This is a genomic window from Burkholderia thailandensis E264 (assembly GCF_000012365.1).
GTDB classification, from domain to species: Bacteria; Pseudomonadota; Gammaproteobacteria; order Burkholderiales; family Burkholderiaceae; genus Burkholderia; species Burkholderia thailandensis.
This window is the reverse complement of record NC_007651.1, coordinates 2965946-3023011: the sequence shown is the minus strand read 5'-3', so window position 1 is coordinate 3023011 and position 57066 is coordinate 2965946. Positions and strand designations below refer to the sequence as shown.

The 57066-nt window shown below is 68.5% G+C and carries 50 protein-coding genes (2 of these 50 only partly in view); 25 read left to right on the top strand and 25 right to left on the bottom strand.

The genetic code is table 11. The annotated features are described in order from the left end of the window. Both BTH_RS25710 and BTH_RS25705 read left to right on the top strand, forming a co-directional pair. Positions 1–151, top strand: partial view of a branched-chain amino acid ABC transporter ATP-binding protein/permease gene (locus tag BTH_RS25710; RefSeq protein ID WP_009891679.1) — the 3' end only. The gene continues 2075 nt to the left of window position 1, outside the view; only the last 151 of its 2226 coding nucleotides appear in the window; its start codon lies off the left edge, out of view; it ends in the stop codon at positions 149–151. Beyond that, complete coding sequence (locus BTH_RS25705; protein WP_009891678.1) at positions 148–852, top strand: ABC transporter ATP-binding protein; 705 nt, start codon at positions 148–150, stop codon at positions 850–852. Before BTH_RS25710 ends, BTH_RS25705 begins: the two co-directional genes overlap by 4 nt. Positions 853–916: 64 nt before the next feature. Here BTH_RS25705 and iolB read toward each other — a convergent pair whose 3' ends face one another. From iolB to BTH_RS25670, 7 genes are all read right to left on the bottom strand, one after another. Next, the gene (gene iolB / locus BTH_RS25700) at positions 917–1720 is read right to left on the bottom strand and encodes a 5-deoxy-glucuronate isomerase (RefSeq protein ID WP_009891677.1); all 804 of its coding nucleotides are present in this window, start codon (positions 1718–1720) and stop codon (positions 917–919) included. Beyond that, positions 1720–2640, bottom strand: coding sequence for a myo-inosose-2 dehydratase (gene iolE, locus BTH_RS25695; protein ID WP_009891675.1), 921 nt, complete (start codon positions 2638–2640; stop codon positions 1720–1722). Before iolE ends, iolB begins: the two co-directional genes overlap by 1 nt. Further along, positions 2637–4640: a 3D-(3,5/4)-trihydroxycyclohexane-1,2-dione acylhydrolase (decyclizing) gene (gene iolD, locus BTH_RS25690; protein ID WP_011402441.1), complete on the bottom strand. Its 2004-nt coding sequence runs from the start codon at positions 4638–4640 to the stop codon at positions 2637–2639. The genes iolE and iolD overlap by 4 nt, the downstream gene beginning before the upstream one ends. A 10-nt stretch (positions 4641–4650) precedes the next feature. After that, positions 4651–6651: a bifunctional 5-dehydro-2-deoxygluconokinase/5-dehydro-2-deoxyphosphogluconate aldolase gene (gene iolC / locus BTH_RS25685; protein ID WP_011402440.1), complete on the bottom strand. Its 2001-nt coding sequence runs from the start codon at positions 6649–6651 to the stop codon at positions 4651–4653. 13 nt (positions 6652–6664) lie between these two features. Beyond that, positions 6665–7465 carry an ATP-binding cassette domain-containing protein gene (locus BTH_RS25680; protein ID WP_009891669.1) on the bottom strand — a complete coding sequence of 267 codons (801 nt, stop codon included), beginning with the start codon at positions 7463–7465 and terminating at the stop codon, positions 6665–6667. A gap of 12 nt (positions 7466–7477) precedes the next feature. Next, entirely contained in the window at positions 7478–8623 is a 1146-nt protein-coding gene (locus BTH_RS25675) for an ABC transporter permease (protein WP_009891668.1), read from the bottom strand. 100 nt (positions 8624–8723) lie between these two features. Further along, positions 8724–9773 (bottom strand): sugar ABC transporter substrate-binding protein, encoded by a 1050-nt coding sequence (locus tag BTH_RS25670; RefSeq protein WP_009891666.1) that lies wholly within the window; start codon positions 9771–9773, stop codon positions 8724–8726. Positions 9774–10018: 245 nt separating this feature from the next. Here BTH_RS25670 and BTH_RS25665 point away from each other — a divergent pair, with 245 nt between their 5' ends. The 9 genes from BTH_RS25665 to BTH_RS25625 all read left to right on the top strand — a co-directional run bounded on the left by BTH_RS25665 (position 10019) and on the right by BTH_RS25625 (position 19452). After that, a complete protein-coding gene (locus BTH_RS25665) occupies positions 10019–10900 on the top strand; it encodes a MurR/RpiR family transcriptional regulator (RefSeq protein ID WP_009891665.1) in 882 nt (293 codons plus the stop codon). Next, the gene (iolG, locus tag BTH_RS25660; protein WP_009891664.1) at positions 10893–11912 is read left to right on the top strand and encodes an inositol 2-dehydrogenase; all 1020 of its coding nucleotides are present in this window, start codon (positions 10893–10895) and stop codon (positions 11910–11912) included. The genes BTH_RS25665 and iolG overlap by 8 nt, the downstream gene beginning before the upstream one ends. Positions 11913–11924: 12 nt before the next feature. Beyond that, positions 11925–12962: a Gfo/Idh/MocA family oxidoreductase gene (locus tag BTH_RS25655; protein WP_009891663.1), complete on the top strand. Its 1038-nt coding sequence runs from the start codon at positions 11925–11927 to the stop codon at positions 12960–12962. 159 nt (positions 12963–13121) lie between these two features. Further along, positions 13122–13352, top strand: coding sequence for a sulfurtransferase TusA family protein (locus tag BTH_RS25650; RefSeq protein WP_004193727.1), 231 nt, complete (start codon positions 13122–13124; stop codon positions 13350–13352). A 258-nt stretch (positions 13353–13610) separates the two neighbouring features. Then, entirely contained in the window at positions 13611–13997 is a 387-nt protein-coding gene (locus BTH_RS25645) for a hypothetical protein (protein ID WP_009891660.1), read from the top strand. Positions 13998–14287: 290 nt separating this feature from the next. After that, positions 14288–14992, top strand: coding sequence for a response regulator transcription factor (locus BTH_RS25640; protein ID WP_004193573.1), 705 nt, complete (start codon positions 14288–14290; stop codon positions 14990–14992). Then, complete coding sequence (locus tag BTH_RS25635) at positions 14989–16353, top strand: FecR domain-containing protein (RefSeq protein ID WP_009891653.1); 1365 nt, start codon at positions 14989–14991, stop codon at positions 16351–16353. Before BTH_RS25640 ends, BTH_RS25635 begins: the two co-directional genes overlap by 4 nt. A gap of 10 nt (positions 16354–16363) precedes the next feature. Next, entirely contained in the window at positions 16364–18757 is a 2394-nt protein-coding gene (locus tag BTH_RS25630; protein ID WP_009891650.1) for a CHASE2 domain-containing protein, read from the top strand. Positions 18758–18846: 89 nt separating this feature from the next. Further along, positions 18847–19452, top strand: coding sequence for a DUF4136 domain-containing protein (locus BTH_RS25625; RefSeq protein WP_009891648.1), 606 nt, complete (start codon positions 18847–18849; stop codon positions 19450–19452). A 76-nt stretch (positions 19453–19528) separates the two neighbouring features. Here the strand turns inward: BTH_RS25625 and galU are convergent, their stop codons facing one another. Continuing rightward, positions 19529–20413 (bottom strand): UTP--glucose-1-phosphate uridylyltransferase GalU, encoded by an 885-nt coding sequence (galU, locus tag BTH_RS25620; RefSeq protein ID WP_009891646.1) that lies wholly within the window; start codon positions 20411–20413, stop codon positions 19529–19531. 86 nt (positions 20414–20499) lie between these two features. After that, the gene (locus tag BTH_RS25615) at positions 20500–23367 is read right to left on the bottom strand and encodes a valine--tRNA ligase (protein WP_009891643.1); all 2868 of its coding nucleotides are present in this window, start codon (positions 23365–23367) and stop codon (positions 20500–20502) included. 140 nt (positions 23368–23507) lie between these two features. On the opposite strand from BTH_RS25615, the gene BTH_RS25610 reads away from it, so the two are divergent. Further along, positions 23508–25871, top strand: a complete 2364-nt coding sequence (locus BTH_RS25610; RefSeq protein WP_009891641.1) for a UvrD-helicase domain-containing protein — start codon at positions 23508–23510, stop codon at positions 25869–25871. Next, a complete protein-coding gene (locus tag BTH_RS25605) occupies positions 25868–26656 on the top strand; it encodes a 5'-methylthioadenosine/adenosylhomocysteine nucleosidase (RefSeq protein WP_009891639.1) in 789 nt (262 codons plus the stop codon). Before BTH_RS25610 ends, BTH_RS25605 begins: the two co-directional genes overlap by 4 nt. Before the next feature lie 182 nt (positions 26657–26838). Here the strand turns inward: BTH_RS25605 and BTH_RS25600 are convergent, their stop codons facing one another. Next, positions 26839–28101 (bottom strand): MFS transporter, encoded by a 1263-nt coding sequence (locus tag BTH_RS25600; RefSeq protein WP_011402438.1) that lies wholly within the window; start codon positions 28099–28101, stop codon positions 26839–26841. Between the two features lie 345 nt (positions 28102–28446). Between BTH_RS25600 and BTH_RS25595 the strand changes: the two genes are divergently transcribed. Beyond that, complete coding sequence (locus BTH_RS25595; RefSeq protein ID WP_011402437.1) at positions 28447–30123, top strand: methyl-accepting chemotaxis protein; 1677 nt, start codon at positions 28447–28449, stop codon at positions 30121–30123. A 230-nt stretch (positions 30124–30353) separates the two neighbouring features. Here the strand turns inward: BTH_RS25595 and BTH_RS25590 are convergent, their stop codons facing one another. The 4 genes from BTH_RS25590 to BTH_RS25575 are packed head-to-tail and all read right to left on the bottom strand — an operon-like array spanning position 30354 to position 35311. Further along, positions 30354–31235, bottom strand: a complete 882-nt coding sequence (locus BTH_RS25590; protein WP_009891635.1) for an efflux RND transporter periplasmic adaptor subunit — start codon at positions 31233–31235, stop codon at positions 30354–30356. Between the two features lie 13 nt (positions 31236–31248). Beyond that, positions 31249–31452: a DUF1656 domain-containing protein gene (locus BTH_RS25585; protein ID WP_009891634.1), complete on the bottom strand. Its 204-nt coding sequence runs from the start codon at positions 31450–31452 to the stop codon at positions 31249–31251. Next, positions 31449–33650: an FUSC family protein gene (locus BTH_RS25580; RefSeq protein ID WP_009891632.1), complete on the bottom strand. Its 2202-nt coding sequence runs from the start codon at positions 33648–33650 to the stop codon at positions 31449–31451. Before BTH_RS25580 ends, BTH_RS25585 begins: the two co-directional genes overlap by 4 nt. A 14-nt stretch (positions 33651–33664) precedes the next feature. Next, entirely contained in the window at positions 33665–35311 is a 1647-nt protein-coding gene (locus BTH_RS25575; RefSeq protein WP_043036975.1) for an efflux transporter outer membrane subunit, read from the bottom strand. Positions 35312–35529: 218 nt separating this feature from the next. Here BTH_RS25575 and BTH_RS25570 point away from each other — a divergent pair, with 218 nt between their 5' ends. Beyond that, positions 35530–36471 (top strand): LysR family transcriptional regulator, encoded by a 942-nt coding sequence (locus BTH_RS25570; protein ID WP_009891629.1) that lies wholly within the window; start codon positions 35530–35532, stop codon positions 36469–36471. Positions 36472–36626: 155 nt separating this feature from the next. After that, positions 36627–36800, top strand: coding sequence for a hypothetical protein (locus BTH_RS34670; RefSeq protein ID WP_009891627.1), 174 nt, complete (start codon positions 36627–36629; stop codon positions 36798–36800). Between the two features lie 48 nt (positions 36801–36848). On the opposite strand, the gene BTH_RS25560 is transcribed toward BTH_RS34670, so the two are convergent. Genes BTH_RS25560 through wrbA form a run of 4 tightly spaced genes read right to left on the bottom strand, consistent with a single transcriptional unit; the run spans position 36849 to position 40295 of the window. Further along, positions 36849–37763, bottom strand: coding sequence for a metallophosphoesterase (locus tag BTH_RS25560; protein WP_009891625.1), 915 nt, complete (start codon positions 37761–37763; stop codon positions 36849–36851). A 31-nt stretch (positions 37764–37794) separates the two neighbouring features. Further along, positions 37795–39216: an FAD-binding oxidoreductase gene (locus BTH_RS25555; protein WP_009891623.1), complete on the bottom strand. Its 1422-nt coding sequence runs from the start codon at positions 39214–39216 to the stop codon at positions 37795–37797. Between the two features lie 33 nt (positions 39217–39249). After that, on the bottom strand, positions 39250–39690 hold the full coding sequence (locus BTH_RS25550) for a DUF2069 domain-containing protein (protein WP_009891621.1): 441 nt from the start codon (positions 39688–39690) through the stop codon (positions 39250–39252). Then, the gene (gene wrbA, locus BTH_RS25545; protein ID WP_009891619.1) at positions 39687–40295 is read right to left on the bottom strand and encodes an NAD(P)H:quinone oxidoreductase; all 609 of its coding nucleotides are present in this window, start codon (positions 40293–40295) and stop codon (positions 39687–39689) included. The genes BTH_RS25550 and wrbA overlap by 4 nt, the downstream gene beginning before the upstream one ends. A 105-nt stretch (positions 40296–40400) precedes the next feature. On the opposite strand from wrbA, the gene BTH_RS25540 reads away from it, so the two are divergent. Then, positions 40401–41714: a YihY family inner membrane protein gene (locus tag BTH_RS25540; RefSeq protein WP_009891617.1), complete on the top strand. Its 1314-nt coding sequence runs from the start codon at positions 40401–40403 to the stop codon at positions 41712–41714. Positions 41715–41880: 166 nt separating this feature from the next. Here the strand turns inward: BTH_RS25540 and BTH_RS25535 are convergent, their stop codons facing one another. Continuing rightward, the gene (locus BTH_RS25535; protein ID WP_009891615.1) at positions 41881–42201 is read right to left on the bottom strand and encodes an Mpo1-like protein; all 321 of its coding nucleotides are present in this window, start codon (positions 42199–42201) and stop codon (positions 41881–41883) included. 162 nt (positions 42202–42363) lie between these two features. Between BTH_RS25535 and BTH_RS25530 the strand changes: the two genes are divergently transcribed. From BTH_RS25530 to aroC, 3 genes are all read left to right on the top strand, one after another. After that, positions 42364–42828 carry a CBS domain-containing protein gene (locus BTH_RS25530; RefSeq protein WP_009891613.1) on the top strand — a complete coding sequence of 155 codons (465 nt, stop codon included), beginning with the start codon at positions 42364–42366 and terminating at the stop codon, positions 42826–42828. Between the two features lie 121 nt (positions 42829–42949). Then, the gene (locus BTH_RS25525; protein WP_009891611.1) at positions 42950–44884 is read left to right on the top strand and encodes an MFS transporter; all 1935 of its coding nucleotides are present in this window, start codon (positions 42950–42952) and stop codon (positions 44882–44884) included. Positions 44885–45253: 369 nt separating this feature from the next. After that, entirely contained in the window at positions 45254–46363 is a 1110-nt protein-coding gene (gene aroC, locus BTH_RS25520) for a chorismate synthase (protein ID WP_009891609.1), read from the top strand. A 171-nt stretch (positions 46364–46534) separates the two neighbouring features. Here aroC and BTH_RS25515 read toward each other — a convergent pair whose 3' ends face one another. Beyond that, positions 46535–48208, bottom strand: a complete 1674-nt coding sequence (locus BTH_RS25515) for an electron transfer flavoprotein-ubiquinone oxidoreductase (protein WP_009891608.1) — start codon at positions 48206–48208, stop codon at positions 46535–46537. 180 nt (positions 48209–48388) lie between these two features. Here BTH_RS25515 and BTH_RS25510 point away from each other — a divergent pair, with 180 nt between their 5' ends. Next, complete coding sequence (locus BTH_RS25510) at positions 48389–49168, top strand: SDR family oxidoreductase (protein WP_009891607.1); 780 nt, start codon at positions 48389–48391, stop codon at positions 49166–49168. 53 nt (positions 49169–49221) lie between these two features. Next, complete coding sequence (locus tag BTH_RS25505) at positions 49222–49653, top strand: acyl-CoA thioesterase (protein ID WP_009891605.1); 432 nt, start codon at positions 49222–49224, stop codon at positions 49651–49653. Between the two features lie 61 nt (positions 49654–49714). Here the strand turns inward: BTH_RS25505 and BTH_RS25500 are convergent, their stop codons facing one another. Both BTH_RS25500 and BTH_RS25495 read right to left on the bottom strand, forming a co-directional pair. After that, a complete protein-coding gene (locus BTH_RS25500; RefSeq protein WP_009891603.1) occupies positions 49715–51247 on the bottom strand; it encodes a cellulase family glycosylhydrolase in 1533 nt (510 codons plus the stop codon). 570 nt (positions 51248–51817) lie between these two features. Then, entirely contained in the window at positions 51818–52363 is a 546-nt protein-coding gene (locus BTH_RS25495) for a LuxR C-terminal-related transcriptional regulator (RefSeq protein ID WP_004191840.1), read from the bottom strand. 254 nt (positions 52364–52617) lie between these two features. On the opposite strand from BTH_RS25495, the gene BTH_RS25490 reads away from it, so the two are divergent. Further along, positions 52618–53322, top strand: a complete 705-nt coding sequence (locus BTH_RS25490; RefSeq protein ID WP_009891596.1) for a CoA transferase subunit A — start codon at positions 52618–52620, stop codon at positions 53320–53322. A 1-nt stretch (position 53323) separates the two neighbouring features. Next, positions 53324–53965: a CoA transferase subunit B gene (locus BTH_RS25485; protein WP_009891594.1), complete on the top strand. Its 642-nt coding sequence runs from the start codon at positions 53324–53326 to the stop codon at positions 53963–53965. 368 nt (positions 53966–54333) lie between these two features. On the opposite strand, the gene BTH_RS25475 is transcribed toward BTH_RS25485, so the two are convergent. Genes BTH_RS25475 through BTH_RS25465 form a run of 3 tightly spaced genes read right to left on the bottom strand, consistent with a single transcriptional unit; the run spans position 54334 to position 56772 of the window. After that, the gene (locus tag BTH_RS25475) at positions 54334–55056 is read right to left on the bottom strand and encodes an SDR family oxidoreductase (protein ID WP_009891589.1); all 723 of its coding nucleotides are present in this window, start codon (positions 55054–55056) and stop codon (positions 54334–54336) included. Positions 55057–55103: 47 nt separating this feature from the next. After that, the gene (locus tag BTH_RS25470; RefSeq protein ID WP_009891587.1) at positions 55104–56198 is read right to left on the bottom strand and encodes a polysaccharide deacetylase family protein; all 1095 of its coding nucleotides are present in this window, start codon (positions 56196–56198) and stop codon (positions 55104–55106) included. A gap of 13 nt (positions 56199–56211) precedes the next feature. Beyond that, entirely contained in the window at positions 56212–56772 is a 561-nt protein-coding gene (locus BTH_RS25465) for an ester cyclase (protein ID WP_009891586.1), read from the bottom strand. A 186-nt stretch (positions 56773–56958) separates the two neighbouring features. Here BTH_RS25465 and BTH_RS25460 point away from each other — a divergent pair, with 186 nt between their 5' ends. Continuing rightward, positions 56959–57066 carry the beginning of a LysR family transcriptional regulator gene (locus BTH_RS25460; protein ID WP_009891584.1) on the top strand. 798 nt of this gene lie beyond the right edge of the window, so 108 of the gene's 906 nt are visible here — the first part of the coding sequence; it begins with the start codon at positions 56959–56961; its stop codon lies beyond the right edge, outside the window.

Genomic DNA, 57066 nt, shown 5'->3' with positions numbered 1-57066 from the left:
GATCGAGCACGACATGGATGCGGTGTTCGGCTTCGCCGATCGCGTGTCGGTGCTCGTGCGCGGCGAGCTGGTCGCGACCGGCTCGCCCGCCGCGATCCGCGCGAACGCGGCCGTGCGCGCCGCGTATCTCGGCGAGGCGTTCGAGCGATGAGCGCGCTCGTCGAATTGCGCGGCGTGCGCGCCGGATACGGCGCGCTGCCGGTGCTCGACGGCGTCGATCTGCGGATCGCGGCGGGCGAGGCCGTCGCGCTCGTCGGGCGCAACGGCTCGGGCCGCTCGACGCTCGCGAAGGCGATCATGGGAATGGTGCGGGTTGCGGGGACGGTGCGCGTCGACGGCATCGACGTCGCGGGCGCGCCGACGTTCGCGGTCGCGCGGCATCGGGTCGGCTACGTCGCCGAGAGCCGCGACGTGTTCGCGCTCCTGAGCGTCGAGGACAATCTGCGGCTCGGCCTGCGCGGCGTGTCGGGCGCCGCCGCGCGCGCGGCGCTCGACGCCGCGCGCGAGCGCTACCCGATGCTCGCCGAGCGCTGGCGAACGAAGGCGGGCGTGCTGTCGGGCGGCGAGCAGCAGATGCTCGCGCTCGCGCGCGCGTTGATCGGCGCGCCGCGCGTGCTGATCGCCGACGAGCCGGCCGAAGGGCTCGCGCCGCTCGCGGTCGAGCAGGTTCGCGCGTGTCTCGCCGGCGCGAAGGCGCAAGGCGTCGCGCTGCTGCTGATCGAGCAGCGGATGCAGCTCGCGCCGGCGCTCGCGTCGCGGGTCGCGGTGATGGGGCGGGGAAGGATCGTCTACGACGGCCCGGCGAAGGCGCTCGATGCGGGCATCGTCGAGCGTTGGCTCAGCGTCGGTTGACGGGCGGGCGCGCCGGGCGACGAACGCCGCGCGGCGAGCCGCTCGCGGCGCCGCCGTTCGGCCGTCAACGCCCGCCGCTCAGCATCCACTCGTGCGCGGGATCGTTCTTGAAGTGCCACACGCGAGTGGGCCCGGCCATCACGTTCAGATAGTACGACTCATACCCGTAAGGCACGACGACCGGATGATAGCCGCGCGGCACGAGCACGACGTCGTGATCGCAGACGGCCATCGATTCGTCGATGTCGCGCGAATCGGTGTACACGCGCTGGAACACGAAGCCCTGCGGCGGATGCACGCGATGGTAGTACGTTTCCTCGAGCGAACTCTCGACGGGCACGTTATCGGTGTCGTGCTTGTGCGGCGGATAGCTCGACGAGTGCCCGGACGGCGTGCGCACCTCGACGACGAGCAGCGACTCCGCAGGCTCGGTCTGCGGCAGGATATCGCAGACGTAGCGCGTGTTCGCGCCGCTGCCGCGCACCGAGCGCTGCATCTGCGACGGCTTGATGAGCCGCGCCGGATAGCGGCCGGTCGCGGGCGCGCTCGCGACGCCGAGCTCCGCGTCGCGCGACGCGCGCACGGTGACGGAGCGCTTCGGCGGCAGGTACAGCGCGTACGGCGCGACGCCGTCGAACACGCTGTCGCGCGAGCCGAGCTCGGTCCAGCGCGTGCCGTCGCCCACTTCGATGTCGACGGTGCCGGTGAGCACGACGATGCACATCTCGCGCGCGGCCTCGGCGAGCTCGACCGCCTCGCCCGCCTTCAGCCGATACGCGGCGAAGCCGACGTGCTTCCAGTGCGCCGATTCCGGCGTGACGCGCGCGATCGACATGCCGTCGCCCGCGCCCTTGACGAGCAGACTCATTACGCCGCCTCCTTGTGATCGACGGGCGAGAGCGGCGCGTCGACGAGCGCGCGCAGCGTCCGGTAGCCCTTTTGCGCATACGCGTAGCTCGGCGCGACGGCCGGGTCCTGCTCGGCCTCGACGACGAGCCAGCCGCGATAGCCGTGGCGCTTGAGCATGTCGACGATCGTCGGGAAATCGATCGAGCCGTCGCCCGGCACCGTGAACGCGCCGGCGATCACCGCGTCGAGAAAGCTCCAGTTGCGGTTGCGCGCGAGCCGGATCACGGCCGGGCGCACGTCCTTGCAATGGACGTGGCACACGCGGCCGATGTGCTTCGCGAGCTCGGCCGCCGGATCGCCGCCGCCGAACGTGATGTGGCCGGCGTCGAACAGCAGGCCCACCGCGTCGCTCGTGCTCGCCATCAGGCGGTCGACGTCGGCGGGGGATTCGACGTACGCGCCCATGTGATGGTGGTAGCCGAGCCGCACGCCCTGCGACAGCGTATAGCGCGCGAACGCGTCGACGCGCTCGGCGTACGCGTCCCATTGCGCGTCGTGGACGAAGCGCGGGCGCTGGTAAAGCGGCGCGGGCGAGCCCTGGATCGTGCCGGCCACTTCGCCGTAGACCATCACGTTCGCGCCGTTCTTCGCGAGCAATTCCAGATGCGGGCCGACCGCGTCGATCTCTTCCTGCACGCCGCGCTCGGCGAGCCGGCCCGAGTACCAGCCGGACACGAGCGACAGATCGTATTGCGCGAGGAGGGCCTTCAGCGCCTGCGGCTCGCGCGGAAACTTGTTGCCGAGCTCGAAACCGTCGTAGCCGATCTCGCGGCCTTCGGTCAGCGCGACGGCGAGCGGCGTCTCGCCGCCGAGCGACGGCAGGTCGTCGTTCATCCACGACAGCGGATTGATGCCGATACGGATGTCGGGTGCGCTCATGTCGATGATTCCGGGGTAGAGGGTGAAGACGAAGCGGGGGCGGCCGCGGCGCGCGCGGCCACGTGCCGCTCATAGTTCGCGCGTGCGTCGCGCACCGCGCCGCGCGGCGACACTTCGGGCACCGCGACTTCCCACCACCAGCCGCCGTCGGGCGTCGTGCGGGCGGGATCGGTATCGATGCAGATCACGTACGTGCGATCGGACGCGCGGGCGCGCGCCATCGCCGCTTCGAGCGCGGCGACGTCGGCGACGTGCTCCGCGTGTGCGCCGAGCGCGCGCGCGTGCGCGGCGAAATCGATGCGCGGCGCGCCGAGCGGGCCTTGCACGCAGTCGTCGAACAGGTTGTTGAACGGCGCGCCGCCGCACGCCTGCTGCAGCCGGTTGATGCAGCCGTAGCCGCGGTTGTCGAGCACGACGACGATCAGCTTCGCGCCGAGCATCACCGACGTCGCGATCTCGCTGTTCATCATCAGATAGCTGCCGTCGCCGACCATCACGATCACGTCGCGCTCGGGCTTCGCGAGCTTGGCGCCCAGGCCGCCCGCGATCTCGTAGCCCATGCACGAATAGCCGTACTCGACGTGATAGCCGCCTGGCACCGCCGCGCGCCAGAGCTTGTGCAGCTCGGCGGGCAGCGTGCCCGCCGCGCACACGGCGATGTCGCGCGCGGCCGAATCGGGCGCCGAGCGCTGGACGGCGCCGATCACATCGGCGTCGTACGGCAGCGCGCCTGCGCGCGGCGGCGCGTGCGTGACGGCCGTCACGGCGTCGCGCCAGTTGCCGGCAAGCGCTTGCGCGCGCGCGGTCCACGCGGCGTCGGCACGCCAGCCTTCGAGGCGCGCGCCGAGCGCATCGAGCGCGAGCCGCGCGTCGGCCTGCACGATCGACGCGCGATGCTTCAGCGCGTCGAACGCATTCGCGTTGATGCCGATGACGCGCGCCTGCGCGAACAGCGTGTTCGAGCCCGTCGTGAAATCCTGCAGCCGCGTGCCGAGCGCGATCACGCAATCGGCGTCGTGCGCGAGCGCGTTCGCGGCGGGCGAGCCCGTCACGCCGATCGCGCCCGCGTTCAGCGGGTGGTCCCACGGCAGCGCGCTCTTGCCGGCCTGCGTCTCGCCGACCGGAATGCCGTGGCGCTCGGCGAACGCGGCGAGCGCGGCGGCGCCGCCTTCGCTGTACAGCGCGCCGCCGCCCGCGACGATGAACGGCCGCGCCGACGCGCGCAGTTGCGCGAGCGCCGCGTCGAGCTCCGCCTCGACGGGTGCGGGCGCATGAAACGCGACGGCGCGCGGCGCGAAGAACTCGGCCGGGTAGTCGTACGCCATCGCCTGCACGTCCTGCGGCAGCGCGAGCGTGACGGGGCCGCAGAGCGCCGCGTCGGTCAGCACGCGCAGCGCGCGCGGCAGCGCGGTGAGCAACTGGGCCGGATGCACGATCCGGTCGAAGTAGCGCGACACGGCCTTGAACGCGTCGTTCGCCGAGATCGCGCCGTCGTGGAAATCCTCGATCTGCTGCAGCACCGGGTCCGGCGCGCGCGACACGAACACGTCGCCCGGCAGCAGCAGCACCGGCAGCCGGTTCACGTGCGCGAGCGCGGCCGCGGTGACGAGGTTCGTCGCGCCGGGGCCGATCGACGTCGTCACGGCCATCATCCGGCGGCGCATGTGCGCCTTCGAGTACGCGATCGCGCTGTGCGCCATCGCCTGCTCGTTGTGCGCGCGGTAGGTCGGCAGCGCGTCGCGGTATTGATGCAGCGCTTCGCCGAGGCCCGCGACGTTGCCGTGTCCGAAGATCGCGAACACGCCGCCGAACAGGGGCTCGCCGTCGTGGGCGGAGGTGCCGCCGCCGTCCGTCGCGACGCGCTGCGCGGCCAGGTAGCGCACGAGCGCCTGCGCGGCGGTCAGCCGGACGGTGCCGCGGCGGTGCGCGGCCGGGTCGTCGATGAAGTCGTTCACGCTCGGGTTCCGTAGGGTGTCGTCATCCATTGCTCTGCGGTTCATGCGCGCGCTCCTAGGCGGCCACGCGCGGCGCGGCGGCCGCATGCCGGCCCTGCGCGCGGGTGTCGGCGCGCGCCGCGCGCCACGCGCCGATCAGCGTCTCGAACGTCTGCCGCACGCGCGCGACGAGTTCGGCGTCGCCGATCTCGCCCGCGAGCCATGCGCGGCTCGGCTCGTGGAAGATCGTGCGGCCGACCGTGAAGCCGCGGCACGTCGCGGACGCGGCCGCCGCCCTGAAGCCGTCGACGAGCTCGTCGACGCTCGCCGACAGGCCGAGCAGCACGACGCCGCGGCAGTACGGATCGCGTTCGGCGACGAGCGCGTCGATCGCCTGCCATTGCGCGGCGTCGAGCGGCGCGAGCTTCCACCATTCCGGATAGATGCCGAGGTTGTACAGGCGCTTGAGCGCGCGGTACACGGTGTCGGCCGCCTGCGGCAGATCCGCGCGGCGCGGCGGAATCACTTCGAGCAGCAGTTCGTGGCCGCTCGCCTGCACCGCGTCGTACAGCGCGCGCAGTTGCGTTTCCTGCTCGATTCGCGGCTCGGCGGCCTCGTCCGGGTGGTATTGGACGAGGCACTTCGCGACGTGCTCCTGCGGCCACGACACGAGCGTCGTGCCGATCGAGCGGCCGTGATCGAATTCGAGCGGCAGCGAGCCGGGCAGCTCGACCGGGCGGCCGATCCACCAGCCGCGGCCCGTCGCGTCGTTGAGCGCGTCCTGGCCGTAGCGGTCGTCGATCAGCACGCCGATGCGGCCCGCGAGCCCGAGCTGCGCCTCCGTTTGCGCGACCGCCTCGACGAACAGGCGCTTCAGCGCATCGATGCGCGCGACGCTCGCGCCCGTTTGCCGCGCGAGTTCGAAGAACTGGTTGCGGTGATCGAACGCGAAGCCGAGCACCTCGTCGCGCGGCGTGCGCGCGGGCGTCACGCGATGCAGCCGCGCGAGCGTCGCGTCGAGGTCGGGGCGGCGCATCCGCGCGGGATCGCGCTTCGCCTCGGCGAGGAAATACGCGAGCTCGGCGGGCGTCGGCATCGCGGGCGCGCAGCCGTGCCGCGACACGACGAGCGCGCCGCACGCGTTCGCCGCGCGCGCCGCCTCGGCGAACGGGCGCCCGCGCAGCCACTGCGACAGGAAGCCCGACGCGAACGCGTCGCCCGCGCCGAGCACGTTCATCACGTCGACTTCGACGCCGCCGATGACGGGCAGCGCGTCGAGCGTCGCGGGCACGTCGCCGTCGACGATCGAGCAGCCGAGCGGCCCGCGCTTGACGACGAGCGCGGCGCTCGTCACCGCGCGCACCATCGCGAGCGCGTCGAGGAGCGCGTCCTTGCCGCCCGCGATGCGGAATTCCTCCTCGGTGCCGATCACGACGTCGAAGAGCGGCAGAATCCGCTGCAGGTGCGCGGTCACGCCTTCGTTCGCGATGAAGCGCGTCTCGCCGTCGGCCTTGCCGGTCAGCCCCCACAGCACGGGGCGATAGTCGATGTCGAGCACGGTGCGCACCTGGTTGCGGCGCGCGTAGTCGAGCGCGCGGCGGCTCGCGCGCATCACCTGCTCGGTCGAGAAGTGCGTGCCGGTGATGAGGAGCGCCTTCGACGACGCGATGAACGCCTCGTCGAAATCGTCCTCGTCGAGCGCCATGTCCGCGCAGTTCTCGCGATGGAAGATGAGCGGAAACGTGTCGCGGTCCTTCAGGCCGAGCAGCACGAGCGCGGTCAGGCGCTCGGCGTCGGTGCGCAGGCGGCTCGTGTCGCAGCCTTCGCGCGCGAGCGTCTCGCGCACGAAGCGGCCCATGTGGTCGTGGCCGACGCGCGAGAGCATCGCCGATTTCAGGCCGAGCCGCGCGCAGCCGAACGCGATGTTGCCCGACGAGCCGCCGAGATATTTCGCGAAGCTCGACGCGTCCTCGAGCCGTGCGCCGATCTGCTGCGCGTACAGATCGACGGCGACGCGGCCGATGCAGATCACGTCGAGCGGGCGGTTCTGCGCAAAGGAGAGAGTAGGGGAAGTCATCGCGAATCCTGGATCAAATGGTCGCGCCGTCGAGTTCGGCGATCATCTTCTGCATCTCGGCGCCGCCCGCCATCATGTCGAGCACCTCGTTCTTGCTGATCGTGTCCTTCGTGAACGTGCCGAGCGAGCGGCCGCGGTTGAGCAGCGTGAACGAATCGCCGATCGGGTACGCGTGGTGCACGTTGTGCGTGATGAAGATCACCGAGATCCCCTTCGCGCGCGCGGTGTGGATCAGCTTGAGCACGTTGAAGCTCTGCTTGACGCCGAGCGCGGCGGTCGGCTCGTCGAGGATCAGCACGCGCGCGCCGAAATGGATCGCGCGCGCGATCGCGAGGCACTGGCGCTCGCCGCCCGACATCGTGCCGATCGGCTGGTGCGCGTCGCGCACGTTGATGCCCATCTCCGCGAGCTTCGCGCGGGCGATCTGCGCGCTCGAATCGAGGTCCATCACGTTGAAGAGGCCGAACAGCTTTTTCTGCGGCTCGCGGCCCATGAAGAAATTGCGCGCGACGGACAGGAGCGGCACGAGCGCGAGGTCCTGATAGACGGTCGCGATGCCGAGGTCGAGCGCGTCCTTCGGCGAATCGAACAGCACCGGCTTGCCGTCGACGAGGTACTGCCCTTCGGACGGCTGGTGCACGCCCGCGAGCGTCTTGATGAGCGTGGACTTGCCGGCGCCGTTGTCGCCGAGCAGGCAATGCACCTCGCCGCGCTTGACGCGCAGCGTGACGCCGGACAGCGCGATCACCTTGCCGAAATACTTGCTGACGTTCTCGAGCGCGAGAATCGTATCGTTGGATGCTGGCGTGGACATGCTTGTACTCCGTTACGACTGCGACACGCGGCGGCGCACGTAGTGGTTGAACAGCACGGCGACGAGCAGCATCACGCCGAGGAACACGCGGAACCAGTCCGAGCTGATGTTCGTGTAGGTGATGCCGATCTGCACGACGCCGAAGATCAGCGCGCCGAACGCGGCGCCGATCACCGAGCCGTAGCCGCCCGTGAGCAGCGTGCCGCCGATCACCGCGGCGATGATCGCCTCGAATTCCTTCTGCAGCCCGCGGTCGGCTGCGGCCGAGCCGATGTCGGCCACCTGCAGCACGGCGAACAGGCACGCGCAGAACGCGGTCAGCACGAACAGCGAGATCTTCACGCGGCGCACCGGCACGCCGACGTTCTTCGCCGCGTGCGCGTCGCCGCCCGAGGCGAGGATCCAGTTGCCGTAGCGCGTCTTCGCGAGCACGAACGCGCCGATCGCGGTGACGGCGAACCACCACAGCAGCACCTTCGGCACGCCCGGCACGAGCGGCTCGCCGTTGTCGAGCAACTGGCCAACGCCGGCGTGCGCGAGCCAGCGGAACAGCTCGTGGAACGCGACGCCCTGGAACAGGAAGTGCACGACGGGATCGGCGTGCGCGTAGTCGCCGAGGCCCGAGACGATGGTGCGGTCGGCGAACAGGATGGACAGCGCGAGCGTCAGGCCCCGCAGGATGAACAGGAACGCGAGCGTGACGATGAACGACGGCAGCTTCGTGCGCATCACGAGATAGCCGTTGAGCGCGCCGAGCGCCATCGAGCCCGCGAACGCGAACAGCACCGCGAGCCAGATCGGCCAATGGAAGTAGACGGTCGGGATCGCGACCATCATCCCGGCGAAGCCGATCATCGAGCCGATCGACAGGTCGAACTCGCCCGCGACCATCAGCAGGCACGCGCCGACGGCGAGAATGCCGAGGTAGGCCGCGACCTGCGACCAGTTCATGATGCCGTCGAGGTTGAACATCCCGGAGCCGCCCGCGCCGAACGCGAACACCGCGAACACGAGCACGGCGCCGGAAATCGCGGCGAACTCGGGACGGTTGAGAAAGCGCTGGAACCACGCTTCGCCGCGCAGCCGCTCGTCGGACGCCGCGCCCGGTTGCGGCTTCTCGTGTGCGTGCGCTGACATGTGCTTGCCGACTACACCCATGATGTCTCCTTGATGCCCGGCGCGCGGCGCGTTCGCTCCGCTGCGCCGGTAAAGCGCGCGGACGAGCGCCCGCGCGTCGTGCGAATCGATGCGATGAACGTTAGCGGTACTGGCCCGCGTACTTGATCACCTTGTCGAGGTTCTCCTTCGTGATGAAGCCCGGGCCCGAGCGGATGTTCTTCGGCCCGTACGACGGCTGCAGCCCGTATGTCGCGAGCCGCGCCTGGAACTTCGGATTCGCCTCGAGGATCTGGCGGATCTTCACGGGATCGGTGGTCTTGTTCTGCTTCGCGATCGCGAGCACGGCCACCGGGATGTAGCCCTGCAGGTACGGCTGCTGGTCGATCGCGAACTTGATCGCGCCGCTCTGGATCGCCTTCGCGATGTCGTCGGAGAAATCGAACGTCGCGAAGAACAGCTTGTTCGTGAGGCCCATCTGCTGGACCGCCTTCAGCGTTGCCGCGGCGGGCACCGGGCCGAGCGTGAGGATCGCCTGCGTGTTCGGGTGGTTGCGCAGGTACGCGCTCACCTTCGACTGGATCTCGGTCGGGTCCTGGCCGGAGTCGATCGTCGAGCTCTTGTAGTCGGCGCCGATCGCGTCGGCGAAGCCGCGGCAGCGGTCGAACGACACGCTGTTGGTCGCGATGTGGTTCACGCAGAGGAAGCTCTTCACGCCGGCCGCCTTCGCCTTCTCGCCCGCCGCGTGACCCGCGACGTACTCGGGCTGGCCGACGTGCATGATCGCGCCGAGTTGCGCGCTCTGTTCCTCGGTGCCGGAGTTGATCGTTACGAGCGGAATCTTCTTCGCGGTGACCTTCTTCAGCGAATTCTTCAGCACGTCGTAATCGGCGATCGTCGTGATCACGCCGTCGTAGTCGCGCGCGGCCGACTGCTCGATCAGGCGCGCCATGTCGGCGATGTCGCCGTTCGGCGGATTGCGGTAGTCGGTCGTGACGTCGAAGTCCTCGTCCGCCTGCTTGATCGCGTTCTTGATCGTGTTCCACCACGAATCGGAATCGGGCGCGTGGCTGATGAGCGCGAAGCGCGCGCCCGCCGCCTGGGCTGCCGGGGCCGCGCCGCCCACGCCCGCCGCGACGGCGATCGCGGCGACGCACGCGCGCAGGACGGCCTTGCCAGTGCAAAGTCTCATGTCTCCACCTTTCTCTGTCTGTCGTTTTCGGGCGAACGCAGGTCGGGCCGCGTTCACGAGCAAGGTTAGGTCAACTCGCTACGAATTGCAAAGAAAATTTTATTTATTCGTGTGTTGGAAAATCTGTTCCATTTTGTGGGCGCCGTGCCTATACTCGCTTCACGACAAGACACGGAGCAAGGCGTCCGGCGCTTGGCCGTCGCGCGCGACGCGCGCGGGCGGGCGGGCGGCCGGACGGAGCGCACATGGACGACACGACCCCCCCGGAGACGCCCGCCGTCGACGACCTGCTGCAGCGGATCGCCGACGCTTTCGACACGCTGCCGCGCCAGTTGAAGCGCATCGCGTCGTATATCGACGAGCACCGCTCGAGCGTGATGATGGACCGCACGAGCGACATCGCCGAGCGCTGCGGCGTGCATCCGTCCGCCGTCGTGCGCTTCGCGCAGCGCTTCGGCTTTTCGGGGTTTTCCGATCTGCAGGCGGTGTTCAAGGATGCGTACACGGGCCAGAACCCGACCGTGCAGAGCTACCAGCAGCGCATCCGCAGCCTGATCGACGGCAAATCGGGCCCGATGACGGGCGGCGCGGTCGCGCGGCAGTTCATCGACGCATCGCGCGCGGGGCTCGACGAGCTTGCCGCGGGCCTCGACGACGACCAGTTCGACGCGGCCGTCACGATGCTCGAGCGCGCGGAGAACATCTACGTGGTCGGCGTGCGCCGCTCGTTCCCGGTCGCGAGCTACATCGTCTATGCGCTGCAGCATACGGCCAAGCGCGTGCACCTCGTGTCCGGCCTCGGCGGGATGTATCGCGAGCAGGTCCGCAGCGTGAAGAAGGGCGACGTCGTGATCGCGATCAGCTTCGCGCCGTACGGCAAGGAAACGCAGTACTGCCTGCGCGCCGCGCGCCATAACCATGCGCAGACGCTCGTCATCACCGACAGCCGTCTGTCGCCGCTCGCGCGCGACGCGAGCGCCCATTTGCTCGTGAAGGAGGGCAGCGCATTCGCGTTTCGTTCGCTCACGAGCACGATCTGCCTGTGCCAGGCGCTCTTCATCGCGCTCGCGTACCGGCTGGAGTTGAACGTGGAAGAAGTCAAGGACATTGGAGGATACGATGACTAACGCAGTACCGACGATCGACGTCGCCGTGTTCGGCGCCGGGCGCATCGGCCGCATTCATGCGGGCAATCTCGCGCGCCGGCCCGGCGTGCGCCTGAAGTACGTGGTCGACGTGAGCCGCGACGCGGCGGCCGCGCTCGCCGCGCAGCACGGCGCGCAGGTTGCCGACGTCGACGGCGCGCTCGGCGACGCGTCGATCGGCGCATCGGTGATCTGCTCGAGCACCGACACGCACGCCGACCTGATCTGCGGTTCCGCGCGCGCGGGCAAGCACGTGTTCTGCGAGAAGCCCGTCGACCTGACGCTCGCGCGGGCTCGCGCGTGCGAGGCGGCCGTCGCGCAGGCGGGCGTCGTCTGCATGATCGGCTTCCAGCGCCGCTTCGATCCGACGTTCGAGGCGCTCAAGCGCCGCGTCGACGCGGGCGAGATCGGCACGCCGGAGATGCTCGTCGTGACGAGCCGCGATCCGGGCGCGCCGCCTGTCGACTACATCAAGCATTCGGGCGGTATCTTCAAGGACATGCTGATCCACGATTTCGACATCTTCCGCTGGATACTCGACGACGAGGCCGACACGCTGCACGCGACGGGCAGCTGCCTCACCGACCCGGCGATCGCGGAGGCGGGCGACATCGATTCGACCGCGGTCACGATCCGCACGAAGCGCGGCCGGCTCTGCCAGATCAACACGTCGCGCCGCGCCGCGTACGGCTACGACCAGCGTTTCGAAGTGCTCGGCAGCGCCGGGATGCTGCAGGCGGGCAACGTGCGCCCGACCGAGGTGGCGGGCTATTCGGCGCAGGCGGTGTCGACGGATCTGCCCGAGGCGTTCTTCCTCGAGCGCTATCGCGCCGCGTACGCGCGCGAGATCGAGCATTTCTTCGCGTCGGTGACGAACGGCGAGCCGGTGCGCACGACGGTCGCCGACGGCGTGAAGGCGCTCGCGCTCGCCGAGGCGGCGACGCTGTCGTGGCGCGAGGCCCGCGCGGTGAAGCTCGGCGAGCCGGCGGCCTGAGGGAGCGATGCGATGACAGTCAGCCACAGCGCCGCTGCCGTGCGCATCGGCATCGCGGGGCTCGGCCGGCTCGGCCGGCGCCACGCGGAGAACCTCGCGCGGCGCGTCGCGGGCGCGCGGCTCGCGGCCGCGTGCAGCCCCGTCGCCGACGAACGCGCGTGGGCGCGCGAGACGCTCGCGGTGCCGCGCGTCTACGAGGATTTCGATGCGCTCGCGGCCGATCCCGAGCTCGACGCGCTCTGGCTCGTCACGCCGTCGGCGCTGCACGCGGACCAGATCGTCGCGGCGCTCGCCGCGGGCAAGCACGTGTTCTGCGAGAAGCCGCTGTCGCTCGATCTCGCCGAGTGCGAGCGGGTGCTCGCCGAGGCGCGCGCGCGGCCGCATCTCGTCGCGACGATCGGCTTCATGCGCCGCTTCGATCCGAGCTATCGGGACGCATACGCGCGCGTCGCGGCGGGCGAGATCGGCCGGCCGTTTCTCGTGCGTTCGCAGACCTGCGACCAGAACGATCCGGAAGGCTTCTTCGTGCGCTTCGCGCCGACGTCGGGCGGCATCTTCCTCGACTGCACGGTGCATGACATCGACGTCGCGCGCTGGCTCCTCGGCGCGCCGCGCGCGACGCGCGTGTACGCGGCGGGCGCGGTCGCGCTGCACGAGGGGCTGCGCGCGTGCGGCGACGTGGACAACGGCGTCGCGATCTGCGAGTTCGAAGGCGGCCGGCTCGCGATGTTCTACGCGTCGCGCACGATGGCGCACGGCAACGACACGCATTCGGACGTGATCGGCACGGCGGGCGCGCTCGCGATCGGCCGCAATCCGCGCGCGAATCGTGTCGAGATCTACGATGCGGCGGGCATCCGCCATACCTGCACGCCGACGTTCTTCGACCGCTTCGAGGACGCATTCCTGATCGAGGCGCAGGCGTTCGTCGCGGCGGTGCGCGGCGAGCGCGGCGCGGGGGGCGCGACGCTCGCCGACGCGCTCGAAGCGACGAGAATCGGCCATGCGCTGCGCGAATCGCTGCAAACCGGGCGGGCGGTCGAGCTGTAGCCCGGCGCGCGCGGCACGGCGGGCGGCTCTCGCGCGCTCGCCCGCCGGCCCCGCCCGCGCCGGCGTTTGCGCGCGAGCGGGCGCGCGCGGGAGCGCATGCGGTAGAATCTGACGTTCCGACAGCGCCGCGACGGCGCGCCATTCGAAGGTCGAAAGCCGATGCTCATTCACAAGGAAGTGGACGCGCGCGGGCTCAATTGCCCGCTGCCGATCCTGCGCGCGAAGAAAGCGCTCGCCGACATGGAAAGCGGCCAGATTCTGAAGGTGCTAGCCACCGATCCCGGCTCGCAGCGCGACTTCGCCGCGTTCGCGAAGCAGACGGGCAACGAGATCGTCGAATCGTCGACGACGCAGGACAAGACGTTCGTCTTTCTGATGCGCCGCCGCTGACGCGCGCGGGCGCGCGGCGCGGCTGCGCATCGGGCGCGCCGCTCGCGAGCGGCGGAACCCGGCCGTCCGCCGGCCATTCGCCTGCCATTCGTGCCGCTTCGCGTCTAACAATCCTTAAACCACCTTCTTGCGCACGTTGCCTATACTGCGCTGTCAAGTCTCGTCTGCAGAATTGCGCCGTGTCGCACGGCGGCTGCGAGCGGGGCGTATCGCAAAGAACGTGCTCGTGTATGTCGCCGCGGCAAACAGGGGGAGGTCATGCTGTTCAGATCGGGAACGATTCGGATACCGTTCGAGCCGAACGGCAGGGTGCGCGAACGGGCGCGGCCGATCCAGCGCGTCGAGCTCGACCCCGAGCATGACCGGCATGCGCGCGCCGCGCTGGAAGCGTATGCGGATTCGAGCGCGAACGAAATGCCGTGGCTCGCCGAATGGATGCGCGAAGCGCTCGGCGGCCCGGAGCCGGACCTGACGCGGTGCGCCGCGACCGTCGAGCGCGTGTTCGACCTCGCGCACGCGTGGGCGGCCGGGCAGCCGGACTACGCGGGCGCCGCATGGGAGCACGTGCGCGGCCGCCTGCACGAAGCCTTGCAGCGCGCGCCGCGTGCGATCGCACCCGATGTGCTCGAAATCGATCCTGCCTGACGGTTGTCTCGCCGTGGCGCTGGCCGCGCGTTGACATAATTACGCGGCGGTACGCACATATCTCCGGGCGTTTTCATACTACCATCATGAAAACGCCGTTCAGGCGTGCCCCGTTTTTGAGATATGGGGCGATCGATCACATAGAATACCGGTTCGCGCGTGGCGCGCCGGACAACCTTCACCATTCAGCCGATAATGGCTAGTTACGACGAATCGGGGGCTCGCGCAGGCCTGCTCGTTGCCGCACGGCGGGCGCGGGAGCCTGAATGGATTTCGTTTTGCGGGGTGCTATGAGAATTGCTGTACTGGATGACGATCAGGCCCAGACGGACTTTGTCAGTCAGACGCTGACGGCCGCGGGCCATACATGCTATGCGTTCAAGGAAGGCAAGGCGCTGAAGAAGCGGCTGCAGCGCGAGACCTTCGACTTGCTCGTGCTCGACTGGAACGTGCCGGACATGTCCGGCGAGGAAGTGCTCAAGTGGGTGCGGGCGAACCAGGTCGAACATCGCCTGCCGATCATCTTCATGACGAGCCGCGACGACGAGGCGGGCATCACGCAGATCCTGAACGCGGGCGCCGACGACTACGTCGTGAAGCCCGTGTCCGGTCCGATCCTGCGCGCGCGTATCGGCTCGCTGCTGCGCCGCGCGTATCCCGTCAACGCGGAGTCGTCGATCCGCGAGTTCGACAACTACAAGTTCGACGCGAACCTGAAGCAGGCGTACGTCGGCGACAAGCCGGTGAGCCTCACGCAGAAGGAGTTCGAACTCGCGCTGCTGCTGTTCCAGCATCTCGACCGGCCGCTGTCGCGCGCGCACATCCTCGATCTCGTCTGGAAGCAGGCGACCGACATCCCGTCGCGCACGATGGACACGCACATCTCGATGCTGCGCACGAAGCTCGGCCTGCGTCCGGAGAACGGCTACCGCCTCGCGCCGATCTACGGATACGGCTACCGCCTCGAGCGCGTGATGCAGGGGGACGCCGAGTGAGCGCACGCGGGATCGTGACGAAGCACGTGCTGACGGCGTGCTGCGCAGCAGCGTTGGCATGTGCGGCGCAGCACGCCGCCGCGCAGCCGACAAAGAATCCGTCCGTGCAGACCGTCGACTACACGACGCGTAGCGGCGACACGCTGTACGACGTCGCGGCCCGCTATCTGCAAGGGTCGGACGACTGGCCGCTCGTCGCGCAACTGAACGACGTGCCGGTGCCGAAGCATCTGCAGCCGGGCGTCGTGCTGAAGCTGCCCGCCGCGCGGCTGCGCAAGGAGCGGCTGTCGGCGCGGGTGATCGCCGCGCACGGCACGGTCGAGAGCGCGGGGCGCGGCTCCGCGCAGTTCGCGCCCGTCGCCGTCGATGCGACGCTCACGGAAGGCGACCGCCTGCGCACGGGCGCGAACGCGTTCGTCACGCTCGAACTCTCGGACGGCACGCACCTGAGCCTGCCGCCCGACAGCCAGATCGATCTCGCGACGTTGCGCCGCACGGTGCTCACGGGCACGCTCGAGCGCGTGATCGATCTGCGCCGCGGCTCGGTCGACAGCGAAGTCACCCATCTGAAGAAGAAGGACGACCGCTTCCAGATCCGCTCGCCGTCGGTCGTCGCCGGCGTGCGCGGCACGCGCTTTCGCGTGAATTACGACAAGGACGGCCGCGCGTCGACGACAGTCGAAGTGCTTGACGGCACGGTCGGCGTCGCGCCGAGCGCGAAGCGTTCGGCCGACACGCTCGTCCATGCGAACTTCGGCAACGTGACGAGCGCGGGCGGCGTCGTCGGCAGCCCGATCGCGCTGCTCGGCGCGCCGCAGCTCGCCGATCCGGCGAAAGTCCAGGATGATCCGCAGGTCGCGTTCGATCTCGTGCCGCTCGGCGGCGCGCAGAATTACCATGTGGAGATCGCGCGCGACGCGGGCCTGTACGACCTGTTTAGGGAAGTGCAGGTGACGGCGCCGCGCGCGACGTTCGCCGACGTGCCTGACGGGACCTACTTCGTCCGGATCTCGGCGATCGATTCGAACGGCCTCGAAGGTCAGCCGCGCATCTACGCGTTCGAGCGCCGCCGCCTCGGCATCGACGCGTCGGCGGCGCCCGCCGACGGCGGCTATGCGTTCCGCTGGTCGACGACGCAAGACAGCCAGTCGGCCGGCACGACGCGCTTTCGCTTCGTGCTGTCGCGCTCGAAGGATCTGAGCAACCCGATCGTCGACCAGGTCGACGTGCAGGGCGGGCGCATCGCCGTGTCGAACCTGAAGCCGGGCGACTACTACTGGAGCGTGATCGCGGAGCGCTACGAAGGCGGCCGTTTCTACGAAAAGGCCAGCGCGGTCAACGCATTCACGATCGCGCGCTGATGGGCGGCGGATGAGATTCGACCGCACGCAACGGCGGCGGCTGCTCGGCCGCCGCTTTCTCGTCGAGTGGATCGCGATCGGCTGTCTCGGGGTCGCGGTGATCCTCGCGGGCGTCGCGGGCCGGATGACGGCGAGCGTCGACCGCATCATCTACGATCGGCTGCTCACGCTGCGCAAGCTGCCGATCGAGTCGAACATCGTGATCGTCGAGATCGACAATCGCAGCCTCGACACGCTCGGCCGCTGGCCGTGGCAGCGCAGCGTCCACGCGGAATTCCTCGACGCGCTCGCGAAAACGCAGCCGGCGGCCGTCGTCTACGACGTGCTGTTTACCGAGCCTTCCGCCGACGATCGGGCGCTCGCGAAGGCGCTCGACCTCGTGCCGACGTTCCTGCCCGTGCTGCTGAGCCCGGAGGAGCGCGACGGCACGCGCACCGTCAATCTGCCCGTGCCGGTGCTCGCGCAGCATGTCGCGGGCGCGGGACACATCAATCTCGAAGTCGATCCCGACGGCATCGTGCGCAGCGTCGCGCTCTTCGAGAGCGATGGCCGCCACCGCTGGCCGCAGTTGATGGTGCCCGTGTTCCATGCGCTCGAGAACGGCCAGTTGAAGCTCGCGCAACCGGTGCCGATCGCGCGGCGCACGCACGACATCGCGCAGGACGACAACGGCGAGTCCCGCTATTTCATCCCGTTCAGCCGCGCGTCGCAGACCTACCCGGCGATCTCGTTCGTCGACGTGCTCGCGGGCCGCGTGAACCCCGACGAGCTGCGCGGCAAGATCGTGATCGTCGGCGCGACCGCTTCGGGGCTCTACGACCGCTTCGCGACGCCGATCTCGGGCGAGTTCGGCCCGCTGCCGGGCGTTTATATTCATGCGAGCGTGCTCGACACGCTGATGACGGGCCGCGCGATCTCGCCCGTGTCCGGCTGGCTCGTGTTCAGCGCGTCGCTGCTGCCGCTCGTCGTGCTGCTCGCGGGCTTCCTGATGCTGTCGCCGTGGCGCTCGCTGCTCCTCACGCTGAGCCTCGCCGGGCTCGCGGTCGCGTCGAGCGCGGCGCTGCTCTATGAGGCGCGGCTGTGGCTGTCGCCCGCGCCGGCGATCTTCGGGCTGATCGCCGCGTATCCGATCTGGAACTGGCGGCGTCTCGAGATGACGATGTCGTACCTGCGTTACGAGCTGCAGCGCCTTGCCGACGAGCCGCATCTGCTGCCCGAGGCGCCGCGCGAGCGCAACGAATTCGGCGGAGACGTGCTCGAGCGGCAGATGGCGCTGATGGCGCAGGCCGCGCAGCGCGTGCAGGACATGAAGCGCTTCGTGTGGGACAGCCTCGACAGCATGCCGGAGCCCGTCGTCGTGACCGATCTCGCGGGCACCGTGCTGATCGCGAACCACGCGGCGAAGCGCTACTGCGCGCGGCTGAGCGCGCCCGCGCCGGAAGGGCGGCCGCTGCGCGTCGCATTCGGCGAATTGTCGTTCGTGAAGACGGTCGACGGCAACGCCGAGCAGGACGTCGAGATCCGCTCGCACTGGCCGGCCGCGCTCGACCCGACGCGCGACTACGAGAACGACGTGATGGAGCGCGGCATCGAGGTCCGCGACCTGAGCGGCCTCGATCATCTGCTACGCTACGCGCCGTGCACGAACGCGCAGGGCAACGTGACGGGCTGGATCGCGAGTCTCGTCGACGTGACCGCGCTGCACGCGGCCGAGCGGCAGCGCGAGGAGGCGCTGCATCTGCTGTCGCACGACATGCGCTCGCCGCAATCGTCGATTCTCGCGCTCGTCGAGATCGAACGGCAGCGGGCCGAATCCGAGCACACGCGCGGGTTGCTCGCGCGCATCGAGCGCTACGCGCAGCGCGCGCTGATGCTCGCCGACGAGTTCGTGCAGCTCGCGCGCGCGGAATCGCAGACGTACCAGCTCGAAGCGGTGAGCTTCGCCGATCTGCTGATCGACGCGAGCGACGAAGTGTGGCCGCAGGCGCAGGCGAAGCGCATCCGCATCGATACGTCGTTCGGCGACGAGCCGTGCTGGGTCGGCGCCGACCGCTCGCTGATGACCCGCGCGCTCGTGAATCTGTTGAACAATGCGGTCAAGTACAGCCCGACGGACACGGTGATCACGTGTACGCTATCGGTCGAGCCGGGCGCGAAGCGCATGCATTGCGTGATCCGCGACCAGGGCTACGGCATTTCGCTCGAGGATCAGCGGCATCTGTTCGAGCGCTTCAAGCGGTTTCACACGAACGAGCGTCCGGAAGTCGCCGGCTCCGGGCTTGGCATGGCGTTCGTCAAGACCGTGGTCGTGCGGCACGGCGGCTGCATCGGCGTCGACAGCACGCCGGGCGTCGGCACCGCGATCACCGTGTCGCTGCCGACGCTCGACGAGCCGTTGGCGTGACGACGCAAGTATTCGACCGCCCGGCGCGAGTGGGGCTTGTGCACGGGCGGATGGCTAGGACGGGGGCGAACAGCGATATGGGAGAAGCTATGAAAGTCTTGTGGACGGGGGCGGCGCTGGCGGCCGCACTGTTGTCCGGATGCGCGTCGGTGACGACGGGCGTCAGCGCATCGGGGGCGCTGGCGGGCGCGCGAACCTACGATTTCGCGCGGACGGCCGCGCAATCCGACAACGCGGATTATCGGCAAGTGGAGACGCTCGTGCGCCGCGAGCTCGCGCAGCGCGGCTTCGACGAAGCGTCCGGCGTGCAGGCACGCTACCGGGTAACGATCGCCTATGCGACGCAGCCGGCGTCCGTCGCGCTGACGATGCCGGGCTGCGGCGGCGCGCAGCAGCCGGCATGCGTCGCGGTCGACGGGCCCGCGCCGTTCGGGCTGCCGTTCGCGGGCACGGTCTACCGGCACGTGCTGACGCTGCGCTTCGTCGAGCGCAGCAGCGGCAGCGACGCGTATCGCGTGTCGGCGGCCGTGCAGGACCGCCATCCCGATGCGTTGCTCGCGGCGCCCGCGCTCGTGCGCAGCGCGCTTGCGCGCGTGCCGTTTGCGGACGGAAAGGGCTGGCTGGTGGAAACGAAGAAGCGCGACGCCGACGCGATACCCGGCGTCGTGTCGGTGAAGCCCGTTCGCGCGAACTGAGCGGGGGGGCGGTGACAGGTGCGTGCCGCGCGGCGGCGGCGCATGATGCGCACCGCCCGCCGCGCGGCGCGGGAGTTCATGCGTCGTGCCGCGTTTCGCTGCGCGAGCGCAGATACGCTTCGAACTCGGTCTTCACTTCGGGGTGGCGCAGCGCGAACTCGACCGTCGCCTTCAGATAGCCGAGCTTGCTGCCGCAGTCGAAGCGAGTGCCGCGATACTTGTATGCGAGCACCTGTTCGTCCGCGAGGAGCGCCTGGATCGCGTCCGTCAACTGCAGCTCGCCGCCCGCGCCCGGCTTGAGCGCGCGCAGATGATCGAAGATCCGCGGCTTGAGCACGTAGCGGCCGACGACGCCGAGGTTCGACGGCGCGACTTCGGGCGCGGGCTTCTCGACGATCGCCGACATCTTGATGATCGAGTCTTCCCATTCCTTGCCGTCGACGATCCCGTACGACTTCGTGTCCTCGGGCGGGATCTCCTCGACGCCGATCACCGAGCTGTGATAGTGGTCGAACACGTCGACCATCTGCTTCATCACGGGCGGATCGCCGTCGAGCAAATCGTCGGCGAGGATCACCGCGAACGGGTTGTCCGCGACGAGCTTCTCCGCGCACAGCACCGCATGGCCGAGGCCGAGCGCTTCCGGCTGGCGCACGTAGAAGCAGTCGACATGGCTCGGCTTGATGCTGCGCACGAGCTCGAGCAGCTTTTCCTTGCCGCGCGCTTCGAGCTCCGCTTCGATCTCGTACGACTTGTCGAAATGGTCCTCGATCGCACGCTTGCTGCGGCCCGTCACGAAGATCATCTCGGTGATGCCGGCTGCAATTGCTTCTTCCACCGCGTACTGGATCAACGGTTTGTCGACGACGGGCAGCATTTCCTTCGGGCTCGCCTTGGTGGCGGGCAGGAACCGCGTGCCCAGGCCCGCGACCGGGAAAACCGCCTTGGTGACTTTCAACATGATTGAACCCTTGCTCCTCGTATCGATTCGGTCGAATCAAATGGTGATTGCAGCATTATAGTGAACGCAAGATTCCTTACGGATTGTTACGCCGGCAGCCGTGCAAGCTGTGCGCCGAGTTTCGTCAACGTATTCCGAAACTCCGCGAGCCGCTTTTGCTCCTGCTCGACCACGGCGGGCGGCGCTTTCGCGACGAACGCCTCATTGCCGAGCTTCGCGTTGCACTTGGCGATTTCGCCCTCGAGGCGCGCGATCTCCTTCGACAAGCGCTCGCGTTCCGCCGCGACGTCGATCTCGACCTTCAGCACCAGCTTGTTGTCGCCGACGATCGCGATCGGCGCGCCGTGCGCGTCGGCGTCGAGCGCCGCTTCGTCCGGCAGCACGCGCACTTCGGACAGGCGCGCGAGCGCCTGCACGTAGGGCGCGAACGCCCGCAGCTTCGCGGCGTCGCCGGCCGCGAGGAGCGGCACCTTGGTCGCCGGGGAAAGGTTCATCTCGCCACGCAGATTACGACATGCATCGACCACTGCCTTCAGTTCGGCCGCCCACTGTTCGGAAGCCTCGTCGAGCTTCTTCGGCTCGGCGACCGGATAGGCCTGCACCATCAGCGACGCTTCACCCTCCGCCTTGCCCGCCGGATAGCGGCCGGCGAGCGGCGCGACCTTCTGCCACAGCGCCTCGGTGATGAACGGAATAATCGGGTGCGCGAGGCGCAGCACCGTTTCCAGCACGCGCAGCAGCGTGCGGCGCGTCGCGCGCTGTTGCTCGGGCGTGCCGTTCTGGATCTGCACCTTCGCGAGCTCGAGATACCAGTCGCAGTATTCGTCCCAGACGAACTTGTAGATCGCGTTCGCGATGTTGTCGAAGCGATAGTCGGCGAAGCCCTTCGCGATGTCCGCCTCGACGCGCTGCATGAGCGACACGATCCAGCGGTCCGCCGGCGAGAAATCGAGATAGCCGCCGGGGCCGCAATCGCCCGCGCCGCAGACTTCCGGCTTGTCGAAGCCGCAGTCGTGGCCTTCGCAGTTCATCAGCACGAAGCGCGTCGCGTTCCACAGCTTGTTGCAGAAGTTGCGATAGCCTTCGCAGCGCGCGAGATCGAAGTTCACGTTGCGCCCGAGCGTCGCCATCGACGCCATCGTGAAGCGCAGCGCGTCGGTGCCGAACGCGGGGATGCCGTCCGGGAATTCCTTGCGCGTCTTCTTCTCGATCGACGCCGCCTGCTTCGGATTCATCAGGCCCGTCGTGCGCTTCGCGACGAGCGCGTCGAGGCCGATGCCGTCGACGATGTCGATCGGGTCGAGCGTGTTGCCCTTGCTCTTCGACATCTTCTGGCCTTCGGCGTCGCGCACGAGGCCGTGCACGTACACGGTCTCGAACGGCACCTTGCCCGTGAAGTGCGTCGTCATCATCACCATCCGGGCGACCCAGAAGAAGATGATGTCGAAGCCGGTGACGAGCACCGACGACGGCAGGAAATGTTTCATCTCGGGCGTCTCGTTCGGCCAGCCGAGCGACGAGAACGGCACGAGCGCCGACGAGAACCACGTGTCGAGCACGTCGTCGTCGCGCCTGAGCGCGCCCGCGTAGCCCTTCGCGGCGGCCTGCGCGCGCGCGTCTTCCTCGCTGCGCGCGACGAAGATCTCGCCGTTCTCGCCATACCACGCGGGAATCTGATGGCCCCACCACAGCTGGCGCGAGATGCACCAGTCCTGGATGTTCTCGAGCCACTGGTAGTAGGTGGTCGTCCAGTTCTCGGGCACGAACTTGATCTGGCCGCGGCGCACGACGTCGAGCGACACCTCGGTGATCGACTTGCCCGGATGGAACGTGCCTTCCGGCGCGGGCTTCGTCATCGCGACGAACCACTGGTCGGTCAGCATCGGCTCGATCACGACGCCCGTGCGGTCGCCGCGCGGCACCATCAGCTTGTGCGGCTTCACCGATTCGAGGAAGCCCTGCGCGTCGAGCTCGTCGACGACGGCCTTGCGCGCGTCGAAGCGGTCGAGGCCGCGGTACGCCGCGGGCGCGTTGTCGTTGATCTTCGCGTCGAGCGTGAGGATCTCGATCGGCGCGAGCTGGTGGCGCTGGCCGACCTGGTAGTCGTTGAAGTCGTGCGCGGGCGTCACCTTCACGACGCCCGTGCCGAATTCGCGATCGACGTAGTCGTCCGCGATGATCGGAATCTCGCGGTCGCAAAGCGGCAGCTTCACGCGCTGGCCGACGAGATGCTTGTAGCGCTCGTCTTCCGGATGCACCATCACCGCGACGTCGCCGAGCATCGTCTCGGGGCGCGTCGTCGCGACGGTCAGGTGGCCCGAGCCGTCCGCGAGCGGGTATCGGATGTGCCAAAGATGGCCGTTTTCCTCTTCGCTCACGACCTCGAGATCGGACACGGCGGTGAGTAGCACGGGGTCCCAGTTCACGAGGCGCTTGCCGCGATAGATGAGCCCTTGCTCATAGAGGCGGACGAACACTTCGCGCACGGCTTCCGACATCTTGTCGTTCATCGTGAAGTACTCGCGCGACCAATCGGGCGACGCGCCGATGCGGCGAACCTGGCCCGTGATCGTCGAGCCGGACTGCTCCTTCCATTCCCATACGCGCTCGACGAATTTCTCGCGGCCGAGATCGTGGCGCGACACGCCCTGCGCATCGAGCTGGCGCTCGACGACGATCTGCGTCGCGATGCCCGCGTGGTCGGTGCCGGGCACCCACAGCGTGTTGTGGCCGAGCATCCGGTGGTAGCGCACGAGCCCGTCCATGATCGTCTGATTGAACGCGTGGCCCATGTGCAGCGTGCCCGTCACGTTCGGGGGCGGCAACTGGATCGAGAAGTCCGGCCGGCTCGGGTCGAGCGCGGGGGTCGCATAGCCGCGCTTTTCCCATTCCGGCCCCCATTGGGATTCGATGGTCTGGGGCTCGAAACTCTTCGCAAGCGTGGTGTCGCTCATGGTTGGAAATTCGCCGAAAGATGGGGTGATTGATGCGGAAACCTTCGATTATAAATGGATGCGCATCCGCCCGGGCGGCGCGGGCCGCGCGCGATTTATAATGTCAGGCCCGCGTCCACCCGCTCGACTGTTTTCTCTCCATGCCCGATCTGCTCGCGAATCTGAACCCCGAACAACTCGCCGCCGTCACGTTGCCGAACGAGCCGGCGCTGATCCTCGCCGGGGCGGGCAGCGGCAAGACCCGCGTGCTCATCACGCGTATCGCGTGGCTGATCCAGCAGGGCTATGCGTCGCCCGCCACCGTGCTCGCCGTCACGTTCACGAACAAGGCCGCGCGCGAGATGATGGCGCGCCTGTCCGCGATGATGCCGATCGACACGCGCGGGATGTGGATCGGCACGTTCCACGGCCTGTGCAACCGGATGCTGCGCGCGCACTTCCGCGACGCGGGGCTGCCGCAGACGTTCCAGATCCTCGACACCGCCGACCAGCTCTCCGCGATCAAGCGGCTGATGAAGGCGGCCAACGTCGACGACGAGAAGTACCCGCCGAAGAACGTCCAGTACTTCATCAACAACGCGAAGGAGCAGGGGCTGCGTCCCGACAAGGTCGACGCGACCGACAGCTTCAACCGCAAGTTCGTCGAGCTGTACCAGGCGTACGACCAGCAATGCCAGCGCGAGGGCGTCGTCGATTTCCCCGAGCTGCTGTTGCGCTGCTACGAGCTGCTCGCGCACAATCCGCCGCTGCGCGCGCACTACCAGGCGCGCTTCAAGCACATCCTCGTCGACGAGTTCCAGGACACGAACAAGCTGCAGTACGCGTGGCTCAAGCTTCTCGCGGGCGGCCACAACGCGATCTTCGCGGTCGGCGACGACGACCAGTCGATCTACGCGTTCCGCGGCGCGAACGTCGGCAACATGCGCGACTTCGAGAACGAATTCCGCGTGCGCAACCTGATCAAGCTCGAGCAGAACTACCGGTCGCACGGCAACATCCTCGATGCGGCGAACCACCTGATCGCGAACAACGCGCACCGGCTCGGCAAGAACCTGCGCACCGACGCGGGCCACGGCGAGCCCGTGCGCGTCTACGAGGCGGCCACCGACGCGCAGGAAGCCGCGTGGATCGTCGAGGAGATCCGCTCGCTCGTGAATTCGGGCCTCGCGCGCAGCGAGGTCGCGGTGCTGTACCGGAGCAACGCGCAGTCGCGCTCGATCGAGCACACGCTGATGACGGCGGGCATTGCGTACCGCGTGTACGGCGGCTTGCGCTTCTTCGAGCGCCAGGAAGTGAAGCACGCGCTCGCGTATCTGCGCCTCATCGACAACCCGAACGACGACACCGCGTTCGCGCGCGTCGTCAACTTCCCGACGCGCGGCATCGGCGCGCGTTCGATCGAGCAGCTCGCCGATGCCGCGCGCCTGTACGATTGCTCGATGGCGGCCGCGATCCCGTACGTGGCGGGCAAGGCGGGCTCGAGCCTCGCGTCGTTCGCGAACCTGATCGCGAAGATGCGCGCGGAAACCGCGCAGATGAGCTTGCCCGAGACGGTCGAGCACGTCGTGCGCGCGAGCGGCCTTGCGGATTTCTATCAAGGCGAGCGCGAAGGGCAGGATCGTCTCGAGAACCTGCAGGAACTGGTGAACGCGGCCACCGCGTTCGTCTCCGAGGAAGGCTACGGGCTCGACACGCCCGCGCGTTCGATTCCGCTGCATGCGCGCGCGAGCGCGGCGCCGGAGCTCGCCGCGGGCGGCGCCGACCCGGCCGACGCGGTGCTCGCGCCCGCGAACCTCGCCGATCCCGCGCAGAACCCGGATGCGATGACGCCGCTCGCCGGCTTCCTGTCGCACGCGTCGCTCGAGGCGGGCGACAACCAGGCGCAGGCGGGCCAGGACGCGGTGCAGTTGATGACGGTCCATGCGGCGAAGGGGCTCGAGTTCGCCGCGGTGTTCATCACCGGGCTCGAAGAGGGGCTCTTCCCGCACGAGAACAGCGCGCTCGAATCCGACGGCCTGGAGGAGGAGCGCCGGCTGATGTACGTCGCGATCACGCGTGCGAAGGAGCGGCTCTATCTGTCGTTCGCGCAGAGCCGGATGCTGCACGGCCAGACCCGCTACAACATCCGCTCGCGCTTCTTCGACGAGCTGCCGCAGCACGTGCTCAAGTGGCTCACGCCGAAGGTCGAGGCGGGCGCGCGCTGGGGCGGCCGCTCGGACAACGCCGGTTGGGGCCGCGACTGGTTCGCGCGGCCGGGCGGCGGCGCGCGGGAGAGCGTGGTCGACGCGGCGGTGTCCGCGCCGCTGCCCGCGTTCGCAAACCAGCAGCGCGAGGCGCAGAACGGCTTGCGGATCGGCCAGCAGGTGTTCCACACGAAGTTCGGCGAAGGCACGGTGACCGCGCTCGAAGGCAGCGGCACCGACGCGAAGGCGCAAGTCAAATTCAAGCGGCACGGCGAGAAGTGGCTCGCGCTGGCGGTCGCGAAACTGCAGGCGGTCGAATGAATCAGCAGACGTCTTTCGACCGGCCGCTCGGCATCCTTGCCGCGCTGCCGGAGGAGTTGGGCGACCTCGTCGCCGCGATGCGCGCCGACGGGCCCGTCGACACGATCACGCTCGGCCGGCGCGAGTACCACGTCGGCGTCGCGCACGGCGTGCCGTGCATCGTCACGCTCGCGCGGGTCGGCAAGGTCGCGGCGGCCGCGACGGCGAGCGCGCTCATTCATCGCTTCGACGTGCGCGCGATCGTGTTCACGGGCGTCGCGGGCGGCGTCGCGAGCGACGTGAGCGTCGGCGACGTGGTCGTCGCCGGCGCGCTGCTGCAGCACGATCTCGACGCGTCGCCGCTCTTTCCGCGCTTCGAGGTGCCGCTGCTCGGGCTCACGCGCTTCGCGGCCGACGCGGCGCTCGCTGCGCAACTGAAGGCGGCCTGCACGCGCTTCGTCGACGAGGAAGGCGAGACGCTGAACGCGCGCTTCCGGCTGCGCGGCGCGCGCGTGCACGAAGGGCTCATCGTCAGCGGCGACCGCTTCGTGTCGAGCGAGCGCGAAGTGCGCGCGCTGCGCGACGCGCTGCCGGACGCGCTCGCGGTCGAGATGGAAGGCGCGGCGCTCGCGCAGGTGTGCCACGAGTACGGCGTGCCGTGCGCGATCGTCCGCACGATCTCCGATACCGCCGACGATCACGCGAGCACATCGTTCACGACGTTCCTGACCGACATCGCCGGCAGCTATTCGTCAGGCATCCTGAAGCGGTTTCTGGCCGCGCACGCGAAGGCGCGCGTGGCTTGATCCGCATGCGGCGCGGGGCGGTGCGCTCTCGCGACCGCCTTCGCCCGCCGCCCGGGCTCCTCGGTCCTCCATCCGGACAGCGCGGACCGCACGGATCATCCGGACCATACCGACCATACGGAGGACCGCCGCGGCCGCGTCGGCCGCGAGCGGTTGACGGTTGCGCCGCGCGCGCCGCCCCGTCAGCCGCCTTGCTTGCCGAGCGTCTTCCTGCCCTCGAGGTTCGGCAGAAACACCGTCAACACGCCGATCAGCGGCAGGAACGAACAGACCTTGTAGACGAACGCGATGCTCGTCGCGTCGGCGAGCTGGCCGAGCACCGCCGCGCCGACGCCGCCGAGGCCGAACGACAGCCCGAAAAACAGCCCGGCAACCGTCCCGACCTTGCCCGGAATCAGCTCCTGGCCGTAGACGATGATCGCCGCGAACGCCGACGCGAGCACGACGCCGATCACGATGGTCAGCACCGTGGTCCAGAACAGATTCGCATACGGCAGCATCAGCGTGAACGGCGCGACGCCGAGGATCGACGTCCAGATCACGTACTTGCGTCCGATCCGGTCGCCGACCGGCCCGCCGATGATCGTGCCCGCCGCGACGGCCGCGAGGAACACGAACAGATGGATCTGCGCGGCCTGCACCGACAGGTGGAACCTGTCGATCAGATAGAACGTGAAATAGCTGTTGATGCTCGCGAGATAGAAGTACTTCGAGAACACGAGCATCACGAGCACGCCGAGCGCGAGCCCGATCTGGCGGCGCGACAGCGTCGGATGCGCGGCGTGCGCGGCCTTTTTCCGCGCGGCCGGATGGCGCTGATACCAGCGGCCGATCTGAACGAGCACGAAGATCGCGACGAGCGCCGCGGCCGAGAACCACGCGATGCTGCGCTGGCCGTGCGGGATCACGATCAGCGCGGCGAGCAGCGGCCCGAGCGACGAGCCGGCGTTGCCGCCGACCTGGAACAGCGACTGCGCGAGCCCGTGCCGGCCGCCCGACGCCATCCGCGCGACGCGCGACGATTCCGGATGAAACACCGACGAGCCGCAGCCGACGAGCGCGGCCGCGACGAGCAGGAACGGGAACGTCGGCGCGAACGCCATCAGCAGCAGGCCCGTGAGCGTGAAGCCCATGCCGACGGGCAGCGAGAACGGCTGCGGGCGCTTGTCCGTGTACAAGCCGATCACGGGCTGCAGCAGCGACGCGGTGATCTGGTACGTGAGCGTGATGAGGCCGATCTGCGCGAACGACAGCGAGAATTCCGATTTCAGCATCGGATAGATCGCGAGGATCAGCGACTGGATCATGTCGTTGAGCAGATGCGAGAAGCTGATCGCGCCGAGCACCGGGTAGACGGTGCGAGAGACGGCGGCGGCCGGCGCGGCCGGTGCGGGCGAGGTGTCGGGACGGGCAATGGACGGGCGGTTGTCGAGGCTGGTTTCCATAGGAATGCGAGTGTCTCGGAAGGGGCGCTGCGTGCTCGAAAGGGCACTGCACGTGTTTTTCTTTGATGGGTCAACGAAGTGTAATGTGGCTCATCGGCAATGTCCGGCCAACTTTTGTCGCGAATCGGACAATTCTGCGCGCGACCGTTGCGCGCATTCGCACGCCGGCCGCGTGTTTAGCGTTTGCGCGGCGTTCCGCCGGGCGTCGCGCCCGAAACGGCGGGTTTTACCCCACTCAAGAAAAAAAAGCGCCTGCCGTAGATTCCGTCGAGACGTATCGCGTGAGCGCCGACGGTCATGCCGAAACCGCCTTTTCGGCCGCAGCATCAGAACGGGGATCCATCGATGAAAGGAGTATCGCTGCACGGCAAGCACTTCCTGCCCGACGACGCGCCTGGGAACCGCGGGCGCACGCCCAAGCCCGGCAAGCCACGCCGCGCGCGCCGCGCATGGTCGGTGAAGACGACGCTGCGCGCCGCGTTCGCGCTGCTGCTCGTCGGCACGCTCGCCGTCGGCCTGTTTTCGCTCGCGCAGATCAGCCGGCTCAACAGTTCGATCAAATCCGTGTACGAGCAGGGGCACGTCGCGAGCCGCGCGGCCGAGGAAGTGCGCGCGTCGGTGCTGCGCGCGAGCCGCGCGCAGAAGATGCTGATCACGGCGACGACCGCGAGGGAGCGAGACGATCTCGGCGCGGACATCGACAAGGGGCTCGCCGCGATCGGCACCGAGCTCGCGACGCTGCAGCGGCACGCGGACGGCGCGGCCGACGACGCCGCGCGCATGAAGGCGTTCGGCGCGGCGGTGGGCACATGGAGCACGCATCTGCGCGACTTCGTGAAGCTCGTGCGCGAGCAGCCGCTCGACCTGTCGCAGATGAGCTGGCAGGTCGGCTCTCAGGACGTGTCGCTGCTCGTCGAGACGGGCAAGCTCGAGAAGCTCGTCGACGGGCTCGTCGACGCGCGCGGCGAGGCGTCGAAGGCGACGCTCGACGCGTCGGGCGCGATATTCCGCGAATCGTTCGCGATGCTCGCCGCGATGACGGCGGCGCTCGTCGTGCTCGCGTTCGTGATCGCCGCGTGGGTCGTGCGGCGGCTCGGCGCGCAACTGGGCGGCGAGCCCGCGTATGCGAAGGAGATCGCGGTCAGCATTTCGCGCGGCGATCTGTCGAATGCGATCAGGCTCGACACGCGCGATCGCGACAGCATGCTGCACGCGCTGCGCGACATGCAGGAGGGCCTGGCCGGCACCGTGCGCGAGATTTCCGCGAGCGCCGAGGCGATCGCGTCCGCGGCGGGCGAGATCGCGATGGGCAATCTCGATCTGTCGCAGCGCACCGAGCAGCAGGCGGTCGCGCTCGAGCGCACCGCGACGAGCATGGGGCAACTGACGTCGACCGTCCACCAGAACGCGGAGAACGCGCGTCAGGCGAGCGCGCTCGCGGCGAACGCGTCGTCGGTCGCCGAGGCGGGCGGCTCGGTCGTCGGCCGCGTGGTCGCGACGATGAACGAGATCGACGAGAGCGCGAAGAGCATCCGCGACATCATCGGCGTGATCGAGAGCATCGCGTTCCAGACCAACATCCTCGCGCTGAACGCGGCCGTCGAGGCGGCGCGCGCGGGCGAGGAAGGGCGCGGATTTTCGGTCGTCGCGAGCGAGGTGCGCTCGCTCGCGCAGCGCTCGGCGACGGCCGCCAAGGAGATCAAGGCGCTGATCGGCGCATCGGTCGAGCGGGTCGCGAACGGCGCGGTGCTCGCGCAGGACGCCGGGCGCACGATGGACGAGGTCGTGCGCGCGGTGAAGCGCGTGACCGACATCATGGGCGAGATCTCCGCCGCATCGAACGAGCAGAGCTCGGGCATCGACGCGATCGAGCGCGCGGTCACGCAGATGGACGCCGGCACGCAGCAGAACGCGGCGCTCGTCGAGGAGGCGGCCGCCGCCGCGCGCTCGCTCGACGAGCAGGCGCAGATGCTCAAGGCGATGGTCGGGCGCTTTCACTTGCCCGCGCACGCGGTGGGTTGAGCGCGCGCGATGCGGCCGTCGCGCCGCATCGCGCCGAAGCGGGGCGCGCCGCGCGTTCGGCGGGCGGCCGGGCGGGCATGGCCGGCGCGTTTTCTTCCGCACATCCGCCGAAACGCGAACGGCCGGCATGCCACCGCATGCCGGCCGTTTTTGCGTCGTGCGCGGCGGGCCGCGTGCTGCGCGCCGCGCCGTATCCGCGCGGCGAACCGCCGCTTGTTCCGCGCGCCGCGCTACGACTTGCGCTTGCCGCCGTCGTCCGGCTCGACGATCACCGTGCAGGTCGTGCCGGCCGACAGCACGAGATCCTTCGGCACCTCGTCGATATGGATGCGCACCGGCACGCGCTGCGCGAGCCTCACCCAGTTGAACGTCGGGTTCACGTCGGCGACGAGGTCGCGGCTCTGCGGATTGTCTCGGTCGTAGATGCCGCGCGAGATGCTCTCGACGTGGCCTTTGAGCACGCCGCCGCTCATCAGCCGCATCTCGGCCTTCGCGCCGATCTTCACGCGCGGCAGCTTCGTTTCCTCGAAGTAGCCGTAGACCCAGAACGAATGGCTGTCGACGATCGCGAGCTTCGCCTGGCCGGCCGTCGCGTAGTCGCCCTTGAATACCTGCAGGTTCGTCACGTAGCCGTCGACGGGCGCGACTACGCGCGTGCGCTCGAGATTGAGCTTCGCGGCGTCGAGCGCGGCGAGCGCCTGCTGGTACTGCGCGTCGGCGCTCGATGCGGTCTGCATCGAGTTCTCGCGGCTTTCCTTCGATACGACGAGCGCATCGAGATCCGCGCGGCGCGCGGCGTCGGCGCGGCGCATCTGCAGCTCCGCACGGCGGGCGGCGACGGCCGCCTGCGCCTGCTCGACCGCGATCTGGTAATGCGACGGGTCGATCTGCATGATCAGGTCGCCCTTTTTCACGAACTGGTTGTCGCGCACCGGCAAGTCGACCACCGCGCCCGACACGTCGGGCGCGACGTTGACGATCTCCGCGCGCACGCGGCCGTCGCGGGTCCACGGCTCGTCCATGTAATGGACCCACAGCGTGCGCCCGATCAGGATCGCGACGATGAGGATGGCGGCTGTCGCGACGAAGCCGAAAAGTTTTCGCAAGAGCATGGTTCGATTCATATCAACGGTAGACGGCGAGGCTCAGCCCGCCGCAAATGCACACGAGAAGGCTTGCCCGGAACAGTGACGGGTGCCAGACGACGCGATAGAGGCCCGTGTACGCGAGCAGGCGGTCGATCAGCCAGGTCGCGAACGCGCCGATGACGAACATCAGCACGACGGCCGGCACGTAGGCGTCGAGAATGGCGAGGTCGCGCGGCATCATGACGAAACTCCTTGTCGGTCGGGCGACACGCGCGCGCCGTTGAGCGCGGCGAGCGGCGATTCGGGATCGAGCAGCGCGGTGCGCACGAAATGCAGGTGCGACAGGACTCGCTGCATCTGGTGGCGCTCCTCGCGCGGCGGCGCGAACGCGACGAGCGCCTGCTGCGTCGCCGCGATCGCGTCGACGGCGGCGGCAAGCGCCGCGTCGAAGCGTGCCGAGGTCGGCTTGCCGAACAGCGCGGCGAGCGCGTCGCGCGCCGCTTCGATCTTGCGCCGCCACGGCATCGTCGCCGCGTAGCGCGGATCGTGCGGCAGCGCCGCGAGCTCATGGCGCAGATCGATCACCGCGTTGCCGGTCTCGAGCACCGCGAACATCCAGCGCAGCGCGTCGCGTTGCGCGTCGGGCTGGTCGGCGGACAGGCCGTGCGCCTGGAACATCAGATCGCGCGCGCCGCTTTCGAAGCGCGTGCGCAGCCCCGGCAGCCGCGCGTGGCACGCGGCCACCGCCTGATGGCGCAGATCGGCGAACAGGCGCTTCTTGAGCCACGGCGCGCTCGGCGGGAACAGCACGGCGAACGCGATCGCCGACACGATCATCGACAGCACGAGCGCGAGCGCGTCGTTCATGAAGCCGACCGGGTCGTAATGCGTGAGGTTCTCCGGGCCCGCGAGCGTGCAGAAGAAGATCAGGTAGCCCGCGCCGCAGCCCGCGTACTTCGGCTTGAGGGACATGAACACCCCGGGCGCGAGGAACGGCGCGAGCGCTGCGCACAGCAGCACGAAGCCGTCGATGTGCGGATAGACGCCGAACATCAGCACGAAGCCCGTGACGACCGCGAACGCGGTGCCGAGCGCCATCTGCGCGGCCATCCTGGTCGGCTGCGGCGACGACGACGCGAGCGCGCACACGGCCGCCGCGTTCAGCACGAGCATCACCCCGCTCGGCCACGCGCTGTAGATCCAGAACACGCTCAGAAGCAGCATCACGCTCGCGGTGCGGATGCCCGCGATCAGCGCGGCCGTCGCGTTCGTGCGCGGCTCGTAGCGCTCGATCCAGCGCTCGCGCTCGTGCGTGCTCGCGGCGAGCGACGCGTAGGTCGCCGCGTATGCGTGCAGATCGGTGATGAAGCGGTACAGCAGCTCGGATGCAGTGTCGAAATCGAGGAGCGGGAAATCCGGCTGCGTTTCGTGCTCGGCGCGCGTCGCGCGAATGCGGCGCGGCAGCGCGTCGCGGTACGCGAGCAACTGCTCGGCCGCGCGCGCGGCGTCGGCGGACGTGCGCACGTGCTCGCCGTCGTTCGACAGCAGCGGCGCGATCTCGCGGAAATACGGCTCGAGCGCGTCGACGGCCTGCGCGCTCGTCGCGTGCAGCCGGTTCATCAGTTGATGCAGCGCGTGGAAGCGGCTCGATGCGGTCATGAACTCGCTGTTCAGGCGCGACAGCCGGCCGCTGCGCATCCGCGTGTCCGGGTTCTCGAACACGGCCATGCTGCGCGCGGCCTCGAAACCGACGACGTCCGCGACGAAGCGCGTATGCACGCTCTCGATCTTCGAGCGGTCGAGCGCGCCCGCGAGCGCGGCCGCGACGTAATCGACGAATGCGCCGAAGCGCCGGCGCACCGTCGTACGCATCTGTTCGCCCGTGTATTGCGGGAAGACCAGCGCGCTCACGATACCCGCCGACAGGATGCCGACCGAGATCTCGGAGACGCGCGTCATCGCGGTCATGAACGCGCCGTTCGGCGCCTGCGACGCGGGCAGGCCGATCAGCGCGGCCGTGTAGCCGGCGAGCAGGAAGCCGTAGCTGCGAAAGTTGCGGTTGCGCGCGGCGCCCGCCGTGCAGGCGGCCACCCACAGCGCGACCGCGAGCAGGAACAGCACCGGCTGCTGCGGGAACAGGCCGACGAGCGCGAGCGTCGCGGTCAGGCCGACGAACGTGCCGATGAGCCGGTAGAAGCTCTTCGCGAACACCGCGCCGCTCTGCGGCTGCATCACGATGAACACGGTCGTCATCGCTGTCTTCGGCGCGGGCAGATCGAGCACCATCGATACGCCGAGCGCGAGGAACGCGGCGGCGAGCGCCTTCGCGAGATAGAGCCAAGCGGCGCCGTCGGTGCGCGCCCAGTCGCTCATCGACGCGACGAGCGCGGCGCCGGCCGATTGCGGCGGGGGGGCGGAAGCGGGGGAGGCGGCTGACATGATCGGCTCCTCGGTTAGCGGATGGCGGGCGCGGCGGCGCTCGCCGGCGCCCGCGCGCGAGCGGCGTGCGCGGGGGCTGCAGCGGGCGTGGTGGCCGATGCGCGCGTATTGTCGGTTGCGCGGTCGGCGCCGGCCGAGACCGCAGCGCCGATGCCGGCGGCACGGCTTCCTGCCGGCGCGCCCGACACGGATGCGGCGGCCGAAGCGGACGAGGCCGCCGAAGCGTCCGAAGCGTCCGCGCGCCGCGCATCGCCCGCCGGCGTGTCATGCGGTGCGTCGCCCGCGGTTTCGAGCCCGCCGCCGAGCGCGGCCATCAGCGACGCGTGCGCGGCAAGACGCGCGGCCTCGACGCGCGTCTGGTTCTCCTGCGCGGTCAGCAACTGGCTCTGCGCGATGAGCACGTTCACGTAGTCGGTGAGCCCGCGGCTGAAGCCCGTGTGCGAAAGATCGTACGATCGCCGCGTGAGCGAGACCGCGCGCGCCGCGTCCTTCTGTTGCGAGTCGAGCGAGCGCAGGCGCACGACGTTGTCGGCGATGTCCTTCAGCGCGCCGACGATCGTCTGGTTGTAGTGCTCGACCGCTTGGTCGTAGCCCGCCGCGGCGACGCCCAGTTGCGCGCGCAGCCGGCCGCCCTCGAAGATCGGCAGCGTGAGCGCGGGGCCCGCCGACCAGCCGCCGTTCATCGCGCGCAGGAACGTCGCGAACGGCGCGCTGACCGCGAAGCCGCCGAGCGACGCGATCAGGTCGACGTTCGGATAGAACGCGGCCTTCGCGACGTCGATGCCGCGCGCCTGCGCGTCGACCGTCCAGCGCGCGGCGACGACGTCCGGCCGGCGGCCGATCAACTCCGCGGGCAGCGCGGACGGCAGGCCGGCGTTCGCGTCGAGCGCGAGCTTCGGCCGCCCGAGCGACGCGCCCGCGCCGGGCCCCTTGCCCGCGAGCGCGGCGAGCTGATGGCGGCCCAACTGGATCGCCTCTTCGTACGAATCGATCTGCCGCGAATAATCGGGCAGCGGCGCCTCGGCCTGGCTCACTTCGAGCTGCGTGCCGATGCCCGCGCGCAGGCGCTTGCGCGCCAGTTCGGCGAGCTCGTTCTGGCGGTCGTAGGTCGCGTGCGCGATGTCGAGGAGCGCGTAGTTCTTTGCGAAATCGATGTACGCGCGCACCACGTTCGCTTCGAGCTCGAGCTGCGCGGCGCGCGCGTCGGCCGCGCGGGCGCGCGCCGCGTCGAGCGCGCGCTGCGCGTTGTTCTTGTCCTTGCCCCAGAGGTCGAGGTGGTACGACAGGCTCAACGTGCCCGTGTTGTTCCAGGTGTCGGCGTTCGCGAGCGGGCCTGGGCCGTAGTAGACGTTGTCCGGCCAGTGCTGGCGCATCAGTGACAGGTTGCCGTTCAACTGCGGCAGTTCCTCGGCATGCGCGACGCGCGCGAGCGACTGCGCCTCGCGCACGCGGGCCTGCGCGGCGGCAAGCGACGGGTTGCCGGCGAGCGACGCGGCGATCCACGCGTCGAGCTGCGGATCGCGATACGCGCGCCACCAGTCGGCCGCGGGCCAGCCCGCGTCGCGCTCGGCCGCCGCGATCGCCGCGCCCGCATCGAGCGACGCCGGATCGATCTGCTTTGCTTGCGGTGCAACATCGCCCATGCTTGCACATCCGGCCATTATTAATGAGATTGCAAGAACCGCGAGTGCAAACGTCCCTCTTGTTGCCGGAGACTGCACGATTTTCTCCCTTTCGGATAAAGATGAGTCGGGTACGATTATATTTTTTTGCGGATTGCCGAATAAACCGACAATGGTGCAACGCATTCTTACTGTCATTGAGATAATATTGGTGGATCTTTATGCAACAATCCTCCCGGATTCAATAGGGAAATAGCATGGATACGCTCCAAAACATGCGTGTGTTCGTTCGCGTGGTCGATGCGGGCAGCTTCACGGCGGCGGCGCAGCAGCTCAATACGACGACCGCGTACGCGTCGCGCGCGGTGTCCGATCTCGAGGCGCACCTGCGCACGCGTCTTTTGAACCGTACGACGCGGCGCATCGCGCTCACCGAGGCGGGCGAGCGCTATCTGCAGCGCTGCGAGCAGATCCTCGCATACGTCGAGCAGGCGGAGGCCGAGGCGAGCGACGCGCATGCGCGCCCGTCCGGCAAGCTGAAGGTGCACTGCATGACGAGCCTCGGCCAGCACTACACGGTGCCCGCGGTGTCGCGCTACCGGCAGCGCTATCCGGAGGTCCAGGTCGACCTGACGCTCGCGCAGCGGCTGCCGGATCTTCTCGACGAAGGCTTCGACGTGTCGCTCGTCGTCGGCCGCGAACTGCCCGATTCGGGGCTCGTGTCGCAGCGGCTCGGCGAGACGTTCAGCGTCGTCTGTGCGTCGCGCGGCTACATCGAGACGCACGGCGCGCCGCAGCGGCCGCAGGATCTCGCGGGCCACGTGTGCCTCGGGATGGTCGCGCCGGGCCTGTACTGGGACGAATGGAAACTGATGGGGCCGCACGGCGAGGAGAGCGTGACGCTCGCGCCGCCGCCGTTTCGCGTGAACGTCGCGGAAGCGCTCGCGGCCGGCATCCGCGAGGGAATGGGCATCGGCGTTCTGCCGCTCTATTCGGCGATCGCCGGGCTGCGCCACGGCGATTTCGTGCGCGTGATGCCCGAATACCGTTCGCACGTGATGAACATCTACGCGCTCTATGCATCGCGCCAGTATCTCGATGCGAAGATCCGCACGTGGGTCGATTTCCTGCGCGACGAGCTGCCGTCGATCCTCGAAGCCGACGAAGCGGCGCTCGAGCGCTTCACCGTGCAGACCTGACGGTAACGCGGCGCGCGACGCGGAATTGACGCATTTTGACGCTGTCGCAACACTTTCTTACGTTCACGCCGCGCCGGGTTTGCTACTGTCTTCCCATGCATTCGCTTAACGCGCGTAACGCGCTTGAACGCAATCGACGGATCGGGGAGAAATCGATGAATACGCCTCTGCTGATGGGTTTGGGCGCGCTCGCGCTGTTCGGCGCAATCGGCGTCGCCGCGTCGCGCGAGCTGTTGCGCGCGATCGACGCGCAGCACCGGCGTGCGCCGGTGCCGGTGCGCGCGCGCACGCACCGGCCGCATCGGGACGGCCGCCGCATCGTGCTCTGAACGTTCCGCGCGCGGTTGGGTTGTCCTTTGCGTTGTCGCGCGCACGCGTCACGCGAGCGTGACGACCTTGTCCCATTCGAACGACGGATTTTCCCGCTCGCCGGTGCGCCGGCGAATGTAGCCGTGCGGATTGCAGACGACGCGCGTACCTTCCGCCGTCGCGTAGTCGAACGACGTGTGCGTGTGCCCGTGAATCCAGAGCGAGACGGGCGGCCGCACGAGCGCGCTCAGGTCGCTGATGAAGCCGGCTGACGCGAGATCGTCGGCGTAGCGCGCGGCCAGGCTCGCGCGAAGCGGCGCGTGGTGCGTGACGACGATCGTCGCGCCCGGCCACGGTTTCGCGAGCTCGCGCTCGAGCCACGCGCGGGCGGTGCGATGCAGCGCGAGCGCGTCGCGCGGCGCGAAATCGCGCGGGGCCGGACCGGACGCCGTTGCGGCGGGCGCGTTTGCCCCCGCCGCATGGCGGGCATGCGCCGCCGCATCGGCTGCCGACGCTTCCATCGATTCACCCATCGGTTCGCCGCCGGCGCCCCCCGGCCAATCCACCTGGATCAAGCCCTTGAAATCGAGCATCACGCGCTCGCACGCGACGATCGACTGCGAGCGCGCCGCCGCGTCGCTGCCGAACAGCTCGAAGTCGGTCCAGAGCGTCGTGCCGAGCACGCGGAAGCGCCCGGCCGGATCGACGTAGACGTCGTTGTTCAGGTAATGGACGTGGTCGAGCGCGGCGGCGGCGTCGCGCATCGCCGCTTCGAGCGCGCCGAACTCGCCGTCGTAATACTCGTGATTGCCGGGCACGTAGACGACGGGCGCGCCAGGATCGAACGTCTGCGCCGCCCAGCGCAAGCCCTCCGCATGATTGTGGATGTCGCCCGCGAGCACGACGAGATCCGCATGCGCGTGCGGGATCGCGTCGGGCTCGTTGCATTCGAGATGCAGGTCGGACAGCACGCGAACTTTCACGGGTGGCTCCTTCATGTCGCAATCGGCGGCGTCAGCGCAGCACCTTGCCGGGGTTCATCAGGTTGAGCGGATCGAGCGCCGTTTTCAGTGCGCGCATCAGCCCGATCTCGACGGCGGCCTTGTAGCGCTGCGCGTCGTCGATCTTCAACTGGCCGATGCCGTGCTCGGCGCTGATCGTGCCGCGATGCCGGTGGACGTTGTCGTAGACGATCCGGTTGATGGGCGCCTGGTGCGCGGCGAGGAACGCTTTCGGATCGCCGCCTTCGGGCATCTGCACGTTGTAGTGCAGGTTGCCGTCGCCGAGGTGCCCGAACGTCACCATCCGCGCGCCGGGGGCGGCCGCCTGGATCGCCGCGTCGGTCTCGTCGATGAAGCGCGCGATCGACGAGATCGGCACCGCGATGTCGTGCTTGATGTTGAGCCCTTCGTCTGCCTGCGCGAGCGGGATATGCTCGCGCAAATCCCAGAACGCGCGCGACTGCGCGAGGTTCTCGGCGACGACCGCATCGACGACGAGCCCCGCCTCGAACGCTTCCTCCATCATCTTTTCGAAGAGCGCGCGCGCGTGCGCCTCGCTTTCGTTGTCCGACAATTCGAGCAGCACCGTCTGCGGATGCGCGGCGTCGAACGGGTAGCGCAGTTGCGGGTAGTGCTTGCCGACGAGCTTCATGCAGAAGTCCGACATCAGCTCGAAGCCGGTCAGCAGCGGGCCGGCCGCGCGCTGCGCGAGCGACAGGAAATCGAGCGCCGCGTGCGGCGATTCGAGCGCGGCGAGCGCCGTGACCTTCGCGGCGGGACGCGGATGCAGCTTCATGACCGCGGCCGTGATGATGCCGAGCGTGCCCTCGGCGCCGATGAAGAGATCGCGCAGGTCGTAGCCGGTGTTGTCCTTGCGCAGCCCGCGTAGGCCATCCCAGATCTCGCCTTGCGGCGTGACGACCTCGAGCCCGAGGCACAGCTCGCGCGCATTGCCGTAGCGCAGCACGGCGGTGCCGCCCGCGTTCGTCGCGAGATTGCCGCCGATCGTGCAACTGCCTTCGGCGGCGAGGCTGAGCGCGAAGAGCCGGTCGGCTTCCTGCGCGCGCGCCTGCACGTCGGCGAGAATCACGCCCGCCTCGACGGTGATCGTGTTGTTGTGCGGATCGAGCGCGCGCACGCGGTTCAGGCGCGCGAGGCTCAGCACGGCCTGCGCGCCGCTCGCGTCGGGCGTCGCGCCGCCCGCGAGGCCCGTGTTGCCGCCTTGCGGCACGAGCGCGACGCGATGCGCGAGCGCGAGCTTCACGAGCGCCGCGACCTCTTCGGTGTTCGCGGGCCTGAGCACCGCGCACGCGGCGCCCTGGTAGCGGCGGCGCCAGTCGGTCAGGAACGGGGCGGTGTCGTGCGGATCGGTCAGCACGTGATCGGCGCCGATTGCCCGGCGGCAGGCGTCGACGAAAGCGGAGGAGGAGGTCATGGCGTTGGTTCGGAGGTCCGGCAATCGAGAAAATCAGGGGCGGGTGCGATCGGACGCGCGCGGACGGTCTTGCGAGCGCGTGGCCGTCTGCCCCGGCGCCTGCTTGGCCGCTCGTTTCGCGGCGCGCTTATACGGCGCGACATAGGCGAGCGCCGCGCCGAAGAAGCCGAGCGCGAGCGCGGCCTCGAGCCAGCCGAGCCGCGCGGACAGCCCGCCGTCCGTCATGCCGCGCACGATGCCTTCTGCAAGATAAATCAAAATCAGCATCGACGCCCACTGCAGCGTGTACACGCTGCGCCGCCATACGCCGGGCAGCGCGAGCGCGAGCGGCACGGCCTTCAGGATCAGCGCGGAGCCGCCCGGCCGCAGCGGCGCGAGCCAGGTCTCCCACGCGACGCACAGCGCGATCAGCGCGACGGCGCAGAGCGCGGCCGCGCGCGCGGCGAGCGGCTTCGCGGCAACGGGCGCGGTCATGCGGACGCGGCGCCGAGCAGCGACGCGGTGCGCGCGAGCCGCGCGCCGAGCGCGTGCGCGAGCGTCTTCTCGTCGGCGGAAATGCGCTCGTGGGTCGAGTCGGCCACGCGCGCGAAATGCGACGCGCCGTAGGGCGTGCCGCCCGTCTGCGTGACGGACAGCGCGGTTTCGGTGTAAGGGATGCCGACGATCAGCATGCCGTGGTGCAGCAGCGGCAGCATCATCGACAGCAACGTCGATTCCTGGCCGCCGTGCAGGCTGCCCGTCGACGTGAACACGCACGCCGGCTTGCCCGCGAGCGCGCCCGACAGCCATTGCGGCGTCGTGCCGTCGAGGAAGTACTTGAGCGGCGCGGCCATGTTGCCGAAGCGGGTGGGCGAGCCGAGCGCGAGCCCCGCGCATTCGTCGAGATCGCGCGGCTCCGCGTACGGCGGGCCGTCGTCGGGGATATCAGGCTGCGTCGCCTCGCAGACGGTGGACACGGGCGGCACCGTCCGGATGCGCGCCTGCATGCCGGGCACGCTGTCGATGCCCGCCGCGATCGCGAGCGCGAGTTCGCGCGTTGCGCCGTGGCGGCTGTAGTAGAGCACGAGGATGTCTTTCATAGGCCCCTTGAGTGAGCGGCTATTATAGGGGCTGAAGCCGCCGCGAAGCGTCGCGGCTCGACCTGCCGCGCCGCGCGCGGCACGTGCAGCAAAAGGAGAAAGCCGTTGCCGAAGTTGAGCGTCGATCTCGACACCATCAAGCGTCTCGCGCGCTTCGCCGCGAGGCGCAGCGCGGAAGACCGCATCCCGCAGGTCGCGGGCAGCCTCACGTTCACGACGATGCTCGCGCTCGTGCCGCTCGTGACGGTCGCCTTCGCGCTCTTCACCGCATTCCCGATGTTCGCGTCGTTCCAGAACTCGCTGCAGGGCTTCCTTGCCGATCACCTGATGCCCGCGCAGTTCAACAGCCAGATCTTCAAGTATCTGAACCAGTTCGCGTCGAAGGCGAAAGGGCTGACCACGGCGGGCCTCATCGTGCTCGTCGTCACCGCGGTGATGACGATGATGACGGTCGAATCCGCGTTCAACCTGATCTGGCGCGTGCGCAAGCCGCGGCCGTTCGCGCAGCGCGTGCTCGCGTACTGGGCGCTCATCACGCTCGGGCCGCTGCTGTTCGGCGTGAGCCTGTCGATTTCGTCGTATCTGTTCACGAAATCGCTCGCGTTCGCCGGATCGACCAGCACGCCGCCGATCTTCGAATGGCTGCTGACGGCCGCGTCGCTGCCGCTCACGGTGCTCGCGTTCACGCTGCTCTACGTGTATCTGCCGAACTGCACGGTCGCGTGGCGCGACGCCGTGGTGGGCGGCGTGTGCGCGGCGGTCGCGTTCGAGCTCGCGAAGCGGGGCTTCGGCTACTACGTGCGGCGCATTCCGACCTATACGGCGGTGTACGGCGCGTTCGCGACCGTGCCGATGTTTCTGCTGTGGATGTACCTGAGCTGGTTCGTCACGCTCGCGGGCGCGATGATCGCGTCGGCGCTGCCGGCGATCCGGGTCGGGCAGTTTCACAGAATCCACTATCCGGGCAGCGATCTGCTCGATTCGCTCGAGTTGCTCGCGCGGCTTGCCGACGCGCAGCAGGCGGGCAAGCCGGGCCACACGGCCGCGCGGCTCGCGCTGATGGCGCGCTGCGACATGGAGACGGCGCAGCGGCTCTTGTCGACGCTCGAGGAGCGCGAATGGGTTGCGCGGCTGCAAAGCGGCGGCGACGCCGCGCCGCGTTACGTGATGCTCGCGAACCCTGAGCGCCTGACGGTCGCGAATTTGTTCGACGTGCTGGTGATCGACCGCTCGGAGCTCGTCTACCAGGCGCAGCGCGGGAAGACCGAAGTCGACTGCGCGGCGCTTCTCGATGCCTTCGTGAGCGAGAAGCTCGATCTGTCGCTCGCGGAGCTGATCGAGCGCGGCAAGAGGCGTGCGTCGCGCGGGGGGCCGGACGCCGCGCGCTCGGCGTCGGCGCTGCCGCCGCGCACCGTGTGACGCGCGAACGAAGCGAACGAAGCGGACGAAGGGTGTGTCATCACGGCGTCATGCCGGGAGGGAAGCGGGAGCCTGCCCGCGGCGGACGCAACGCGCGAGCCCGCCGCAGCGGCGACGGCGCCGCGGTCGTCAGCAGGGGGGCGGTTCGTGGCCCCGTCCGAGCGGGTCAGATCGAAATCTTGCCTGTGCAGATGTCCTTGAACATCACCCAATCGCCGATCAGGCTGTAGATCGGGTGCCGGAACGTCGCCGGGCGGTTCTTCTCGAAGAAGAAGTGCCCGACCCACGCGAAGCCATAGCCGCAGACGACGGCGGCGGGCAGCCACCACCAGAGGCCGGTGGCGAGCGCCATCGCGATGCAGCCGATCACGCCGAGCGAGCCGACGAAATGCAGCCGCCGCGACGCGAGGTTGCGGTGCTCGTCCAGATAGAACGGATAGAACTCGGCGAAGCTCGCGAAATGCTCGGTATGCGCGGAATGTGCCATGACAGTCTCCTCGAGCGCCGGCCGTGGCCGCGCGGCGCGTCACGTCATCCATTGTGCGGCGGGGCGCCGCCCGCCGCAACCGGCCGCCGCGCGCTTTCCTTTTGCGGGGCTTTCCGTTAGGATCGAAAGCCGATTATGCACAGGTTGCAATAGGGGACAACGATGCGCGTCAGCGATATTCTGAAAGTCAAGGGCAATACGCTGTTCACCGTGACGCCCGATACGCCGCTGCGCAGTGCGGTCGACACGATGGCGGAACACGACATCGGCTCGCTCGTCGTGATGGAGTACGGCGATCTCGTCGGGATCCTGACGTTCCGCGAGATCATCCTGCGCCTGAAGGCGAACGGCGGCAGCGTCGGCGATGTGCTGGTGCGCACCGTGATGGACGAACCGCTCACGTGCACGCCGGAAACCGACATCGACGAAGTGCGCCGGATGATGCTCGAGCGGCACGCGCGCTACATGCCGGTGCTCGACAAGAAGGTGCTGATGGGCGTCATTTCGTTCTACGATGTCGCGAAGACGGTCGTCGAGGCGCAAAGCTTCGAGAACCGGATGCTGAAGGCATACATCCGTGACTGGCCGGAACCCGACAGCGAAGAGCGCAAGCCGCTCGCAAGCTGAGCCCGCGCGCGGCCGCGCGCGCCGGCCGCCGGGCGGCCGCATCCGTTCCGGCTTTCTTCATTCATTCTTCTTTCGCCTGCGTGCGCGATCGTGCCGACGCGACACGCGGGCGCACTCACGCATGAGCGACCCTTCCATTACGTCGACCGCGCGGCGCGAGCAGCGCCGCGCCCATCCGTCGCAGTTCGATCTGCTGCGCGAGCGCCGCTTCGGGCCGTTCTTCGCGACGCAGTTCTTGGGGGCGCTGAACGACAACGTCTTCAAGATCGGCTTCACGTCGCTCGTCACCTACCAGACGGCGAAATTCAGCGGCGTCGATCCGAAGACGGCCGCGTTCCTGATCTCGGCGATCTTCATCCTGCCGTTCGTGCTGTTCTCGGCGACGGCTGGGCAGCTCGCCGACAAGTACGACAAGGCGCGCCTCACGCGCTTCGTGAAGAGCTTCGAGATCGCGCTGATGGCGGTCGGCGCGGCGGGCTTCGTCACGCACGGCGCGCCGCTGCTCTATTTGTGCACGTTCATGATGGGCATGCACTCGACGCTGTTCGGGCCCGTCAAGTATTCGTACCTGCCGCAGCATCTGAGCGACCATGAGCTCGTCGGCGGCAACGGACTCGTCGAGATGGGCACGTTCGTCGCGATCCTGATCGGCACGATCGTCGGCGGCGCGGCGGCGGGCATCTCGGGGCGCGGCGAGCTGCTGCTCGCCGTCTGCTGCGTCGGCATCGCGCTCGTCGGGCGCGTCGCGGCGGCGGGCGTGCCGGCGACGCCCGCGCCGCAGCCGAATCTCGCGATCAACTGGAACCCGTTTTCCGAAACGTGGCGCAACCTGAAGCTCGCGCGCGAGAACCGGACGGTGTTCCTGAGCCTCCTCGGCATTTCGTGGCTGTGGTTCGTCGGCGCGACGTTCCTCACGTCGTTCTTCGGCTTCGCGAAGGACGTGCTGTCGGCGAACCCGGACGTCGTCACCGTGCTGCTCGCGACGTTCTCGTTCGGCATCGGCCTCGGCTCGCTGCTGTGCGAGCGGCTGTCGCAGCGGCGCGTCGAGATCGGGCTCGTGCCGCTCGGCTCGCTCGGCATCAGCGCGTTCGCGATTGAGCTGTACTTCGCGAGCCACGCGCTGCCCGCGCAGACGCATCTGCTGACGGTGGCCGAGTTTCTCGGCCACCCGGCGCACTGGCGCATTCTCGCCGACCTGTTCCTGCTCGCGATGTTCGGCGGCTTCTACAGCGTGCCGCTCTATGCGCTGATTCAGAGCCGCAGCGCGCCTACCCACCGCGCGCGGATCATCGCCGCGAACAACATCCTGAACGCGCTCTTCATGATCGTCTCGGCGCTGATGGCGATGCTGCTCACGAAGGCGGGCGTCAGCATTCCGGGGATCTTTCTCGTGACGGGGCTCCTGAACGTCGTCGTCGCGACGTACATCTACTCGCTCGTGCCCGAATTCCTGCTGCGCTTCATCGCGTGGGCGCTCGTGCACACGTTCTACCGGATTCGCCTCGTGCATGCGGAGCGGATTCCGGACGAAGGCGCGGCGCTTCTCGTCTGCAACCACGTGAGCTATGTCGACGCGCTCGTGCTCGCGGCGGCGAGCCCGCGGCCGATTCGTTTCGTGATGGATCACCGGATCTTCGCCACGCGCTTCGCGAGCTGGGCGTTTCGTCACGCGAAGGCGATTCCGATCGCGCCGCGCCACGAGAATCCCGAGATGCTCGCGCGTGCGTACGACGCCTGCGAGGCCGCGCTGCGCGAGGGCGAGCTCGTCTGCATCTTCCCGGAAGGCAAGCTGACGAAGACGGGCGATGTCAACCCGTTCCACCACGGCGTCACCGAGATCCTGACGCGGACAGGCGTGCCCGTCGTGCCGATGGCGCTGCGCGGACTATGGGGCAGCGTGTTTTCGCGGCACGAGGATGCGCGCTGGCCGCGCCCCGTGAAGCGCGGCGTGATGAGCCGCCTGACGCTCGCGGTCGGCGAGCCCATCCCGGCCGTGGCGGCGACGCCGGAGGCGCTGCAGGCCGTCGTCACCGAACTGCGCGGCGCGCGCAAGTAGGCGGCGCGGGCAGGGCGGCGGCTTGCGGCGGGCGATTTCCATCGGCTTCGCTCGGCCTCACGGCTCAGTCGGCCCTGTTCGGCAGCGTGCGTGCCGGGCGGCGCGCTTCGATCTCGCGGCATCGATGGATGCTTGGGGCCGCTCGTTCGCCGACGGGCCGGGGCAGCGCGGAACGCCGCGCGCGCCGCCCGCCGGTTGCCGCTCGGCCGGAGCGAAGCCGAAGCGCGATATCGGCCGCCGCATCGCGCGCACGTGTGCGCGGCGCGACGTCGCGTGGTGCGGCCCGACCGCGCGCCAGTTCGCCGCATTGCCCGAAACGGGCTGGCATAATAACGGTTTCCCCCGACTGACTTTCTTTGGGACGGCCCTATGTCCGGCAACACCCTCGGCACGCTTTTCACTGTCACGACCTTCGGCGAGTCGCACGGTCCCGCGATCGGCTGCGTGATCGACGGCTGCCCGCCGGGCATGGCGCTCACGGAAGCCGACGTCCAGCTCGAGCTCGACCGCCGCAAGCCCGGCACGTCGCGCCATGTCACGCAGCGTCAGGAGCCGGACCAGGTCGAGATCCTGTCCGGCGTGTTCGAGGGCGTGACGACGGGCGCGCCGATCGCGCTCCTGATCCGCAACACCGACCAGCGCAGCAAGGACTACGGCAACATCGTCGAGACCTTCCGCCCGGGCCACGCCGACTATACGTACTGGCAGAAGTATGGCGTGCGCGACTATCGCGGCGGCGGCCGATCGTCGGCCCGGCTGACGGCGCCCGTCGTCGGCGCCGGCGCGATCGCGAAGAAGTGGCTGCGCGAGCGCTTCGGCGTCGAGGTGCGCGGCTACATGAGCGCGCTCGGCGAGATCGAGATTCCGTTCGTCGACTGGTCGCATGTGCGCGAGAACCCGTTCTTCGCGCCGAACGCCGATATCGTTCCGCAGCTCGAGGGCTACATGGACGCGCTGCGCAAGGACGGCGATTCGATCGGCGCGCGGATCGACGTCGTCGCGTCGGGCGTGCCGGTCGGCTGGGGCGAGCCGCTCTTCGATCGGCTCGACGCCGACATCGCGCACGCGATGATGGGGATCAACGCGGTGAAGGGCGTCGAGATCGGCGCGGGCTTCGCGAGCGTCGCGCAGCGCGGGTCGGTGCACGGCGACGAACTGACGCCGGACGGCTTCGTCGGCAACCATGCGGGAGGCGTGCTCGGCGGCATCTCGACGGGGCAGGACATCACGGTGTCGATCGCGATCAAGCCGACGTCGAGCATCCGCACGCCGCGCCGCTCGATCACGAAGGCGGGCGAGCCTGCCGTCATCGAGACGTTCGGCCGTCACGATCCGTGCGTCGGGATTCGTGCGACGCCGATTGCCGAATCGATGCTCGCGCTCGTCCTGATCGATCACGCGCTGCGGCATCGCGCGCAGTGCGGCGACGTGTCGACCGCGACGCCGAAGATCGCCGCGCGCGCGCCGCAAGCGCAATGAGCTTGGACTGAGGGGGCGGGCGTCGTGCGCGATGCGGCGTGCGCCGATGTCCGGCGCGACGCATCGAAATCGAGACAGGATCGAAACGGAAACGGGCGCCAAGGCGCCCGTTTCCGTTTGCCGCATCGTGCCGTGCGGCGCGAGCGGCCCGCGCGACGCGCGGGCGACCGGTCACATGTTCGGATAGTTCGGCCCGCCGCCGCCTTCAGGCGTGACCCACACGATGTTCTGCGTCGGGTCCTTGATGTCGCAGGTCTTGCAGTGCACGCAGTTCTGTGCATTGATCACGAGGCGGTCGCTGCCGTCGTCGTTCTTCACGAACTCGTAGACGGCGGCCGGGCAGAAGCGCGCTTCCGGCCCCGCGTACGTGCGCAGATTGACGTTCACCGGCACGCTCGCGTCCTTCAGCGTCAGGTGCGCAGGCTGGTTTTCCTCGTGATTCGTGTTCGAGATGAACACCGACGACAGCCGGTCGAACGTCAGTTTGCCGTCCGGCTTCGGATAGTCGATCGGCTGGCACTGCGACGCGGGCTTCAGCATCTCGTGGTCGCCGTGCTGGTGGTGCAGCGTCCACGGCACGTTGCCGTTCATCAGCTTCTGCTCGACGCCGACCATCAGTGTGCCGAGATACAGCCCCTTGCTCATCCACTGCTTGAAGTTGCGCGCACGGTAGAGCTCGGTGTGCAGCCACGACGTCTTGAACGCATCCGGGTACGCGGTCAGCTCGTCGGCCTGGCGGCCCGCCTGCACCGCGTCGAACGCGGCTTCGGCGGCGAGCATGCCGGTCTTGATCGCCGCATGGCTGCCCTTGATCCGCGATGCGTTCAGGAAGCCCGCGTCGTCGCCGACGAGCGCGCCGCCCGGAAACACCGTCTTCGGCAGCGACAGCAGGCCGCCCGCCGTGATCGCGCGTGCGCCGTACGACACGCGCTTGCCGCCTTCGAGAAACGGCCGGATCGCCGGATGCGTCTTGTAGCGCTGGAATTCCTCGAACGGCGACAGGTACGGGTTCGAGTACGCGAGGCCGACGACGAAGCCGACGACGACCTGGTTGTTGTCCATGTGATACAGGAACGAGCCGCCGTACGTGTCCGACGACAGCGGCCAGCCCGCCGTGTGGATCACGAGGCCCGGCTTGTGCTTGACCGGGTCGATTTCCCACAGCTCCTTGATGCCGATTCCGTACGCCTGCGGATCGCTGTTCGCGTTCAGCTTGAACTGGTCCATCAACTGGCGGCCGAGGTGGCCGCGCGCGCCTTCGCAGAAAAGCGTGTACTTCGCGTGCAGCTCCATGCCGAGCTGGAAGTTCTCGGTCGGCTCGCCATCCTTGCCGATGCCCATGTTGCCCGTCGCGACGCCCTTGACCGAGCCGTCGTCGTGATAGAGGATCTCGGCCGCCGGAAAGCCCGGGAAGATCTCGACGCCGAGCGCCTCGGCCTGCTGGCCGAGCCACCGCGTCACATTGCCGAGGCTGATCACGTAGTTGCCGTGGTTCTTGAAGTTATCCGGCAGCGCCCAGTTCGGCACCTGGAACGCGCTTTTCTCGGTCAGGAACAGGAAGCGGTCTTCGGTGACGTCGACGTCGAGCGGCGCGCCCTTTTCCTTCCAGTCAGGGAACAGCTCGGTGATCGCGCGCGGGTCCATCACCGCGCCCGACAGGATGTGCGCGCCGATCTCCGAGCCCTTTTCGAGCACGCACACGCCGATTTCCGTGCCTTTCTCGGCGGCGAGCTGCTTGAGCCGGATGGCCGCCGACAGGCCCGCGGGGCCGCCGCCGACGATCACGACTTCGTATTCCATCGATTCGCGCGGGCCGTATTGCTCGATGAGGCTTGCGGGGGTCATGAACGCTCCTCTAACCATTAGAATGCTTTTATTCGGGACCGTATTGTCGGCGAAACAAAACGCTTGCCGCAACAGCGGAATCCTAGATTAGCACGATCGTTCTATTTTTTGGATTGGGTCGCACGCAGGAACGGTTCATACTGGTGCGGCATGTTGTCATCGGAATAATGAGGAGTCGGCATGGGCCGTTCGATCAATCTGGAGGGCAAGGTCGCGTTCATCACGGGCGCGTCGAGCGGTCTCGGGCAGCGCTTCGCGCAAGTGCTGTCGCAGGCTGGCGCGAAGGTCGTGCTCGCGAGCCGGCGCGTCGAGCGCCTGAAGGAGCTGCGCGCGGAAATCGAGGCGGCGGGCGGCGCCGCGCACGTGGTCTCGCTCGACGTCACCGATTATCAGAGCATCAAGGCGGCTGTCGCGCACGCGGAAACCGAAGCGGGCACGATCGATATCCTCGTCAACAATTCGGGCGTGTCGACGATGCAGAAGCTCGTCGACGTGACGCCCGCAGATTTCGAATACGTATTCGATACGAACACGCGCGGCGCATTTTTCGTCGCGCAGGAAGTCGCGAAGCGGATGATGATGCGCGCGGGCAACGGCAACGCGAAACCGGCTTGCCGGATCATCAACATCGCGTCGGTCGCCGGGCTGCGGCCGTTCTCGCAGATCGGCCTTTACGCGATGAGCAAGGCGGCCGTCGTCCACATGACGCGGGCGATGGCGCTCGAATGGGGCCGCCACGGCATCAACGTCAACGCGATCTGCCCCGGCTACATCGATACCGAGATCAATCACTCCCTGTGGGAAACCGAGCAGGGCCAGAAGCTGCAGTCGATGCTGCCGCGCCGGCGCGTCGGCAAGCCGCAGGATCTCGACGGGCTGCTGCTGCTGCTCGCCGCGGACGAGTCACAGTTCATCAACGGCTCGATCGTGTCGGCCGACGACGGCCTCGGTCTCGCGTGAGCGGCCGCGCAGAACGGTTTGAACGGTTTCACCTTGAAGAAATGAAGCGTGCGATGAGCGATTACACTCCGGTCTTTGAAATGTCGATGCCGATCCGTTGGGGCGACATGGATGCGTTCGGCCATGTGAACAACACGGTCTACTTCCGCTACATGGAAGAAGCGCGCGTCACGTGGTTCGGCAAGCTCGGCATTGCGGGCGGCAACGGCGAGGGGCAGGGGCCCGTCGTCGTCAACGCGTCGATGGAATTCCTGCGCCAGCTGCATTATCCGGGCGACGTGATCGCGCGCCTGTTGGCCGCGAAGCCTGGCCGCAGCAGCTTCGACACGGCGTTCGAGCTGACCCGCTCGGACGACCCCGAGCACGTGTACGCGCGCGGCGCCGCGCGCTGCGTGTGGGTCAACTACGCGCTCGGCAAGTCGGTGCCGCTGCCGGACCTGCTCCGTAACACGATCGAAAGCGCGCTGCAGGCGAAGGTCGCGTAAGGGCGGTGGCGGGCGGCGGCGCGCGTGCGCGCCGCGCTCGTCTTTCGTCCGACGATGTGCGTCACCAGCCGGGGCCGACCGGCGCATAGCCCGGCGTCTGATTGGCGGCGGCTGCTGCGGCCGCGCCGAAGTTGGGCCAGGCCGGGTAATACTGCCCCGACGGGGCCTGGAACGTTCCGGCAATTTTGGGCGCGCCCACCGTGCCGGACGAACCCGTCGACGCGGTGATCGTCACCAGGCCGAAGTACGGCTCGTAGATGTTCCCGCTATACGGCGACGACAGCGCCATGTCCGAGTAGCAGTACGCGTAAACCGGGCCGTATTGGCCGTAAGGCTGATTGGCGATCCAGGCGATCAGCGCCTTGTACTCGCGCGCCTGATTCGCCTGCGTCAGGTAGGCGGGCGCGATCGTCTGGAAATTGGCGTCCGTGTATTGCTGCGCATCGCCGCCCAACCGGCCGGTGAAATCGGTCGCGCCGTCCGACGCGGTCGTCGCGACGCCGAACTCGGTGATCACGATCGGCTTCGTTCCGTCGCCGTTCGCGTTCATCAGGTCGCGCAGGCTCGTGCCCGTGTAGCTCGCGAACGTCTTGCCGGTCGGGGACGGCCAGCCGTACGAAGGCGACGGGAACGTGTGCCACATGATGTTGAACGGATTCGAATAATCGGGGTACACGGAGTTGACGGTCGCGCTCGGGCACTGGTCGCCCGGCAGTTGCCAGTCGTCGCTGTGGCAGTGGGGGTGGTGCGCGAGACCGTCGAAGTACCCGCGCGCGCCGTTCGCGTACATGACGGCCAGCCAGTCGCGCGGCTCCCATTGAGTGGGCGCGGGGTAGCGGGCGTCCGTCGAGCTCACGAGGCCGGCCACGCCGGTCGACGGAAGCGCGCCGGTTCCGTTGTTCGGAGACGTGAGGCACCCCGAGCTGCCGCCCGCATAGACCGCCGCCGCCGGATTGGCCTGCTTGATCGCCGGATACGCGCTCTTCAGGAGTCGCGTATAAAGGAGCGGATCGTGAGGAATGAAGTTCGGGCCGCAATTCGGTTCGTTCCAGATTTCCCACGCGTCGATTTTTCCGCCGTAACTGTCGCTGCTGTAATGCTTGGCGGCCGCTCGCGCGAAGTTCGTATATGGCGTGAGATTCGGCGCGCACAGCGTGTAAGCGCCGTCGGTCGATTGCAGATAATCGCTCGGGCACCGCGAATTGACCGCCCAGCGCGGTGTCGACGTGATCACGCCGAGAATGCGGATTCCGTAATTCCTGGCCGCCCGAACGACGATGTCCGTCGCGCCCCAGGTGAGGCCGCTGCTCTGGCCGGGATTGGGATCGCTCGCGAAGATCCACGTCGACGCAGGCTGGATGGCCGACCAGTCGAGATGGATGCGCACCCAGCGCACGTTCATCGCGGCGACGCCCGACATATAGTTGTTGATCGCTTGCGTCGGATTTTGCGGGTTCTGCTTGATGATCTCGATGATTTCTCCGCCTAGCACGATGCCGGTTACCGGCGTATTGGTTTGCGCGAATGCCGGGCGGTATCCGATCAGGCTCATCATGAAAATAAAAAATAAAAATCTTGCTTTCGCATTAATCATGAATTGACTCGGCCTGATGAATTGAATGGTCGATTTGAGATTCCGGCGGTGAAATCGATGCAGGGCGGGTTGCGCGGCGGCCCGCCGCCAGGTCGTTCGGATTCCTGATGCATGTGTCGGAAGCGGCGGCGCTTTCGTGGCCATTTTCGTGTGGCTGCCGTGATGCGACGTCGATCGAGCGAGGTGCGGCGCGCAATCGCGCGATCATCCCGATTCGATCAGGGCAACATGAAAGCGTCCGCACGACTAGCCGGCATTCTCGTTTCCGATATGAGCTTTATTGCTTGGGAAATGTGAATGTATTGTTTTGGGTCCGATATTTTTTGTTTCCTGAATGGAGTTGACCTGTATTGCTCAAGGGTAAATAAATTTTCCGAAAAAGTGTAGGGCCGAAATTCGACCTAATCGGCATTGGGGATTGGGCTTTGTTGAGCTTTGGGCGGCAATGACTTGGCGCGAGCGGCAAGCGCCGGGTTCATCGTCGCACCCGGCTTCCTGATTGTCGGCGCGACCGCGATGCGGTCATGCATGCATGACCTTTCGGCGGCGTGGGCGGCGGGCCGCCCGTTTTCACTGCCCGAGCAGGCGCTGCAGCAGCTCGGCCGTGTTGCCTGTCCCGTATTTGCGCATCAGTCGGGCGCGGTAGATATCGACGGTGCGCGAACTGATGTCGAGCACGCGGCCGATCTGCTTGCTCGTCTTGCCGGTCACGAGCTGCGCGGCGATCTCGCGCTCGCGCGGCGTCAGTTCGACCGCGACGCGCCGCGTCGCGCTCAGGTCCTCGAATGTCCATACGCCCGCCGCGAGCGGCGCCGTGCGGTCGAGCGCGCGGCCTGTCACGTGGCACCAGAACAGCTCGCCGCCCGCACGCTTCATGATGCGGTCGTCCGCATAGCTGCCGTGCGCGATCATCACGGGCGAGATCCGCTCGCCGATCCTCTCGAATTCGTCCGACGACGGGTAGAGTACCTCGAACGACCGGCCGATCAGATCGGCGCGCGCGCAGCGGAAGATCGCGGCCAGTTCGTCGTTGCAATCCTCGATGACGCGGTCGCGCGACAGCACGAGGCCGATCGGCGCGAGATGGAAGGCGGTCTTGTAATCGATGGCGGGCATGGACGCTGACGGGCAGTGATCGGGCGCCGCGCAAGCGGCGGCGAGTGCTTATGTATTTTTGCGTATTGTGCCGCATCCGGCGCGCATCGTACCCTTTCATGCGTGTCGCGGCTCATGCCGCGAACGGGCAACAGAAGAAAGCGCACCGTCGCGGCAGCATTCGCCGCGCGTGCTTAGAATGGTGCGACGGGTTCGTCGCGCGCGCGAGCCGCGCGGATCGTCGAGCCGGTTTCCATAGAGGAAGGGACATACAGATGAACAAAGTCTACCCAAGCGCGGCAGCCGCGCTCGAGGGCGTCGTCCATGACGGGCAGACCTTCGCGGTCGGCGGCTTCGGCCTGTGCGGCATCCCGGAAGCGCTCATCGCGGCGCTGCGCGACTCGGGCGTGAAGGACATCACCTGCATCAGCAACAACGCGGGCGTCGACGGATTCGGTCTCGGCCTTCTGCTCGAGACCCGGCAAATCAAGAAGATGATCTCGTCGTACGTCGGCGAGAACAAGGAGTTCGAGCGCCAGTATCTGTCGGGCGAGCTCGAGCTCGAGTTCACGCCGCAAGGCACGCTTGCCGAGAAGCTGCGCGCGGGCGGCGCGGGCATTCCGGCGTTCTTCACGCAGACGGGCTACGGCACGGTGATCGCCGAAGGCAAGGAGACGCGCGAGTTCGACGGCAGGCATTACGTGCTCGAGCCGTCGCTCACGGCGGACGTCGCGCTCGTGAAGGCGTGGAAGGCCGACAAGTCAGGCAACCTGATCTATCGCCGCACCGCGCGCAACTTCAATCCGATGTGCGCGATGGCGGGCCGGATCACGGTCGCCGAGGTCGAGGAGATCGTCGAGAACGGCGAGCTCGATCCGGATGCGATCCACACGCCCGGCATTTTCGTGCAGCGGCTCGTGCTCAACGCGACGCCGGAAAAACGCATCGAACAACGCGTCGTGCGCGCGAAAGGAGACTGAGATGGCTTGGAATCGTGACCAGATGGCCGCGCGCGCGGCGAAGGAATTGCAGGACGGCTTCTACGTGAACCTCGGCATCGGGCTGCCGACGCTCGTCGCGAATCACGTGCCGGCGGGCGTCGAAGTGTGGCTGCAGTCGGAGAACGGTTTGCTCGGCATCGGCCCGTCGCCGACCGACGACGAAGTCGATGCGGATCTCATCAACGCCGGCAAGCAGACCGTGACGACGCTTCCCGGCTCGTCGATCTTCTCGTCGGCCGATTCGTTCGCGATGATCCGCGGCGGCCACATCAACCTCGCGATCCTGGGCGCGATGCAGGTCAGCAAGAACGGCGACCTCGCGAACTGGATGATCCCCGGCAAGATGATCAAGGGGATGGGCGGCGCGATGGATCTCGTCGCGGGCGTGAAGCGCGTCGTCGTGCTGATGGAGCACGTTGCGAAGGGCGACCAGCACAAGATCCTCGAGGAATGCACGCTGCCGCTGACGGGCGTCGGCGTCGTCGACCTGATCATCACCGATCTCGGCGTGATCGAAGTGACGCCGGACGGCCTGAAGGTGCTCGAGCTTGCCGACGGCGTCACCGTCGACGAAATCAAGGCGAAGACGGGCGCGCCCCTCGACGTGAGCGCGGTCGCGTAACGCGGCGCGCGGGCGACGGGGGCGCGGGGCGGGTGTCGCGCTTCGTCGGCTGATGGAGCCCGACGCGCGTTCCGCGTGCGCCGCGCATGCGGCCGTGAAAGAGAACGCCCCGCGTTTGCGAAGACGCGGGGCGTTTTGATTGGCTGCGTCGCTTGGCTGGTTCTGGCATCGGGGCGGGATGCGCGGCGCGGCGGCTGAAGGGCCGCCGCTCAGTCGCTGATGTTGCTTCGCGTCGGCGTCGGCGCGGTGCGCCGAGCGATACTGTTACCGCGAACCGCGAACCGCGAACCGCGAACCGCGAACCGCGAACCGCGAACCGCGAACCGCGCGCGAACCGCGCGCGAGGCGAGCGCCGCCGCGCCCGACGCTCACGCGATCGCGCCGCCGCCGTCGACGAGCACCGTCGACCCCGTCGCATAAGGCGTCGCCGCGAGGTAGACGATCGCATTCGCGATATCCTCGGGCTGCCCGACGCGTCGAGCGGGCAGGCGCGCGGCCGCCGACGCGTACATCGCCTCCCGCGACGCGTCATCGAGCTTCGACCACAGCGGCGTCGCGACGAGCCCCGGCGACACGGCATTCACGCGCACCGGCGCGAGTTCGAGCGCGAGCCCGCGCGCAAGCGCTTCGAGCGCCGCGTTGATCGCGCCCTGCAGCACCGAGTTCGCGCTCGGCCGCACGCTCAGGAAGCCGGACACGAACGTGAGCGAGCCGCCCGGCGCAACGCGCGCCGCACGCGCGACGCGGTATGCGCCCCAGAACTTGCTGTCCATCGCGGCCTGCGCGTCGGCGAGCGGCAACTTGCGCACGGGCCCGCCCGGCGTTTGCGCGGCCGACACGACGACATGGTCGAACGGCTCGGTGCCGGCAAAGAAGGCGTCGACGGCGGGCGCATCCGTCGTGTCGAGCACCGCTTGCCGAACCGGGCGCGGGCCGCCGATCGCGTGCGCGGCGGCGGCGAGCTTGTTCGCGTCGCGCGACGCGATCGTCACGTCGGCGCCGAGCGCCGCGAACGCGCGGGCGGCCGCGGCGCCGATCCCGGAACTGCCGCCGACGACGAGAACGCGCTGATCGTTGAAAGAAACCTGCATCGTGTGTTCTCCTGAACGAAGAGGATTGAAGGCGGCGCCGCCGCCCGTCAGAGGGTTTCGCTCTCGCGCAGCGTGAGCGGGCTGTGCAGCGCGTGCCGGGCGATATCGTCCTTGCGCATGAACGCGACGCCCGGATGCGATTTCGCGTAGCGCAGGAACGCGTCCCACGCGCGCACCATCTGCGGCGTGCCGCTGATCCGGTCGTGCGCGCTGATCGACATCATCCGCCGCCGCGTGGCGGCTTCGTCGTACAACTGATCGAAGTCGAGCTTGATCTGGTCGAGGAACTGCCCGGGCGAATAGTTGCGGCCCTCGATCAGCAGGATGTCGTTGTTGCGCAGCGTGTAGGGCACGACGACGAAATCCCGGCCGTTCACCTGCTCGATGAACGGCTCGTCGCGGCTCACGTCGTCGATGTGGTACAGGTAGCCGAGCTCCTGCAATAGCGGCAGCGTGTTCGGCCCGCGTCTGAGCCAGTTGCAGTTGTAGCCGACGGGCCGCGCGCCCGTTTCGGCTTCGACCATGTCGCGCGCGGCGATCAGGAAGCGCCGCTCTTCGTCGCGCGAGAGCGCGTACTGCGAGCTCCAGCGCGGGCCGTGTCCCGCCGCCTCGTGGCCGCGCGCGACGATCTCGCGCGCGAGGTCCGGCCGGTGGCGCACCGCCTCGCCGATCATGTGCGACGTCACCTTCACGCCGTGCCGGTCCCACAAATCGAGCATGCGCGGAATGCCTTCGCGGTAGCCGTATGCAAACCACGTCGCGGACGCCAGATCGACGGGCACTTGCGGCGGAAAGTCGACGTGCGGGAACGGACTGTCCGCACCCGTCGGCGGCTGGCCGCCCGCCTCGAACTGCATCGAGATCGAGATCACGAGCCGCGCGCCGTTCGGCCAGAACGCGCCGTGCGCCGCGTCGCCGGCCGGTGCGCGCCGTGGCGATCCGTCACCGGGCGACGCGGGGGCGACATCGACGCCGGCCGTGGCGGCGGCCGCGATCGCGTTGGCGGGCGCCGCTGCCGCGCCGAGCGTGAGCCCGGCTGCGGCGAGGCCGAGGCCGCCGCCCGCGCGGGCAAGGAAATCGCGCCGCTCCGGCGCGGACGGAGCGGCCGTTGCGCCGTTCGTGTCGAACGTGTTCGTCGTCATGTTCGTTCCTCCGTCATGCGGCGACGCCGAGCTGGCGCAGCAGCGTCAGGTTGTCTTCGATGTGCCAGTTCTCGGCGATGCGGCCGTGCTCGATGCGATAGATGTCGGTTGCGATGAAGTCGATCGCCTGGCCTTTGCCTTGCGTGCGCCCGAACGTGCCCGTGAAGTGGCCGCGAAAGCGCAGATGCACGACGACGCGATCGCCCGCGACGATCATCTGTTCGATCGCGCACGACAGATCAGGGATTGCTTCACGCATCGTCCGCGACGCGGCGAGCGGGCCGGCGAGGCCAGGCGCGCGGCCGGGCGGCGGCGTGCGGTCGGTGAAATCGTCGGCGAGCGCGGCGCGCGCGAGCGCCGGATCGCCGTTGTGCCAGAACGTGTCGTAGCGGCGCGCGGCGAGAATCTGCGCATCGCGCTGCGCCGGAGGCAGGCTGCCGTCGACGCTCAGGTGCGCGGGTTCGATCAGGCCGGCCGTATCGGCGCGGGCGGCGGGCGCGAGCGCCGCAGCGAGCAGCAGCGCGGCCGCGGCGCACGCCGCGGGGAGCGAGCGTCGGCGAAGGGTGTCGGGCATGAGGATCTCCGTGAGTTCGTTGCGTGGCGCGCGATGCGGGAAGGCGGTCGCGCGGATGTCGTTCGTTTCGTTCGTACGGCGTCGGCATTCATGTTAGTTTTCCGATTTCGATGTAAATACGGGCTTGGAGCGAATGAATTATTCGAAAAATGGAAAGAGTGGACGGAGCCTTCGGCGGGGGCGCCGATGCTGATCGACGATTTGCCGGCGCTGGCGACGTTCGCGCGGATCGTCGCGGCGGGCAGCCTGTCGGGCGCGGCGCGCGAGCTTGATCTGTCCCTGTCGGTCGTCAGC

Coding starts and splice junctions, on each gene's coding strand:
- BTH_RS25705 (WP_009891678.1), top strand. CDS start 148: ATGAGCGCGCTCGTCGAATTGCGCGGCGTGCGCGCCGGATACGGCGCG.
- iolB (WP_009891677.1), bottom strand. CDS start 1,720: ATGAGTCTGCTCGTCAAGGGCGCGGGCGACGGCATGTCGATCGCGCGC.
- iolE (WP_009891675.1), bottom strand. CDS start 2,640: ATGAGCGCACCCGACATCCGTATCGGCATCAATCCGCTGTCGTGGATG.
- iolD (WP_011402441.1), bottom strand. CDS start 4,640: ATGAACCGCAGAGCAATGGATGACGACACCCTACGGAACCCGAGCGTG.
- iolC (WP_011402440.1), bottom strand. CDS start 6,651: ATGACTTCCCCTACTCTCTCCTTTGCGCAGAACCGCCCGCTCGACGTG.
- BTH_RS25680 (WP_009891669.1), bottom strand. CDS start 7,465: ATGTCCACGCCAGCATCCAACGATACGATTCTCGCGCTCGAGAACGTC.
- BTH_RS25675 (WP_009891668.1), bottom strand. CDS start 8,623: ATGGGTGTAGTCGGCAAGCACATGTCAGCGCACGCACACGAGAAGCCG.
- BTH_RS25670 (WP_009891666.1), bottom strand. CDS start 9,773: ATGAGACTTTGCACTGGCAAGGCCGTCCTGCGCGCGTGCGTCGCCGCG.
- BTH_RS25665 (WP_009891665.1), top strand. CDS start 10,019: ATGGACGACACGACCCCCCCGGAGACGCCCGCCGTCGACGACCTGCTG.
- iolG (WP_009891664.1), top strand. CDS start 10,893: ATGACTAACGCAGTACCGACGATCGACGTCGCCGTGTTCGGCGCCGGG.
- BTH_RS25655 (WP_009891663.1), top strand. CDS start 11,925: ATGACAGTCAGCCACAGCGCCGCTGCCGTGCGCATCGGCATCGCGGGG.
- BTH_RS25650 (WP_004193727.1), top strand. CDS start 13,122: ATGCTCATTCACAAGGAAGTGGACGCGCGCGGGCTCAATTGCCCGCTG.
- BTH_RS25645 (WP_009891660.1), top strand. CDS start 13,611: ATGCTGTTCAGATCGGGAACGATTCGGATACCGTTCGAGCCGAACGGC.
- BTH_RS25640 (WP_004193573.1), top strand. CDS start 14,288: ATGAGAATTGCTGTACTGGATGACGATCAGGCCCAGACGGACTTTGTC.
- BTH_RS25630 (WP_009891650.1), top strand. CDS start 16,364: ATGAGATTCGACCGCACGCAACGGCGGCGGCTGCTCGGCCGCCGCTTT.
- BTH_RS25625 (WP_009891648.1), top strand. CDS start 18,847: ATGAAAGTCTTGTGGACGGGGGCGGCGCTGGCGGCCGCACTGTTGTCC.
- galU (WP_009891646.1), bottom strand. CDS start 20,413: ATGTTGAAAGTCACCAAGGCGGTTTTCCCGGTCGCGGGCCTGGGCACG.
- BTH_RS25615 (WP_009891643.1), bottom strand. CDS start 23,367: ATGAGCGACACCACGCTTGCGAAGAGTTTCGAGCCCCAGACCATCGAA.
- BTH_RS25610 (WP_009891641.1), top strand. CDS start 23,508: ATGCCCGATCTGCTCGCGAATCTGAACCCCGAACAACTCGCCGCCGTC.
- BTH_RS25605 (WP_009891639.1), top strand. CDS start 25,868: ATGAATCAGCAGACGTCTTTCGACCGGCCGCTCGGCATCCTTGCCGCG.
- BTH_RS25600 (WP_011402438.1), bottom strand. CDS start 28,101: ATGGAAACCAGCCTCGACAACCGCCCGTCCATTGCCCGTCCCGACACC.
- BTH_RS25595 (WP_011402437.1), top strand. CDS start 28,447: ATGAAAGGAGTATCGCTGCACGGCAAGCACTTCCTGCCCGACGACGCG.
- BTH_RS25590 (WP_009891635.1), bottom strand. CDS start 31,235: ATGCTCTTGCGAAAACTTTTCGGCTTCGTCGCGACAGCCGCCATCCTC.
- BTH_RS25585 (WP_009891634.1), bottom strand. CDS start 31,452: ATGATGCCGCGCGACCTCGCCATTCTCGACGCCTACGTGCCGGCCGTC.
- BTH_RS25580 (WP_009891632.1), bottom strand. CDS start 33,650: ATGTCAGCCGCCTCCCCCGCTTCCGCCCCCCCGCCGCAATCGGCCGGC.
- BTH_RS25575 (WP_043036975.1), bottom strand. CDS start 35,311: ATGGCCGGATGTGCAAGCATGGGCGATGTTGCACCGCAAGCAAAGCAG.
- BTH_RS25570 (WP_009891629.1), top strand. CDS start 35,530: ATGGATACGCTCCAAAACATGCGTGTGTTCGTTCGCGTGGTCGATGCG.
- BTH_RS34670 (WP_009891627.1), top strand. CDS start 36,627: ATGAATACGCCTCTGCTGATGGGTTTGGGCGCGCTCGCGCTGTTCGGC.
- BTH_RS25555 (WP_009891623.1), bottom strand. CDS start 39,216: ATGACCTCCTCCTCCGCTTTCGTCGACGCCTGCCGCCGGGCAATCGGC.
- BTH_RS25550 (WP_009891621.1), bottom strand. CDS start 39,690: ATGACCGCGCCCGTTGCCGCGAAGCCGCTCGCCGCGCGCGCGGCCGCG.
- wrbA (WP_009891619.1), bottom strand. CDS start 40,295: ATGAAAGACATCCTCGTGCTCTACTACAGCCGCCACGGCGCAACGCGC.
- BTH_RS25535 (WP_009891615.1), bottom strand. CDS start 42,201: ATGGCACATTCCGCGCATACCGAGCATTTCGCGAGCTTCGCCGAGTTC.
- BTH_RS25530 (WP_009891613.1), top strand. CDS start 42,364: ATGCGCGTCAGCGATATTCTGAAAGTCAAGGGCAATACGCTGTTCACC.
- BTH_RS25525 (WP_009891611.1), top strand. CDS start 42,950: ATGAGCGACCCTTCCATTACGTCGACCGCGCGGCGCGAGCAGCGCCGC.
- aroC (WP_009891609.1), top strand. CDS start 45,254: ATGTCCGGCAACACCCTCGGCACGCTTTTCACTGTCACGACCTTCGGC.
- BTH_RS25515 (WP_009891608.1), bottom strand. CDS start 48,208: ATGACCCCCGCAAGCCTCATCGAGCAATACGGCCCGCGCGAATCGATG.
- BTH_RS25510 (WP_009891607.1), top strand. CDS start 48,389: ATGGGCCGTTCGATCAATCTGGAGGGCAAGGTCGCGTTCATCACGGGC.
- BTH_RS25505 (WP_009891605.1), top strand. CDS start 49,222: ATGAGCGATTACACTCCGGTCTTTGAAATGTCGATGCCGATCCGTTGG.
- BTH_RS25500 (WP_009891603.1), bottom strand. CDS start 51,247: ATGATTAATGCGAAAGCAAGATTTTTATTTTTTATTTTCATGATGAGC.
- BTH_RS25495 (WP_004191840.1), bottom strand. CDS start 52,363: ATGCCCGCCATCGATTACAAGACCGCCTTCCATCTCGCGCCGATCGGC.
- BTH_RS25490 (WP_009891596.1), top strand. CDS start 52,618: ATGAACAAAGTCTACCCAAGCGCGGCAGCCGCGCTCGAGGGCGTCGTC.
- BTH_RS25485 (WP_009891594.1), top strand. CDS start 53,324: ATGGCTTGGAATCGTGACCAGATGGCCGCGCGCGCGGCGAAGGAATTG.
- BTH_RS25475 (WP_009891589.1), bottom strand. CDS start 55,056: ATGCAGGTTTCTTTCAACGATCAGCGCGTTCTCGTCGTCGGCGGCAGT.
- BTH_RS25470 (WP_009891587.1), bottom strand. CDS start 56,198: ATGACGACGAACACGTTCGACACGAACGGCGCAACGGCCGCTCCGTCC.
- BTH_RS25465 (WP_009891586.1), bottom strand. CDS start 56,772: ATGCCCGACACCCTTCGCCGACGCTCGCTCCCCGCGGCGTGCGCCGCG.